Origin of the sequence: Variovorax sp. CF079 (genome assembly GCF_900101545.1) — a bacterium.
Taxonomy (GTDB): Bacteria; Pseudomonadota; Gammaproteobacteria; order Burkholderiales; family Burkholderiaceae_C; genus Variovorax.
This window is the reverse complement of the sequence record NZ_FMZU01000012.1, coordinates 56,329-112,027: the sequence shown is the minus strand read 5'-3', so window position 1 is coordinate 112,027 and position 55,699 is coordinate 56,329. Positions and strand designations below refer to the sequence as shown.

Below are 55,699 nucleotides of genomic sequence, written 5' to 3'. Positions count from 1 at the left end.
CCTTGACGAAGCGCAGGTAGCTCGGCAGCAGCGCCTCGGCGTCGTCCATGATGAAGACGCGCTTGACGTAGAGCTTGACGCCCGCGCTCTTCTCGCGGTTCCACAGGTCCATCGGCGCCTTGGACGGGATGTAGAGCAGCTGCGTGTACTCGGTCGTGCCCTCGACGCGGCTGTGGCTCCAGGCGAGCGGCGGCTCGAAGTCGTGGCTGATGTTCTTGTAGAACTCGACGTACTGCTCTTCGCTGATGTCCTTCTTCGGCCGGCTCCACAGCGCATTGGCCTGGTTGACCGGCTCCCATTCGCCGGTCTTGACCATCTGGCCGCCCTTGTTCTCCTCACCCTCTTTCCACTCCTCCTTCTCCATCAGGATGGGCAGCGAGATGTGATCGGAGTACTTGGAGATGATGGACTTGAGCTTCCACAGGTTCAGGTATTCCTCGGCATCCTCGCGCAGATGCAGCGTCACGCTGGTGCCGCGCTGCGCTCGCGCGATGGTGTCGACTTCGAAATCGCCAGCGCCTGCGCTGACCCAGCGCACGCCTTCCTCGGCGGGCAGGCCCGCGCGGCGCGACTCGACCGTGATCTTGTCGGCCACGATGAAGCCCGAGTAGAAGCCCACGCCGAACTGCCCGATGAGCTGGGCATCGGCCTTCTGGTCGCCCGAGAGCTTGCTCATGAACTCCCGGGTGCCGCTCTTGGCGATGGTGCCCAGGTGGTCGATGGCCTCCTGCTGCGAGAGGCCGATGCCGTTGTCGGCGATCGTGATCGTCTTGGCTTCCTTGTCGAAGGAAACGCGCACCTCCAGCGTGGGCTGGTCTTCATACAGGGCCGACTGGTCGATGGCTTCGAAACGCAGCTTGTCGCAGGCATCCGACGCGTTCGAGATCAGCTCCCTCAGGAAGATTTCCTTGTTGGAGTAGAGCGAATGCGTGACCAGGTGCAGCAGTTGCGCGACTTCGGCCTGGAACGGGAGTTTGGTCTTGGAAAGGGTCATGGCACGAGAAGAACGAAGAAAAAAGACGTCGCCTCAGGCGAATCGACAACTTTACAAGACCCCGCCGCGGCGAGCCATCCGAAAGAAATGCCCGGCTCCGCAGATGGAATGCTGCACGGTGCGTGGCAAAGGCACGACAGATCCCAAAGTACTACATCGTAACTATTTAACGAAAGTTCTCTTCTCGTTATTCATGAGAACTAAATAGCGCCCGAACTTGTAGGCCATCGCCTACATTTCACCCGGCACCGAAACCAACCACTTACTCCACCGCTCATGAAAAAACTTATTCTGGTCACCGCGCTTGCCGCCATCGCTCCCCTGGCCGCGCAAGCCGAATCGAACTTCGTCACCGGCTCGGGCGCCCAGAGCGCCGCCGCGAAGCTCGACTTCAAGGTCGTCGTTCCGAAGGTGCTCTTCCTGCAAGTCGGTACCGGCACCAATCTCGCCAACAACGCGACCGTGGACAACGTCACCTTCGACGTGCCGGCGGGCGCCATCGGCAACGGCACTGCCGTGGCCGGCACCGGCGGCGACCTGGCCGGCGGCGGCGTCACGGTGCGTGTGCTCGGCAACAGCGGCACCGTCAGCCTGACCAACGCGACCACGGGCCAACTGAGCAGCGGCGTCGCCGGCAACCCGACCGTGCCGTGGGCCGACATCGTCGTGACCGCAGGTGCACTGGCAACGACCACCACCGGCTACACCAACGCGGCCATCGCCCACCCGCCGTTCAACGACGCAGCCGGCGGCGGCGCGTCGGCGACGGCCACCACGCTGGCCGCCTCGGCCGGCCTCGTGCGCCGCGAAGGCAGCTGGACCTTCGCCTATGCCAACACGGCCACGCTGCCGGCCGGCACCTACGGCGACACCGTGGGCAACAACGGCCGCGTGACCTACACCGCGACCGCGCCCTGATCGCCAGCACGACTGTCCGGGACGCGCGGCTTTCGAGACGCGATGAACGAAGGCAGGCCCGTCCTGCCTTCGCCGTCTAGGAAAAAGCCGCATGGAACCTTGGTTGTCACCACCTTCCCGCGCCCGGCGCGCCGCGCTGGCGCTTGCCGTGCTGGGCGGCGTCTGGCTGCCTGCGGCACACGGCTTCACGATCGGCATCACACCCGGCACCCGCGCGCTTTTTCTTCAGGTGGGCGCCGGCACCATGTCGGGCGGCAATTTCAGAACCGGCGGCACGCCCGGCAACAACACGACCGTCAACTCCGTGTCGGTCACCGTTCCGGCGGGCCAACTGGGCTCGGGCACGGCCCAGGCCATGACGACCGACAGCACCGTCACGATCAGTCCATGGGACGGCTTCGCGTTCTGCAATTCACCGGCCACCACGGGGCAGGTGTACGTGGGCGGCTTCTATCGCATGCCGGGTTCGAGCAACGCCGGCGCGGCGACCCTGTCCGTCACCACGCCGGCGAGCCTGACCGATGGCGGCAACACGATCCCCTTCAATAGCATCGCGTGGACCTCTTCGGGCAACGGCGACACGGGAACAACGATCCCCAGCGCCACCTTCGCAGGCGGCGCCCAGACCTTGCTGTCGGTCACCCGCAACACCTGGTTCGAAAGCTGCCTGGCCTTCCGCTACCTCAACACCCAGCTGGTCCCCGCCGGCACCTTCACCGGCAGAGCGACCTACACGCTCACCGCGCCATGAAGGCCCGCGCTTCGCTTGCCATGCTGGCCGGCCTGCTGGCCCTGGCCACGCCGCCGACGGCCGGCGCCGCGACCTTTCGGGTCGACGACACGGGCACCTACGTGAGCCAGCCGGTCACACCGATGCGCTGGCGCCAGCTGGCACCCGGCCGCGCGGGCGACCACACGATCGAAGGCCGCGTGGCCGTGGCGCTGCGGCTCAACCTGTCGCCCTGGCTCAACCGGCCGGCGCGCATCTACATGTCGCTGGCACCGACCGAGGGCGAGCAGCTGATCGCCACGTGGCGCACGCAGGGCCGGCTGCTTCCGGGCACGGTCCGCGGCGGCAACCGCACGCTGGTGTTCGAAGGCGTGGTACGCGACGCTTTTCTGCAGGAAAGCATCGTGCTCGATCTCACCGCCGATGGCCGGAGGGTGGAGCGCGCGCAATCCCTGCAATTCTTCTTTGAGATCGAGGTATCGCCGTGACGCGCCGTGCCGCACTTTTCCGCCGCGTGCACTGCGCGGCCTTTCTGCTTGCGACCGGCATTGCCGCCCTGACGACCGGCGCGCCGGTGCAGGCACAGTTTTCGCTCGCCGTATCGCCGCCGCGTTTCGAACTGTCGGCGAAGCCCGGCGAACGGGTGCGCGAGGTGATCGAACTCACGCACCGCGACACGCGCGCCGGCGCCTACAAGCTCAAGACCACCGACTGGACCTTCAGGCCCGACGCCTCGGTCGACTTCAGCGACGAGCTGCTGTCGGGCAGCTGCCGGCCCTGGGTCGCGATCGAGCGCCGCGAACTCAGCATCACGCCCGGACGCCCCTACCGCTTCCGCTTCGAAGTGACGCCGCCGGCCGGCACGCCGCCGACGGAATGCCGCTTCGCGGTGATGATCGAAGGCCAGCAGCCCGCGGCGGCACCGGGCGTTCCGGTTGCACTGGGGGCGCGCATCGGCGTCATCGTCTATGTCGCCGTGGGTGACGTGGCGCCGGTGCTGGAGCTCGCAGGCAGCTCGGTCCAGACGGTCGACGGCCAAGCCACGCCGATGCTCAAGATCCGCAACACCGGCACCGCGCACGGCCGGCTGGCCGGCTTCCTCTCCGGTACCGATGCAAGCGGCACGGCCTTGGAGCTGCAGGCCAGCACCACCCCCGTCATGGCCGGCGAGACACGCGACATCGCGCTCGTGGCCAACAAGCCCGGCGACACCGAAACGGCCGTCGCCGTGCGCTTCCCGATCACGATCACCGGCAAGCTGGAGTGGGGCAAGAACGGCTCGATGCCGATCCATCAACGCTTCGCCCCATGAGACGCTGGCTCCGATGCAGCGCCCTCGGACTGTGCGGCGCGGGCCACGCGCTGGCCGGCGCGCCGGCATGGGCACAGGCCGCGCCCGCTACCACGGTGGTGCAGCCCGAGGCGGCCGGCTATGCCGACCGCGTGCTGGACGACAGCCCGCAAGCCGAGCCGGCCGATGAGCCCCAGGTCCGCGACACGGGCTGGCCGCGCGGCTGGAGCATCGAAGGCCAGTCGACCCAGCAGAGCGGCATCGTGCGCCAGCGCAGCCAGTCGCTGTTGTTCTCCGGCTACCTCGACACGCCCGACTACGGCACCTTTTCGGCCAATGCGAACCTCAACCGCGACGCCGCGCCGGTGAACGGCCTCGGCCTGGTGGGCACCACCGGCACGCCGTATAGCGTGGTGCCCTACAGCTACCGCACCGGCAGCACCTGGCGCATCGACCAGCGCCGCATGCCTTTCGACGGCGGCTGGTTCGGCAACAACAGCGTCGGCAACATCAACATGGCGGCGACGCCGCTGGCGCGCGGCGTCGGCCGCGTCTACCTGCCCAGCCTGCCGATCGAGGGCGTTGCCGCCAGCCTGGAGCAGCCGGGCAGGACCACCTTCAATGCCTCGGCCGGCCGGCTCGGCTTTTTCGACGGGCTCTCCTTCCAGGGCTTCTCGGCCAACCAGGGCACGGCCACGAGCGCCGGGGCCCAGACGCAGCTGACCGGCGGCGACGGCCCGCTCGCGCTGGGCCGCACCGATGCAGCCGTCCAGCTGATCGAGACGCGCGACTTCAACGCCAACGGCGTGCCCGGCTTCGCCCAGAACACGCGCTCGCTCTGGACCGCCGTGTCCTGGCAGGGCCTGGCGCCCTGGGCCGATTCGCTGGGAACCGGCTTCGGCGGCGTCGCCGACAAGTTGGGCGGCCTGCGCGTCCAGGCCAACCTGGCGCAAAGTTCCGGCCGGCCTTCGGACGCGTCCTCGTTCGCCCCGCGCGATTCGGCCACGGGCGCTTGGGTCGATGCCGCCTGGCGCACGGAGCTGATGCAACAGGCCGCCTCGGTGTTCTATTTCGAGCCCTCGCTGCGCTGGGGCGGCGATTCGCTGCCGAGCGATCTGCGCGGCGCCTCGTGGCGCGGCGACATCTCGACGCGCCAATGGCAGCTCGGCACCAACCTCGAAGTGAGCGACAGCGTGAGCGGCCTGCGGCGCAGCTCGGTGTTCGGCAACCTGTTCGGCCGCTATCGCTTCGACTCGCGCGACGCACTCTCGGCCACCCTCGCCGCGCGCACCGGCACTTTCGCCGCGCAGTCGGCCCAGCTGACCTGGGAGCACAAGTCCGACTGGGGCTACACGCAATGGCGCACCGACGCGGCGCACGGCACCGGTCTGCGCGTGCTGCGCACCGGCGTCGACCATGCCTGGAGCGTGAGCGAGACGCAGACCCTCTCGACCTCGCTGGCGGTCGAGGAGTCGCGCGAGATCGGCCTCAGCAAGCGCACGGTCCACTGGGGCGTGCTCGGCACCACGCCCCTGGTCGCCGGCGCCCGGCTCGACCTGAGCCTGCGCGGCAGCAACGGCATCGGCGGCAACGACTCGCGCTTCCTGAGCGCCAATGCGCGCCTGACCTGGCCGCTCGGCCTGGGCTGGTCCTTCATCGCCCAGTACACGGCGGCGCGCGGGCAGGAGTCGCTCAATCCGGCGGTGGTCTCGGCGCTGACGGCGGCGACGCTGCAGCCGGTGCTCGTCACGCCTTACAGCAGAACCTTCATGGTGGCGCTGCGCTACGAGAACCGGGCCGGCCTGGCCAGCGCGCCCATCGGCGGCGCACCCGGTGCCGGCGCGGGCCGGCTCGAAGGCCATGTGTTCTTCGACCAGGACAACAACGGCCGGCGCGAAGCGAACGAGGGCGGCGTAGCCAACGTGACGGTGGTGCTCGACCGCCGCTACGTGGCGCGCACCGACGCCCAGGGCTTCTACAGCTTCCCGTCGGTGGCGGCCGGCAGCCACGAGATCGAACTGATCCAGGACAACCTGCCGCTGCCCTGGAGCAGCGCGGGCTCGCCTTCGCGCCGCGTCGACGTGTACGTGCGCGACACCGCCTCGGCGGACTTGCCCGTGCAGAAAGAGCGCTGAAGCGCGGCCTTTGTCTCGCGGCGGCGCGTTGCGCACGCGTCCTACGACTTAAGTCGGTTGCGCTGCGCCGCGGCAGGGTATTTACTGGCCGGCAACGGAGGCCACGGATCCCGCCGACCCTTCATTTTTCCGTGACTCCGCCGATATCCAAAGGACCGGTCGTCGATGCGACGCCTGCCTGTCCTGTTTTTTCTTGGGTGCCGCCATATGTACGGAAGCGCGTTCTCAAAGGGGGTTTGCATGAAAAGCGCCCTCACCGCCCTGCTGCTGCTGCCGCTGGCCTGCACAGCCGAGACCACGCTCGGCGTGAACAGCGCGACCGGAGGCCTGAACTTCACGGTGATCATTCCGCCCGTGTTCCGCGTGCTGCAGGTGACGCCGGTGACGGACGGGTACGAGTACCGCGTCTGGACCAACAGGCCCAGCGTGATGCTCAACGGCCGCGAATACCGGTTCCACCGCGTCGGCGAGACAACGCTGAGGATTCCGACGCCGCCGCAGGGCCTGTTGCTGGTTCACGGCCTCTGAGCGGGCTCAGTGGCTGCTGCCCGAGGGCGGCATCGGCGAGGTCGACCGGCCCGGCAGCTCGGTGCCGCTCGCATGGGAAGCGGCGAGCGCGCCGGCATAGACCTCGGTCTCGGACACCTTGGAGCTCATCGCCGGCGCAGCCGTCGACTGGCCCTCGACCTCGGTGCCGGCCGGATGCGCGGCCGCCACCGCGCCGGCCTGCACCTCGGCGCTCGGCGGCGAGTTCATCATGAGCGGGTGGTAGTCGGAGCCGTCGGTGATCTCCTGCGCCTGCGCGAATGCAGCGCCGAAGGATGCGAGCGCGGCGAGCGCCATCCAGCGTGTGGAAGCATGCATGGTTGTCTCCTCGACAAGGATGGGCCGATCGCGCCGCGGCGCGACATGCGCCGCGACGGATCGTCCATCGAGGACTCTAGGAAGCCACGCTTAGGACAAGCTGACCTCGCTCGACGAAGGCCTTGAGCTCTTCTTCCCTCAGCATGTCGGCGCGCACGCAGAGCGCCTCGCCGCCGGCCGCCCGGATGGCGGCCTCGACCTCGGGGCCCAGCGCTTCGCCACGGCGACAGAAGAGCACGCGGCCGCCTTCGACCGCGAAAGCGGCCCCCACGGCGCGGCCGATGCCCGAGGCGGCGCCGGCCACGACGATCAGCTTGCCTTCGAAACGGCCCGCGCGGCCGATCGTGCTGCGATCCCAGTTCGCTTGCGACATGGCTTGGCTTCTCGTGTCCTCAGTCGGCCCGCGCCCACCAGGCGGTCACCGCCGACGGCGCCTTCATGTCGACCGCCTGCCCGATCTGGGGTGTCATCAGGTCCACGCCGCGCGCCGCGGCGAGGGTGGTGATGCGCGCCAGCGGGTCGTGCCAGTCGTGCAGCGCCAGATCGAAGGTGCCGTTGTGCACCGGCAGCAGGCGCTTGCCGCGCAAGTCCAGATGGGCCTGCAAAGTCTCTTCGGGTTGCATGTGGACGCCGGACCATTGGCGGTCGTAGGCGCCGCACTCGATCAGCGTGACGTCGAAGGGCCCGTACTTCTCGCCGATCGCCTTGAAGCCGTCGAAGTAGCCGGTGTCGCCGCTGAAGAAGAGCCTGAACGATTCCGACTGGATGACCCACGAGGCCCACAGCGTGGGGTTGTCGCTGAACAGGCTGCGCCCCGAGAAATGCTGCGCCGGCGTCGCGACGAAGCGGATGCCGTCCACCGTGGTGGATTGCCACCAGTCCAGCTGCCGGACCTTGGCCGGATCCACGCCCCATTCGACGAGCAGGTCGCCGACGCCCAGCGGCGCCAGGAAGTGATCGACTCTTGCCGCCAGCTGCAGGATCGCGGCACGGTCCAGATGGTCGTAGTGGTCGTGCGACAGCACCACGCCCCTGATCGGCGGCAGCCCGTCGATCGAAATCGGCGGCGCATGAAAGCGCTTCGGCCCGGCCCACTGCACCGGCGAGGCGCGCTCGGAGAACACGGGGTCGGTCAACCAGAAGGCGCCTTGCAGCTTCATGAGCACGGTCGAGTGCCCGAGGCGCACCAGCGTCTGGTCAGGCGCGGCCAGCAGCTGCTCGCGCGTGAGGCTGGCCACGGGCAAGGGCGCGGCAGGCGAGGCCTCGGCCGGCTTGTCGAACATGAAGCGCCAGAGGACCCTGGGCATCTCGCGCCAGCCGACGGTCTGGGGCGTCACGGGATTGCGAAAACTGCCGTCGCGGAACTGCGGCGATTCGGGATAGCGGGCGGTCCCGCAGGCGCTCAATCCGAGAGTGGTCATGAAGGCAATCAGAATGAAAAGCAGCGCGGCCGCAAGCGGCCGCGTTCGGTGGACGGGCGGCGCCAATCAGAGCCTGCTCGCGCCGGCCGCGGTGCGCTGGTCCATCGGATTGCGCATCGTCGAGATCACCTTGCTGTTCACGCGCGAACCGGAGGACACGTTCTGGTCCGGCGCGTAGGCTGCGCGCATCGCTTCCTGGGCCACGGCGGAACGGTCGGCGACCGCCTTGAAGGGTTCCGCGCCGCGCGAGCCGCGCACCACGTTCTGATTGGGCGCGACGGCGCTGCGAACCGCTTCCGCGTCCACATCGGCGCGGCTCAGGGCCGACACGTGGCTGTGCACGCCGTCATAGCTTTCGGCCTGGGCGGCGACCGAGCCCAGCGCGGCAAGGGCGCTGAAAGTGGTGACGGCGAGAAACTTCAGGGAGGCTGCTTGCATGGTGATGAACTCCAAGACTGGGATGACCGGCAGGTCTCGCGCCGCATGCGACATGCATCGCGGCTGACCTGGGCTTCACTCTAGGCAGGCAGATTGAGCCGATCGTTAGCGAAGAGTTAGGCGAGAGTTAGGCGAGTCCACCCCACCACCGCTTCAACCGGCGCAGCAGCTGAGCCGGGCGCTCGCCTTTGCCGACGCCGGCAACTTGGTCGAGTTAGTGCGCGCGCTGCATGCTCAATGCCGCCTTGAGCGCGGCACGATTGTGTTCCGTGCAGGACATGCGCCGGCTGACGTACTCGATCAGCGCCTTCAGTTTCGAAGGCTGGTCGTGCCTGCTGGGGTAGTACAGGTAAAAGCCAGGGAACGTCGGCGAGAACGAAGTCAATACGCGCTTCAGGCGCTTGGCTCGGATGTAGGGCCGCGCCAGCTGCTCGAAGGTGTAGGCCAATCCGACGCCTTCGAGCGCAGCTTCCAGGCCGAACATCGTGTCACTGATGGTGAGGTTGCCCGTGATCTCGTAGTCCACCGGGCGACCGTCCACCTCGAATTCCCATTTGTAGATTGCACCTGTGGCCGCAAAGCGAAAGCGCACGCAGTTGTGCCGCACAAGGTCATCCGGATGACGAGGCGCGGGAATCCGCCGCAGGTACTCCGGTGACGCAACCACCGCGACGGCGACCGGTCCGCCGATGGGCACTGCGACCATGTCCCGGTGGATGCTCTCGCCAAAACGGATTCCAGCGTCGAAACCTTTCTCGACGATGTCTACGAAGCCCTCATCGTTGGTGAGTTCAAGCTGAACGTAGGGGTGCTCTTGGAGGAAGCCGGCCAGTATGGGTTGCAGGACCAGCGCGGTGGAAATCCGCGCGGCGTTCAGGCGCAATGTGCCGGCAGGCCGCCCCTGAAGGACGTGCAGTTCCTCCCCCGCATCGATGACTTGACCGAGGGCGGGGCCGATGCGGGCGAGGTAGGCATGGCCGGCTTCAGTCAGGCTGACGCTTCGCGTGGTCCGATTCAGCAGGCGCACGCCCAACCGTGTCTCCAGCTGCCGGATAGCCTGGCTCAGGGCAGAAGGTGATACCTCCAGGTCCGCAGCAGCAGCGGTGAACCCGCGATGTTCTGCCACTTTCCAGAACGCCATCAATCCATCCAGTTGGCTGAGTTTCATACCTTGAAGCTTAGCTTCACAAGGCATTCAGCATTGACCACTTTTTCTTTTTTATGCCAGCTCCTAGAGTCGACCCACCCCATAGAGGATGAAAGAGAAATGACACAAGACTGGAAACAGCAACGCAGCACTGACCACGGCACGGCCACCCACGGCTCCTTGGCGGCCTCTCTCGTTGTGGTTCTGGGTATCTGTGTGAGCGTCGCGTGGCCGACCCGCGCAGTGGCCAGCCAGGCACTGGCGCAGAAGTACGCGTGCGTCGCATGCCACCAGCCCACGGCCAAAGCGGTTGGCCCATCCTGGAAAGACATCGGGGCACGGTATGGCGAGGGAAAAGGAACTGCCGCACAGCTGGCTGCAAGCATCAAGGCCGGCAGCTCGGGAAAGTGGGGCGCGATGCCCATGCCGGCGCAAGCCCAGATCCCCGATGCCGATCTGCAGTCGCTTGCGCAATGGGCGCTCGACGGCGCCAAGTAATCACAAGGAACCCATCATGCGCAAAGTCTGGTTCATCACCGGTGCGGGAAGCGGTATCGGTGCCGGCACTGTCAAGGCCGCATTGACGGCCGGTGATCGCGTCGTCGCCACCGGCAGGAACATGCAGAAACTGCGCAATGCCCCGCGCGACGTTGCGAGCGACGACCTGGAGATTCTCCAGCTGGACGTCTCCGATGAGGCGCAAGCAACGACTGCCGTCGACCAGGCGGTGAAAAGGTTCGGCCGCATCGACGTGGTGCTGAACAATGCCGGCTACAGCCTGCTTGGCAACTTCGAGGAGCTGAGCACGCAAGACATCGAGCGCCAGTTCGCAACCAATTTCTGGGGCGTGAGCAACGTGATGCGGGCAGCGCTGCCGGTCATGCGCAAGCAGCGCTCCGGTCACATCATCAACATGAGTTCCGTTGCCGGCGTTGTCGGGCTGAAGCACTGCAGCGCATACGGCGCGAGCAAGTTCGCCGTCGAGGGCCTTTCACTTGCGGTGGCCGAGGAAGTCGAGAAGTTCGGGATCAAGGTCACGGCTGTAGAGCCGGGCTTCTTCCGCACGGACCTGCTGGACGCGGCCAATGTCAAATGGCCGAGCGGCCGCATCGACGACTACGCTGCCGCGGAGCAAGGCGCCCAGGAGATGTGGTCCCCCTACGCTGGCCAGCAGCCGGGCGATCCCGAGAAGCTCGGCCAAGTCCTGGTGAAGCTCTCGGGCATGGCGATTCCGCCGCGGTTGTTCGTGGCGGGGAGCGACGCGATAGCAGTGGTTGCGCCGGCCGTGGAGGCTCGACTGAAGGCAGTGCACGCCCTCGAGGACCTTTCCACGTCGACCGACGGGAGCTTCCGATGAGCGCGCTCAACATCAACGGCCGTGAGCGCACGGTCGACGCCGACCCCGGCACCCCCATCCTCTGGGCCCTGCGCGACACGCTGGGCATGACCGGCACCAAGTTCGGTTGCGGCGCCGCGCTGTGCGGCGCCTGCACCGTGCATCTGGACGGCCAGGCCATCCGGTCGTGCGTCACGCCCATTTCCGCCGCCGAGGGCAAGAAGATCACCACCATCGAAGCCGCGACCGATGGCAGCGACCGGGTCGGTGCGGCGGTACACGCCGCATGGGTCAAGCACGACGTGGCGCAGTGCGGCTACTGCCAGAGCGGCCAGATCATGAGCGCGACGGCCTTCCTCAAATCGCTGCCTCGGGGCAAGCAGCCCAGCGCTGCGGAGATCGATTCGGCCATGGCCGGCAACATCTGCCGCTGCGGCACCTACGCCCGCATCCGCGCCGCGGTGGCCGATGCCGCCAAAACCCTCGCCTGAAGGAGGCGCCATGTTGCCCAACATCGACTATCGCGAACTGCCACGCGCCATGCAGCGCCTGATGGCCGGAGGCCCGGCCGACGAAGCCGCCACGCTGCCTCGCCGCAGCTTCCTGAAGCTGGCCGGTGCCGGCGGCCTGGCGCTCGGCGCCTTTCCTCACCTGGCAACGGCGCAGGCCAACGGCGCCGGCCAGGCGGCCAGCGCCCTCAAGCCGACGCAGCAGCCCTCGGCCTTCGTTCAGATCGCCCCCAGCGGCGAGGTCACGGTGACCATCAACCGGCTGGAGTTCGGCCAGGGTGTGCAGACCGGCTTGCCGATGATCCTGGCCGAGGAACTGGATGCGGACTGGCGCCTGGTACGCAGCCGCAACGGCTCGAACGACGCCGCCTACCTCGACCCGGCCTTCGGCATTCACATCACCGGCGGCTCGAATTCGATCAAGAACAGCTTCACGCAGTACCGCGAGCTCGGTGCGCGCGCCCGGGCCATGCTGCTGGCGGCGGCGGCGGCACACTGGAACGTCGACGCGGCCACGCTGCGCACGCAGGCCGGCACGGTGCTCGGCCCGGGTGGCCGCAGGCTGGGCTACGGCGAGCTGGCCGAAGCTGCCATGGCCCTGCCGGTGCCCGAGAAGGTGACGCTGAAGGACCCCAAGGACTTCCGCCTCATCGGCCGCCCCACCACGCGCCTGGACGCGCGCGCCAAGAGCAGCGGGCGCCAGGACTTCGGCATCGACGTCAAGCACCCTGGCCAGCTCACGGCGGTCGTGGCCCATCCGCCGGTGTTCGGCGCCCGCCTGGCCTCGGTGGACGACAGCGCGGCGCGCGCCGTCAAGGGCGTGAAGGCCGTGCTGCGCGTGCCGCTGGATCGCGGTGCCGAAGGCGTGGCCGTGGTGGCCGACGGCTACTGGCCAGCCAAGCTGGGGCGCGACGCGCTGAAGCTGCAGTGGGACACGGCCGCCGTCGAGAAGGTGGACAGCGAAAAGCAACTGGCCCAGTACCGCAAGCTGGCGGCTCGGCCCGGTCCACGCAAGTTCGACGCCGACATGGCGCCGCTGGCCACGGCGCCCCGGCAACTGGAAGCCGAGTTCGTGTTTCCCTACCTGGCCCATGCGCCGATGGAGCCGCTGAACTGCACCGTCAAGCTGTCCGAAGGGCGCGCCGAGGTGTGGACCGGCTCCCAATGCCCCGGTCTGGACGCTGCCGCGGTCGCGCGCGTGATGGGCCTCAAGCCCGAGCAGGTGGCAGTGCATGTGCAGATGGCGGGCGGCGGCTTCGGCCGGCGTTTCTCGAGCACGAGCGACTTCGTGGTCGAGGCCTGCGAGATCGCCAAGGCCGCGCGTGCCGCCGGCCTGAACGTGCCGGTGCGCCTGCTGTGGAGCCGCGAGGACGACATCAAGGGCGGCTACTACCGCCCTATGCACCTGCACCGCGCACGCATCGGCTTCGACGAGCGCGGCAAAGTGCTGGCCTGGGACCACGTCATCGTCGGCCAGTCCATCACCACGGGCTCGGTGTTCGAGCCCTTCCAGGTGAAGAACGGCATTGACGCCACGGCCACGGAGGGCATGCGCGATCCCTACGCGCTGCCGATGCGGCTGACCGTGCATCACCCCAAGCTCAACGTGCCGGTGCTGTGGTGGCGCAGCGTGGGTTCCACCCACACCGCCTTCGTGATGGAGACCTTGATCGACGAGATCGCCCGCAGCACCCAGCAGGACCCGGTGGCCTACCGGATGCAGCTGTTCGGCGACAAACACCCGCGGCACCGCGCCGCGCTGCAACTGGCGGTGGACCAGAGCGGCTACGGCAAGAAGCAGCTGCCGGCCGGCCGAGCCTGGGGAGTGGCAGTACACGAGTCCTTCAAGTCCGTGGTGGCCTACGTGGCGGAAGCCTCTGTGCGCGACGGCCAGCCGGTGCTGCACCGGGTCACCGCCGGCGTGCACTGCAACCTGGCTGTGAACCCGCGCAGCGTGGAGGCGCAGGTGCAGGGCGCGGCGGCCATGGGCCTGTCGATGTGCCTGCCCGGCGGCGCCATCACATTGAAGGAGGGCGTTGTGCAGCAGAGCAATTTCGGCGATTTCACCGTGGCCCGCATCACCCACATGCCGGAGTTCGATGTCCACATCGTGCCCAGCGCTGAGCCGCCCACCGGCATGGGCGAGCCCGGCCTGCCGCCGCTGGCCCCCGCGTTCGCCAATGCCGTTGCGCGACTGACCGGCAAGCCGCTGCGCCAGTTGCCTTTCGACCTGGCGTGACCGTATCAACCGCAGCCCACGATCCTGAACTCGACCCGGCGGTCCAGCGCATCGACCGCATCGTCGGTGCCGCTGCCGATGATGTTCTCGCGAAAACCCTTGCCGCTGGGGGTGGTGCGCTCGCCCAGCACGGTGGATTCGCCGACCAGCCGCTGGCGGATGTAGCGCGCGCGCTGCATCGACAGCGTGTCGTTGAACGCCACCGAGCCGGTGCGGCTGGTATGGCCGACGATGTCCATGCAGACCCTGGCATCGGCGCTTGCTCTGGCGATCTCGCGCAGCCACATGGCGTAGGGGCTGCTGATCTTGGCGTCCGACCAGAACGCGGTGCCGCCCGGATTGAACAGGAACTTCACCCCGAGCTGCCGGTTGGCGATGCCGTAGGCGACGATCTTGCCGAAGGCCTGCTCGGCCTCGGCCGTGCGGCCCAGCTTCGCCGAACTCAGATAGATGCCGTTGAGCACGCGCAGCTGTTCGCCGTTGGACGTTGCGCCGGCGGCGCTGTACCGGGTCAGCGCCTCCTCATAGCGCTCGGCGTTGTAGTGTGTGGTGGCCTCCTTGATCACCGGTGCCACCGCGAGGCGCTCCAGGTAGTACGGATCGGCGCGCTGGCCGGGCGGCGTGGCGGTGGTGCGCACGTAGCTCTCGATGACCAGGTCCTTGGTGGGCACGGGCGTGTCGCGGTCGTAGGGCAAGGGTGTGTGGTCCAGGCCGTCGTCGCGCGCCACGGCCGAGGACTGGGCGGCCACGATGCCGGTGGCCAGTTCGGTCAGCGCGAGATCGATGCGCAGCGGGCTGCGCGCCTCGCTCACCGACAGCCGCGTCATGGTGCCCGTGAGCAGGTAGCGGGCCTTGCCCAGGTTCGCGCTCTGGAAGGGCAGGATCTCGATCGCGTCGTACTTCGAGCCCAGCCGCTCGCCGACCCGCTCCTGCAGCAGCTGCGTGGCCACGGTCTGCTGCGCGCTGCCGGCATCGATCATCGGATCGAGCACCACGCCGCGCTTGGCGCCCATCCTGGCGATGAAGGCCGGCTGCTTCTGCGTCTGCGCGACGAGGCCGTCGGTGGCCTGCGCGACGGCCTGCTCGAAGGACAGTTCGCCCTTGGACGGAGCGGCAGGCGGCGCGGCGCAGCCGGCCAGCCCCCAGACGAGCAGCACGGCGCCGGACCCGAACACGGCCGGCAGCCAGCGAGCGAAGGTCGTGGTGGTCATTCGCATCCCTTTCTCAGTAAGGCGGCCTCGCCGGGCGACAGGGGTTCGAGCGAGGCCCGTTGAAGAATCTCGGCGCACCGGTTGTCCTGCGGCACGGCTTCGGTCCGGGCGATCTGGGCCGGGGCCGGACGCGGGGCTTGCTCGAGCTCCGGCGCCAGCGCCGGTGCCCGCGCCTCGCGCCTCGCCTCACGCCGCGCCTCGCGTCGTATCTCGCGCCGCGCGGGGGGTGTGGGCTCGGTGAATACGCTCGCCGCCGGCTTCGGCGCCGGCTGGATGCCCAGCGCACGCAGCGCGGCTTCGGCCGCACCGGACGGCTCTTCCAGAGAGTCGAGCGGGGCCGGGGGCAAAGCAGCGATCGCGCGCGCCGGTGCCTCCGGCGTCGCCCGCTGGGGACTGGCCGGCATCACGCGTGCCTGCACCGGTTTGGCCGGCGCGGGACTGGTCGCCACGGGACTCGCCTGCAGCGAACTCGCGGGCAGGGCCGCGAGCGAGGCCTGCGGCGCCGTGCGGATCGGATCACCGAAGCGGGAATAGCCGGCCGCAGCCAAGCCGACCACCAGCACTGTCGCCGCCAGCGCGGCGATCTTGCCCTTGCTGCCGCGCCGCTTCGACGGGCGCGGCGCGGCGCGGGAAGCTCGCGCGCCATCACCGCCCAGCTGCGCCCAGAACTCGGCCACGCTCTGCGGACGGTTGTGCGGGTGCAGCGCCATCGCGGCGTCGATGGCGGCCAGGAAAGACACGCTGTAGCGGCCGCGCGCGAGTTCGGACAGCGGCTGCAGCGGGGTGCCCATGAGGCGCTCGATCGAGGGGACCGGCGGCCGCCCGCTGATCGCCATGTACACCACGCTGGCCAGCGCGTACAGGTCGGTCCATGCGCCCTGCTTCATCGAGGCGCCGTCTCCGCACTGCTCGATCGGCGCGAAGCCGGGCTTGAACACCACCGTCGGCGAGGCCCCCATGCCGTCGATCACGCGCCGCGCCGCGCCGAAATCCAGCAGCACCGGGCCGTCGTCGGTCAGCAGGATGTTGTCGGGCGCGATGTCGCGATGGAAGCAGCTCAGCGCGTGCATGGTGCCGAGTGCGTCCACCAGCGGACGCAGCCAGCCGATGAGCTCGTCCTCGTCGGGTGCGCGGCCCATCTCGGCCAGCGCGCGCGCCAGCGTCGGCCCCGCGTAGTACGGCATCGCCATGTAGGCCGTGCCGTTGCCCTCCCAGAAGTGCAGCACCCTGACCAGCGCCGGATGATCGAAGCGCGCCAGGATCCGCGCCTCGTTGACGAAACTGCGCAGGCCGATGCGGAAGCTGTCGCCATGGCGCTGCGACTTGAGCACCACCCCGGGCGAGGCGCTGGCGCGCGAAGCCAGGACGGCCGGCAGGTATTCCTTGATCGCGACATGCCGCTCGCGGACATGGTCCCAGGCCAGGTAGACGATGCCGAAGCCGCCCTCGCCAATCGGGCCGACGATCTCGTAGTCGAGCAGCCGTGTGCCCTCGGGCAGGATGTGCGCGCTGTCCCGGTTGGGGGCGTCCCAGGCCGGTGCCGGCGTGTCGTGTGCGCCGAAGCCCGTCACCGGGCCGGGCACGGTGCGCATGTCGAGTGTGATCACGGAGGACCCCCAGTCGTGAGCGCCCACTCTACTGCGCACAGAGTACGAAAGCATTCACCGGAAGCACTAGCCGAAAGGAGGCCCCGGCCCGTGCCCTGGGGCCTGTTCAGGCCCTAGCCTTCGTCGGCCGCCTGCTGCGCCCTCATCTTGGCGTGCACATAGGCGCCGTGCGGGATGTAGAGCAGGTCGGCGACCTTGCGCATCAGGTGGTTCTCGTGCGCGCTCAGGGTGCCGTCGGCATAGGCAACACGCCACATGTGCTCGATCATGCGCAGCTTCTGCGCCATCTCGAAGCTTTCGTTGATCCTGGAAGTGAAGCTGAAATAGTCCGTGGCGGTCCGGGCGGTCTGCTCGGCCAGTTCGAGCAGGCGCTCGATCTCGTCGTCGGCCAGCGCGAACTTGTCGCGCAGCGCGGCGATGACGGCGCGGCGCTCGGCCGCCCCGAGTTCGGGATCGGCGCGCATCACCTCCACCAGCAGCACGGCCGTGGCCAGCTGCAGCAGGTGCTGCTGGTTCTGCGCCGAGTCGGCGGCCTCCGGCGGCCGCAGCGCATCGAAAAGGTCTTTCAGGGTCTTCAGCATGGCAGGGTCAGCCGCTCAGGTACACGCGCGCCACCAGCCCGGTGCCGCCCCGCTCGTCGTCGCTGCGATTGCTGAGTGCAATGCGCAGGCCGTTGCGCAGCGCCGCGGTGCGCGCAATCGCGAGGCCGAGGCCGCTGCCGCCGGCGGAGGTGCCGGGAACGCGGAAGAAGCGGTCGAAGACGCGGGCCATGAACTCCTCCGGGATGCCCGGCCCGTTGTCGACCACGTCGACCACCGGCTGGCCCTGCACCTCGTGCAGCCGCACATCGACCACGCCGCCCTCGGGCGCATGGCGCAGCGCGTTGTCGATCAGGTTGTCGAACACGCTGCGCAGTTCGGCCGCCGGCGCGCTGACCACGGGCGCCACCTTGCCGTCGAAGCCGACGTCGATGCGGCGCCGGTCGGCCACCACCATCAGCTGACCCAGGCTTTCGCGCAGCAGCGCCGCGACATCGACCTGCTCGGGCGCCGCGGCCGGCGCCGCGCTCTCCTGCCGCGACAGGCGCAGCAGCTGCTCGATCAGGTGCTGGGCGCGCGTGACGCCGGCCTCGAGCTGCCCGAAGCGCTCGGCCGCATCGCCGGGCGGCACGTGCGCGCGCAGGTTCTCGAGCTGCAGCCCGATGGCGGCGACCGGCGTGCGCAGCTCGTGCGCGGCGTCCTGCACGAAGCGCCGCTGCGTCGCGAAGGCTTCGCGCAAGCGGGCGAGCAGGCTGTTGAAGGCGCTCACCAGCGGCGCGATCTCGTCCGGCACGCGCGCGAGCGAGAGCTCCGACAGGCTGCGCTCGTCCTGCGCCGCCACCTCGCGCGCCACCGCATGCAGCGAGTACGAGGTGAGCCACACCACGAGCCACAGTACCGCCAGCGAGACGGGCAAGAGCAGCACGATCGGCAAGGCCGCGAACAGGGCGCGGTGCTTCACCTCGTGGTGCAGGAAGCTGCCGCTCTGCGCGATCTGCACGCGGGATTGCCCGGCCCGCGTGCCCGGCGCCGCGGTGTAGACGCGCCAGACATCGTCGTGGCGGGTACCGGTGCGCACGTCGCGCAGCCCGGGCTCAGCTTGCAGCGGCACGGCCAGCTTCGGCCACGAGCTCGCGAGCAGGCGGCCGTCGGGGCTCCAGATCTGCACGATGAAGGCGCCCCACTTGAAGACGCTCTGGTCGCCGAGCGGCTGCAGGTCCGGCGTGCTGTCGTTGGCCGCATAGGAATTGGCCAGCAGCTGCATCTGGTCGTCCATGAAGGTATGGACCATGCGGCCGTAGCTCATGTACGAGGTCCAGGCCGCCGCGCCGGCCGCAATCAGGTGCAGCGACACCAGCCACAGCAGCAGCTTGCCGCGCAGCGAGCAGGGCATGTACCAGGGACGGGGATAGGCTTTCTTCATGCCGCCGCCACCCGCCATCCGAGCCCGCGCACGTTGCGGATCGCCTCGGGCCCGAGCTTGCGCCGCATGCCGTGGATCAGCACGTCGACCGCGTTGCTCGTGACTTCTTCGCCCCAGCCGTAGATGCGGTTTTCCAGCTGCTCGCGCGAGAGGATCGCGCCGGGCCGCTCCAGGAGTGCGTGCAGCAGCGCGAACTCGCGCGCCGTCAGCGCTTCGCGCGTGCCGTTGCGCAGCACCTCGCGCGTGGTCAGGTCCAGCTGCAGCCCGCCGCCGCCGATCACCGAATGCGCGGCGCCGTCGCGGCGCCGGATCACGGCGCGCATGCGCGCCAGCAGCTCGCGGAACTCGAAGGGCTTGAGCAGGTAGTCGTCGGCGCCGAGGTCCAGGCCCTGGATGCGGTCTTCCAGGCCGTCGCGCGCGGTGAGCACCAGGACCGGCGTGGTGTCGCCGCGCTCGCGCGCGCGGCGCAGCACCTCGGTGCCGTCCTGCTTGGGCAGCCCGAGGTCGAGCAGCACGCAGGTGTAGCCGCCGTCGGCAAAGGCGCTCTGGGCCAGCGCGCCGTCGCGCACCCAATCGACCGACCAGCCTCCGCCCTCGAGCGCCTGCCTGAGGCTGCGCCCGATCATTTCATCGTCTTCCACCAGCAGTACACGCATTGCTTTTTCTCTCTGGCCGCGACGGTAGCACGGCCCTCCCGATCGTTTCGACAGGCCCTATGACGTCGTGGCCTTTGCGAGCCGCCGCGCCGAGGCGCTGGCCGCCAGCTGCGGCAGCACCGGCAGCGCGCGGATGCGCAGGCCGGTCAGCGCGAACAGCGCATTGCCGAGCGCCGGCGCCACCGGCGGCACGCCGGGCTCGCCCAGGCCGCCGAGCGGCCCCTCGCTGGCCAGGAAGTGGATGTCGAGCTCGGGCGGCACCTGCGCCATGCGCAGGATCGGATAGTCGCCGAAGTTGCGCTGCTGAACGGCGCCGCCCTGCACGGTGATCTGCTCGCCGAGCGCCGCGCTCAGGCCCATGAGGATCGCGCCCTCCACCTGCTGGCGCGCCGTGTCCGGATGGATCACGCGGCCGCAGTCGACCGCCGAGGTGATGCGGTGCACGCGCGGCACGCCCTCGTCCGACAGCGACAGCTCCAGCACGTGGGCCACGGCGGTGCCGAAGCTTTCCACCAGCGCGATGCCGCGGGCCCGCCCGGCCGGCGGCGCGCTGCGCCAGCCGGATCGCCGCGCGGCCTCGTCGAGCACGCGCGCGAGGCGCGAGCCGGCCGGCAGCAGCGCGCGGCGGTACTCGACCGGGTCCTGCCGCGCGGCGTGCGCGAGCTCGTCGATGAAGGTCTCGGTATAGAAGCCGTGCTGCGTGTGCGAGACGCTGCGCCAGGCGCCGGTGCGGATCGGGTGCGGGTGGTCCACCGCTTCGATCGACTGGTTCGCGATGGCGTAGGGAATCTCGAAGGCCTCGTTGCGGCCCGCGGTGTCGATGTAGCGCTGCTCCCAGCTCAGGGGCCGCCCGTCCGCGTCCAGCACCGCCTGCACGCGGCTGCTGAGCGCTGGCCGGTAGGCGCCCTGCGCGAAGTCTTCCTCGCGGCTCCAGATCATCTTGACCGGATGCGGACTGGCCTCGGCGGCCAGGCGCACGATCTGCGGAATGTGGTTGGACATCTCCGGCAACCCGTGGCGGCCGAAGGAGCCGCCGAGCGGCATCGGGTGCATCGTCACCTGCTCGAGCGGCAGGCCGGCGAGCTTCGCCAGTTCGCTGCGCGCCCACAACAGGTTCTGCGTGCCGCCCCAGTAGCTGAAGCGGCCTTCGGCCTGCTGCGCCGTGGCGTTCATCGGCTCCATGGCCGCGTGATGCAGAAAGGGCACCTGGTAGTGCGCATCGACGCGCTGCCGGCCGTCCACGGAGGCCTGCACCACGTTGCCGATCGCAACCCGGCTCTTGCCCTCGCTCTCCAGCGCCGCACGCTGGCCCGCGAACAGGCGTTCGCTGGAGAGGCTTTCGTCGCCGCCCTCGAAGCGCGGCCGCAGCGCCGCCAGCGCGCGGCGCGCGGTGGTGTAGCGCGTCGCGATCACCGCCACCGCATCGGGCAGCGAGACCACGCGCTCGACGCCAGCCATCGCGAGCGCCGGCGCGGGATCGACCGCCACCAGCCGGCCGCCGTGCCGCGGCGTCGCCAGCACCGCGGCATAGCGCATCTCGGGCAGGCGCACGTCGATGCCGTATTGCGCACTGCCGCCCACCTTGGCCGGGATGTCGAGCCGCGGCACGGAAGTGCCGATCAGCCGGTAGTCACCGGGCCGCTTGAAGCGCGGCTGCGACGGCAGCGGCAGCCGTGCCGCTTCTGCGGCCAGTTCGCCGTAGCGCAGGCTGCGGCCGCTGGCGGCGTGCAGCACCCGGCTGGCCGCCGTGCTCAGTTCGCCGGCGGGCACGCCCCAGCGCTGCGCCGCCGCGTCGACCAGCATCATGCGCGCCAGCGCGCCGGTGATGCGCATGCCGCTCTGGCCGGTGAAGCGCACGGCGGTGGAGCCGCCGGTGATCTGCAGCTTGATGAAGCCCGCGATGGTGCCGAAGGTGGTGTCGATGACGCCGTCGAACAGCGCCGGGATCTGCCGGTTCTGCAGCACCCAGCCGCGCGCCAGAAAGCGGTTGGCGAAACGCGCGTCGCCCGGCGCCGGCTCGGTGCGCACGCGCGGCCAGTCGGCGTCGAGCTCCTCGGCCAGCATCATCGCGAGCGCGGTGCCGACGCCCTGCCCCATGTCGGCGTGCGGCAGGTAGACGGTCACGCTGTCGTCCTCGCCGATCTTGACCCAGCCGGCCAGGATCGCTTCGCCGGGGGCCGCGGCCGAGGCCGGCAAGCCGCGGCCGCTGCCCATGGCCGCCATCCCGACATAGCCCAGGGCCAGCCCGCCGGCCGTCGCGACGGCCGAGCCGATCAGCAGCGTGCGGCGCTTCATGCGAAAGCTCCAGCTGCGACGGCGTGGATGGCCTTGCGCACGCGCGGGTAGGTGCCGCAGCGGCAGATGTTGGTGATCGCGCCGTCGATCTGCTCGTCGTTCGGTTTCGGCGTGTGCGCCAGCAGCGCGGCAGCGGCCATCAGCATGCCGGACTGGCAGTAGCCGCATTGCGGCACCTGGTGGGCGATCCAGGCGCGCTGCAGCGGATGCAGCAGCGCCTTGCCGCTTCCGCCCTGCGCCGCCGCCAGGCCTTCGATGGTGAGGATCTGGTGCCCGACCGCCGCGGCAACGGGCAGCGCGCAACTGCGCACGGCCTGGCCGTCGAGGTGCACCGTGCAGGCGCCGCAGGCCGCGACGCCGCAGCCGAATTTGACGCCGGTATGGCCGAGGTCCTCGCGCAGCACCCACAGGAGCGGCTCCTCGGGCGCGACCGCCACGCGATGGCGCGTCCCGTTGACCTGGAGTTCGAGGGTGGCAATGGATGGGGAATTCATGTGGGGCTCCTGCATGAAGGAGTCCCCGAGCCTAGGCCGCAACTATTAGCAGCGCGTTAGACCGTCAGAAGCGCTCGTGCGGCCCCAGGTAGCGCCACAACCCCACCGGCAGGTTGCCCAGCACCACGCGGCCGATGCGGATGCGCTTCAGGCCCACGACCTTGAGCCCGACCAGCTCGCACATGCGCCGGATCTGGCGCTTCTTGCCTTCGGTGAGCACGAAGCGCAGCTGCTCGGGGTTCTGCCATTCGACCTGCGCCGGCTTGAGCGGCTGGCCGTCGAGGGCGAGGCCATGGCGCAGGCGCGCGAGCTGCTCGCGCGGAAAGGCGGCCTGAGAATTCTGAGCGACCGGCCCGTAGGAAACGCGCACCAGGTATTCCTTCTCGATCTCCGAGTCCTCGCCGATCAGCTGACGCGCCACGCGGCCGTCCTGCGTGAGCACCAAGAGGCCCACCGAATCGATGTCGAGCCGGCCGGCCGGCGCCAGGCCGCGCAGCTGCGGCGGCGAGAAGCGGTGGCGGCTCGGGTCCTCGCGCCAGTGGGTGCGCGGGTTGATCAGCACCACGGCCGGCTCGTGCCCGTCCTCGGCCTGACCGCTCACATAGCCCATCGGCTTGTTCAAGAGGATCGTGACCTGTTGCTGCTGCTGGTTCTGCGCCTTCCTGTCGACCTCGATGCGGTCGGCCGGCCCCACCTTGACGCCCATCTCGGCCACCTGCCCGTTGACCTTGACCCAGCCCTGCGCGATCCAGTCGTCGGCTTCGCGGCGCGAGCACAGGCCGAGTTCGGCCATGCGTTTGTTGAGGCGTGAGAGTGCGGGCGCGTCGGTCATCCGGCGATTGTCACGGCATCAAGCGGTAACCCACCGCGGTTTCCGTCAGCAGGTGGCGCGGCTGCGCCGGGTCGGCCTCGAGCTTCTGCCGCAGATGGCCCATGTAGATGCGCAGGTAGTGGCTCTGCTCGCCGTGCGACGGGCCCCACACCTCGCGCAGCAGCTGGCGCTGCGTGAGCACGCGGCCGGCGTTGGCGACCAGCACCGAGAGCAGCCGGTATTCGGTGGGCGTGAGGTGCACCTCGGTGCCCGCGCGCCGCACCAGCCGCGCCGTGTGGTCGACCTCGACTTCGCCGAAGCGGAACACCGGCTCGGGCTCTTCGGCGCCGCTTGCCGTGCGCGGCCGGCGCAGGTTGGCGCGCACGCGGGCCAGCAGCTCGCCGGTGCCGAAGGGCTTGGTCAGGTAGTCGTCGGCGCCGGCGTCGAGCGCAGCGATCTTGTCGGCCTCGTCGGTGCGCGCCGAGAGCACGATGATCGGTACGCTCGACCAGCCGCGCACGTCGCGGATCAGCGAAACACCGTCGCCGTCGGGCAGCCCGAGGTCGAGCACCAGCAGGTCCGGCTGGCGCGTACCGGCCGCCGCCAGGCCGTCGCGCAGCGTCGCGGCCTCGTGCACCTGCCAGCCCTCGGCCTCGAGCGCGCCGCGCACGAAGCGGCGGATCTGCGGCTCGTCCTCGATCACGATGGCGGTGGGGCTGGGCATGGTTCAGGCGGCAAGGTCGCTCGACTCTGCCGGCTCGGGTGGTTCCCGGCGCGGCAGCGTGACGGTGAATTCTGCCCCGCCGCCGCCCGCATTGGCCGCCGTGATCTCGCCGCCGTGGGCGCTGACCACCGCCTTGCAGATCGCGAGACCGAGCCCGACACCCGGTGTGGCCGATTCGGCCTGGCCGCGCGTGAACTTGTCGAACAACGTCTGCTCGCGGCCGTGGAGCGCGGCCGGCAGACCGGGGCCGTGGTCGCGCACGCTGAGCACCAGCGCGCGCTCGGTGGCGCGCGCGCCGACCTCGATCGGCGCCGCGCCGTACTTCACAGCGTTCTCGAGCAGGTTGACCAGCACGCGCTCGATCAGCACCGCATCGAACTCGACCAGCGGCAGCTCGGCCGGCAGCGCGGTCTGCACCGCCATGTCGCCGAGCGCGGGCCGCGCGGCGCGGATCGCCGAGCCCACCACCTCCTCCACCGACTGCCACTCGCGCCGGAGGTTGACCGCGCCGCCGGCGATGCCGCTTTCCAGCCGCGCCATGTCCAGCAGGTTGCTGACCAGCGCATGCAGCTGGTGCGCCTGCGCGACGATGGCGCGCGCGATGCGGCGCTGATCGCCGGGCGCCTCCGGCAGCGCCTGCAGCGATTCGGCCAGCGCGATCAGCGCGGTGAGCGGCGTGCGCACGTCGTGCGAAATCGCGCCGAGCAGCGCGTTGCGCAGGCGCTCCGATTCCATCTCGACCACCGCCTGCTGCGCCACGTCGACATAATGCACCCGCTCCAGAGCGATCGCGATCTGCCGCGCCAGCGTGTCGAGCTGCTGCGCCTGCTCGGGGATCATCAGCCAGCGCGGTTGCGCGGGCTCGAGCGCGAGCACGCCGCGCACGCGCATCGGCGCCTTGAGAGGCACGTAGTGCCAGGGCTGCGCGGCCAGCGTGGCGGTGGCGAGGCCGGCCGACTGGCCTTGCCTGAAGGTCCAGTCGGCCACACTGGCATCGAAGCCGGGCGGCGGCTCGGTGGGCATCACCAGGCGGTCGGATGCGTCGGGCACCAGCACCAGCGCGTGGCCGCCGAAGTGGCCTTGCACCGCGGCCGCGCCGAGCGCCACGACCTGGTTCGTTTCGAGTGCCGCCGAGAGCTCGCGCGTGAGTTCGAACAGCGACTGCGCGCGCCGCTCGCGGCTGGTCGAGACGCCGGCCGCGAAGCGCAGGCCCGCGGTGAGTTGCCCGACCAGCAGGCCGACGCCGAGCATGACGGCGAAGGTCACGACGTACTGCGCATCGCTGACCGCGAAGGAGAAGCGCGGCGAGACGAAGAAGAAGTCGAAGGCCGCCACGTTGAGCGTCGCGGCGAAGGCCGCAGGCCCGCGCCCGAATCGCATCGCCACGCCGACCACGCCCAACAGGAACAGCATCACCATGTTGGCCAGCTCCAGCACGCCGACCAGCGGCGCGGCGAGCAGCGTGATCGCGACGCTGCTGGCGGCGGCCCAGGCATAGCCGGGCCAGCGCGCATGCGGGCGGTCGCTGTCCTCCACCTCGGGGTCGCCGCGCCGCCCGCCCGGGCGCGCCTGCGCGATGCGGCGCGAGCTGTCGGCGCGCGCGACCTCGACGATGTCGATGCCCGGCGCATGGCGCGCGAGCTCGCGCGTGAGCACGCGCTGCGGCCACCAGCGCTGCCAGCCCTGGGCCGGCTCGGCGCGACCCACCACCAGCGTCGCGCAGTTCAGGCGCTGGGCCTGCGCGGCGAGCTCTTCGGCCACGTCGACACCGGTCAGCACCGCCGTCTCCGCGCCCAGTTCCTCCGCCAGCTTGAGCACTCCGAGGATGCGGTCGCGCTGCGGCGCAGCCAGCCGCTGCAGGCGCGGGGTTTCGACGTAGGCCGCATGCCAGCGCACGTTGAGCTGGCCGGCCAGCCGCGCCGCGGTGCGCACCGTCTGGCCCGCGCCCTCGTGCGGGCCGACGCAGGCGAGGAGCGCGCCCGAGGTGTTCCAGGCCGGCGGCCCGACCTCGCCCTCGCGGCCGGACTGCTCGATGCGCCAGCCGCGCACGTCGTCTTCCACGTGCTCGGCGGTGCGGCGCAAGGCGATCTCGCGCAGCGCGATCAGGTTGCCCTTGCGAAAGAAGTTCTGCGCCGCGCGCTCGGCCTGCTGCGGGATGTAGACCTTACCGGCCGCGAGCCGGGCGGTGAGTTCGTCCGCGGTGACGTCGACCAGCACCACTTCGTCGGCCTCGTCGAGCACCGTGTCGGGCACGGTCTCGTGCACGCGCACGCCGGTGATCGCGCCGACCGTGCCGTTGAGGCTTTCCAGATGCTGGACATTGAGCGCCGACCAGACCTCGATGCCCGCGGCCTGCAGCTCCTGCACGTCCTGCCAGCGCTTGGCATGGCGCGAACCCGGCGCGTTGGAATGCGCGAGCTCATCGACCAGCAGCACGGCCGGCTTGCGCGCGAGCGCGGCGTCGAGATCGAACTCGGCCAGCGTGCGGCCGCGGTAGGCCACGTCGCGCAGCGGCAGCGTTTCGAGACCGGCCAGGAGCGCCGCGGTCTCGCTGCGGCCATGCGTTTCGACCACGCCGATCACCACGTCGCGACCGGCCGCGTGCTCGCGCTGCGCGGCGCTGAGCATGGCCCAGGTCTTGCCGACGCCGGCGCTGGCGCCGAAGTAGATGCGCAGCTTGCCGCGCTGGGCGCGCTCCTCGTCGGCACGCAGCTGGGCCAGCAGTGCGTCGGGGTCGGGGCGGGCGATTTCGTTCATGCGATGCATTGCAGGTTATCGCATCGGCCGCTCCTTGCGCCTATCGCGACGGGCGTGCCGCCGCGCGGTGCGCGACACCATGAACCACGCGAAGCCCATCGGGATGAAGAAGGCCGCGAGGGCGCACAGCGCATGGAGCAGCTCATCGGGCATGGCAGGTGCTCCTTGCTCAGCGTGCGGCGTCGAGCGCCAGGTTGAGCGCGAGCACGTTCACGCGCGCTTCGCCGAGCAGGCCCAGGAGCGGCGTTTCGGTGTGGTCCTCGATCAGCCGGGTCACATGGTCGGCCGGCATGCCGCGCAGGCGCGCCACGCGCGCCGCCTGGTAGCGGGCCGCGGCCGGGCTGATGTGCGGGTCGAGCCCGCTGGCCGAGGCCGTGACCAGGTCCACCGGCACCGGCTGCGTGTTGCCGGGGTCGGCCGCGCGCAGTGCCTCGATGCGGCCCTTGACCGCCTCCGTCAGCGCGGGATTGAGCGGGCCTTGGTTGGAGCCGCTCGATGCGCCCGCGTTGTAGGGCATCGGCGCGGTGGCCGATGGGCGGCCCCAGAAGTGCTTGGTGTCGCTGAAGTTCTGCCCGATCAGCGTGGAGCCGACGGGCTTGCCGTCGCGCACGATCAGGCTGCCGGCCGCCTGCGCCGGGAACACCGCTTGCGCGGCGACGGTCACGGCCAGCGGATAGACGAGGCCGGTGATCACGCTGAGCAGCACGAAGAGCACGAGCGCGGGACGAAGAATGGTTTTCATGATGATGATGTCCTCAGACCAGACCGACCGCGACCAGCAGCCAGTCGATGAGCTTGATGCCGATGAAGGGCACGATGAGCCCGCCCAGGCCGTAGATCGCGAGGTTGCGGCGCAGGAGCGCCGCGGCCCCCACCGGCCGGTAGCGCACGCCCTTCAGCGCGAGCGGGATCAGGAACACGATGACGAGCGCATTGAAGATCACCGCCGACAGGATGGCCGACGAGGGGCTCGCGAGCCGCATCACGTTGAGCGCACCGAGCTGCGGATAGGTCGAGACGAAAATCGCCGGAATGATGGCGAAGTACTTCGCCACGTCGTTGGCGATCGAGAAGGTGGTGAGCGAGCCGCGCGTCATCAAGAGCGCCTTGCCGGTCTCGACCACTTCGAGCAGCTTGGTCGGGTTCGAGTCGAGGTCGACCATGTTGCCGGCCTCCTTGGCAGCCTGGGTGCCGGTGCCCATGGCCACGGCCACGTCGGCCTGCGCGAGCGCGGGGGCGTCGTTGGTGCCGTCGCCGGTCATCGCCACCAGGCGGCCTTCGGCCTGGTAGCGGCGGATCAGCGCCAGCTTGTCCTCGGGCGTGGCCTCGGCCAGGAAGTCGTCGACGCCGGCTTCGGCCGCGATCGCGGCGGCCGTGAGCTTGTTGTCGCCGGTGATCATCACGGTCTTGATGCCCATGCGGCGCAGTTCGGCGAAGCGCTCGCGGATGCCGGTCTTGACGATGTCCTTGAGCTCGACGATCCCGAGCACGCGCGAACCCTCGGCCACGGCCAGCGGCGTGCTGCCGCGGCGCGCGACCTCGTCGGCGGCGCGCAGCACTTCGGGCGCCATCGAGCCGCCGAGCGCTTCCACATGCCGGCGCACCGCGTCGACCGCGCCCTTGCGCAGCGGGATCGCATCGGTGTCCAGGCTGTTCGGCGCCGCCGGCAGGTTGACGCCGCTCATGCGGGTCTGGGCCGTGAAGGGCACGAAGTGCGCGCCTTCCACGCCCCTGTCGTCGGTGCCGCCGCGGCGGGCCAGCTCGACGATGCTGCGGCCCTCGGGCGTTTCGTCGGGCAGTGAAGCGAGCAGAGCGATGCGCGCCAGCTTGTCCTGCGGGACGCCGGGCGAAGTCAGGAAAGCGCTGGCCTGGCGGTTGCCGTGCGTGATGGTGCCGGTCTTGTCGAGCAGCAGCACGTCGACGTCGCCTGCGGCTTCCACCGCGCGGCCGGAGGTGGCGATCACGTTGGCCTGCATCATGCGGCTCATGCCGGCCACGCCGACGGCCGACAGCAGGCCGCCGATGGTGGTCGGGATCAGGCACACCAGCAGCGCGACCAGCGCAGTGAGCGACACCACGGTGCCCGCGCCCATCGCACCGACGCTGAAGATCGAGTACGGCAGCAGCGTGACGGTGACCATCAGGAACACCAGCGTCAGCGCCACCAGCAGGATGGTCAGCGCGATCTCGTTCGGCGTCTTCTGGCGCTTGGCGGCTTCGACCATGCCGATCATGCGGTCGAGGAAGGATTCGCCCGGGTTGACCGTGATGCGCACCACCAGCCAGTCCGACAGGACGCGCGTGCCGCCGGTGACTGCCGAGAAGTCGCCGCCCGACTCGCGCACCACGGGCGCCGATTCGCCGGTGATGGCGCTCTCGTCGACCGAGGCCACGCCTTCGATCACCTCGCCGTCGAGCGGGATCACGTCATGGGCCTCGACGAACACCACATCGCCGCGGCGCAGCTCGGGCGCCTGCAAAGGCAGCCACTTGCCGCCGTGGAAGGGCTCGACCATCTTCTTGGCCCAGGTGTCCTTGCGCAGGCCGCGCAGCGACGCCGCCTGCGCCTTGCTGCGGCCCTCGGCCAGCGCTTCCGCGAAGTTGGCGAAGAGCACCGTGAACCACAGCCAGATCGAGACCGCGAGCACGAAGGCCGGCGACATCCCGGTATCGCCCGGGAAGCTCAGCGCATGCACCCACAACAGCGTCGTGAGGATGCTGCCGATGTAGACGATGAACATCACCGGGTTGCGCCACTGCACCCGCGGGCTCAGCTTGGCGAAGGCGCCCCACAGCGCGGGCTTGACCAGCGCGGCGTCGAAGAGCGAGAGGTGCTTTTTCTGCCGGGCAAAGGCCTTGGCTTCGGCCGCGGCGGTGGCTTCAGCCACGGCCGCCTGGGCGGGCTCGCCCAGGGCAATAGGAGAAGGGTTCTTTTTCATGGTCTGCGGTCTCATTTCCACAGCATCAGGTGTTCGACGACCGGCCCGAGGGCGAGTGCCGGCACATAGTTGAGCAAGCCCACCAGCAGCACCGTGCCGATCAGGAGCGTCACGAACAGCGGGCCGTGCGTGGGCATGGTGCCGGCCGTGACCGGCAGGCGCTTCTTGGCGGCCAGCGAACCCGCGATCGCGAGCACCGGCACGATCACGCCGAAGCGGCCGAACCACATCGCGATCGCGAGCAGCGCGTTGTAGAAAGGCGTGTTGGCCGACAGGCCGGCAAAGGCGCTGCCGTTGTTGTTGCCGGCCGAGGTCAGCGCGTAGAGGATTTCGGAGAAGCCGTGGGCGCCCGGGTTGGCGATGCCCGCGCGGCCCGCCCCCATGCCGACTGCGAGCGCGGTGCCGGCCAGCACCAGGATCGGCGTGACCAGGATCGCGATCGAGGTCAGCTTCATCTCGTGCACCTCGATCTTCTTGCCCAGGTATTCGGGCGTGCGGCCGATCATCAGGCCGGCGATGAAGACCGCCAGGACCGCGAAGATCAGCATGCCGTAGAGGCCGGTGCCGACGCCGCCGAACACCACTTCGCCGAGCTGCATCAGCACCAGCGGCACCATGCCGCCCAGCGGCGTGAAGGAGTCGTGCATCGAGATCACCGCGCCGCACGAAGCCGCGGTGGTGATGGCCGCGAACAGCGCCGAGGCGCCGATGCCGAAGCGCACTTCCTTGCCTTCCATGTTGCCGCCGGCCTGCAGCGCGCTCGCGGCCTGGTCGACGCCGAGCGGCGGCAAGAGCGGATTGCCGGCCTGCTCGGCCGGAATGACCGCGACCACCGCGAGCACGAACATCACGGTCATCGCCGCGAGGATGGCCCAGCCCTGGCGCTGGTCGCCGACCACCCGGCCGAAGGCGAAGCACAGCGCGGCCGGAATCAGGAAGATCGCGATCATCTGCACGAAGTTCGCGAGCGCGGTCGGGTTCTCGAACGGATGGGCCGAGTTGGCGTTGAAGAAGCCGCCGCCGTTGGTGCCGAGCATCTTGATCGCCTCCTGCGAGGCGACCGGGCCCATGGCCAGGGTCTGGGTGGTGGTGCTCGCGTCTTCCGTCACCGGGTTGCCGGCCGCATCCTTCAGCGGCTGGCCGGCGGCGTCGAGCTTGGGGTTCTGGTAGGCCGTGGCTTCGATGGTGGTGACGGTCTTGTAGGCGTCGAAGTTCTGGATCACGCCCTGGCCGGCGAAGAAGATCGCGAGCACGAAGGAGATCGGCAGCAACAGCCAGACGGTGATACGCGTCATGTCGACCCAGAAGTTGCCGACCAGGCCCTTGCCATCGGTGCTCCGGGCGGCGAAGCCGCGCGCCAGTGCGTAGGCCACCGCAATGCCGGTGGCGGCCGAGAGGAAGTTCTGCACCGTGAGCCCCAGCATCTGCGTGAGATAGCTCATGGTCGATTCGCCGGCATAGCCCTGCCAGTTGGTGTTGGTCGCGAAGCTCACCGCGGTGTTGAAGGCCGAATCGGGGGACACGGCCGCCATGCCCGCGGGGTTGAGCGGCAACACGGCCTGCAGCCGCTGCAGGCCGTAGACGGCGAGCGCACCGACGGCATTGAAGGCCAGCAGGCCCAGCGCATAGCTGCGCCAGTGCATCGACTGCTCGGGTGAAACGCCGGCGAGCTTATAGAGCGGCGCTTCGGCACGCTGCATCCAGCGCGGCAGGCGGCCTTCGCACAGCGCCGCCAGGTACCGGCCGAGCGGCCAGGCGAGCAGGCCCAGCACGATGAGGTAGAGGGCCAGCAAGGTCCAGGCGGAGGCGTCCATCTCAGAACTCCTCGGCGCAGATCAGCGCGAACACCAGGTAGGCGAACAGGATCACGGCGATGAGGCCCGCGAATCCATAGAGAGCATCGGGGCCGATCACGTGCGCTCTCCCTTGGGCGCGTCAAGCTTGCACAGCCCGACCACGGCCTCGGCCATCACGACCCAAAGCCCCGCAATGGCGGCAATCCATATGAAGTCCATTCACCACTCCTGCATCGAGAAACAATGCAGTCAGTGTCCGCACGGTTGCATAAAAGCGGGAAACAGAGTGCGCTGAGAGGCGTAAAGAAAGTATAAAAATCGCAAGCCCCCGCCAGCGCATGCCGAGCGCTCGCCTATAACCGCAGTCTCGACAACAAACGGTATCTGCGTATGCATCCACCTCGGCAAGGTCTTGGAATTCTCACGCTGAGCGCGCTGGGGGTCGTCTATGGCGACATCGGTACGAGCCCGCTGTACACCATGAAGGAGGTCTTCAACCCGGCCCATTCGCTCGCCCTAAATGCTGCGAACGTCATCGGCGCTGTTTCGACGATCTTGTGGGCGCTGATGGTCGTTGTCACGCTGAAGTACGTGGTGCTGATCTTGCGTGCGCACAACCGGGGCGAAGGAGGGATCATGGCGCTGACCGCTCTCGCAGCCAAAGCGGCGGGGAGCACGCCCAAGCGTCACACGCTTCTCCTCCTGATTGGCGTGCTCGGCGCAGCACTCTTCTACGGCGACGCCGTCATCACGCCGGCAATATCCGTCCTGGGTGCCATGGAAGGCTTGGAAACCATCACGCCTGCGCTCAAACCGTATGTGCTGCCCATCTCGACGGCCGTGATCATCGGATTGTTTCTTGGGCAGCGCTTTGGCACCGCGGCGGTAGGCAAGCTGTTCGGCCCCATCGTCGTCGTGTGGTTCGCTGTCCTCGCTATCACCGGTGTGGCGCAAATCGTCGAGCATCCGGCCATCCTGGCGGCCCTCAATCCGTTGCGGGCCATTGAATTCATGCAGGCGCGCGGGTGGCACCTGTTCGTCGTCATGGGTGCAATCGTCCTGGCGCTGACGGGTGCCGAGGCCCTTTACGCGGATATGGGCCACTTCGGCAAGAAGCCGATTCGCTTGGCCTGGAACACCTTCGTACTTCCGGCCCTGGCGCTCAACTACATGGGACAAGGAGCCCTGCTCCTCAGCGATGCCAGCGCGCTCGAGAACCCATTCTTTCGGCTCTTTCCAACGTTCTTGCTGATTCCCGCCGTCGTGCTCGCGACGATGGCCTCGGTGATCGCATCGCAAGCCACGATCTCCGGAGCCTATTCGCTGACCAAGCAGGCCGTCCAGTTGGGCCTGCTTCCACGAATGCAGGTGCTGCACACCTCAGAGAAGGAATTCGGGCAGATCTACGTGCCTTTCGTCAACTGGGTCGTGATGGTTGCGGTACTGCTCGCGATGGTGGGCTTCGGAAGTTCTTCTGCGCTCGCGTCCGCATATGGAATTGCGGTCACGGTAACGATGTTCATCACGACCTTGCTCACCTTCTTTGTTGTTCGGCATGCGTGGGGGTATCCCCTGCCGCTTGCTTGGGCAGCGACCGGCGCATTTCTGTTGGTCGATGCTGTGCTCGTGGTTTCGTGTGCTCTCAAGTTCTGGCAGGGCGGTTGGTTTCCGATCGTCCTCGGCAGCGTCATATTCGCGATCATGGCGACCTGGCGGCGTGGCCGCGAACTCCTGATCGAGCACATTCAAAAAGACGACCCGGACCTGTTGCCCTTCATCACGGAGCTGGCAGCCGACGAACATGTGCGCCGCACTCCCAGAACTGCGGTCTATGCCGTGGCCAATCCGGACACGGTGCCACAGGCCCTTCTGCACAACATCAAGCACTACCAGGTGCTGCACGAGCAGAACGTGATCCTCACCGTGCGCTTTCAGGAGGTGCCGTGGGTGCCAGAGGAAGAACGCTTGCAAGTGGAGCCCCTGGTCGATGGATTCTGGAGAGTGCGGGTGAACTACGGCTTCAAGGACGAGCCCGACGTGCCGCGCGCATTGCGCCTGTGCATGCGCGAGGGGCTCAAGGTCGACGAGGCCGCGATTTCATACTTTCTCAGTCGTGAGATCGTGATTCCGACGCGCGGACCCGGAATGGCCCATTGGCGCGAAGCCCTGTTTGCCACGATGTCGCGCAATGCCGGCAGCGTGGGGGATTTCTTTCGACTCCCCCACAACGCTGTGGTCGAACTTGGGACGCGAGTGCAAATATGAATGAAGGCACTGCCCCGTGCGTATTGCACACATGCGCGGGCTTTTTGCGACCTCGGGTGTCTTCCTGTGAATTCGTTGCTATCGATTCGTCCTCTGCCTGCGTACAACCCGACGCATGGATTGAAAGATGAGGACACCATGGACACCGAAGCCATTGCACTGATCGTCGACGAGCCGATCGCCGGTCATTTCTACTGGGTGCTGCAGAAGCAGGACGGCTCGGACTGCCGCCCCGTCGATGCCGCCGAAGGGCCGATGCCGACCTACGGCGCGGCGATGATGGCCGGCATCGCGGCGCTGCAGCGCCGCAGCGATGCGCGCACCAAACCCGGCGCGCAGACCCTGCACTGAGCCCCGGCTTCCCGCGCCCCGCGCCCCGCGCGCGGGAATTCTCGATTCGAGAAGGCAGCCATCTCGAATCGCGTACTCTTCGTTGCCCCCGATCCGGCACACTCGCCGGCCCATCGCGCAGCATTCAGGCTGCGCCTGAAACGAAGAGACAACCCCATGATCCGAAAGCTGCTGACTTCCACGGTCCTGGCACTGGCGTTCGCCGCCGTGCAGGCCCAGCCCTATCCCGCCAAGCCGGTGCGCCTGATCGTGCCCTTCCCGCCCGGCGGCGGCACCGACATCCTGTCGCGGCTGGTGGCGACCAAGCTCACCGAAGTCAGCAAGTGGACGGTGGTGCCCGACAACCGCGCGGGCGCCGGCGGCACCATCGGCATCGCCGAAGCGGTGCGCGCCGCGCCCACCGGCTACGAGATGGTGATGGGCCAGAAGGACAACATGGTCGTCGCGCCCTGGCTCTACAAGAACCTCAGCTACGACCCGACCAAGGACCTGACGGCGGTGGCCCACGTGGCCTACACGCCGGTCGTGATCGTGACCCGCGCCGAGTCGAAGTTCAAGACGCTGGCCGATGTGGTGAGCGCCGCGCGCGCCGCGCCGGACAGCATCACCTACGGCTCGCCCGGCAACGGCACCACCATCCACCTGGCCGGCGAGATCTTCAAGACCGCAGCCAACATCAAGATGCGGCACGTGCCCTACAAGGGCTCCAACCCCGCGATGATGGACGTGCTGGCCGGCAACGTCGACCTCATGGTGTCCTCGCTGCCCTCGGCCATGGGGCAGATCAAGTCCGGCAAGCTGCGCCCGCTGGCGGTGACCTCGGCGCGCCGCAGCAGCTCGCTGCCCGAGGTGCCGACCGTGGCCGAGCTGGGCTACAAGGACTTCGACGTCAGCACCTGGTACGGCATCTTCATGCCGGCGGGCACGCCGAAGGAGATCATCGTCACGGTGAATGCCGAGGTGAACAAGCTGCTGGCCACGCCGGAAATGAAGGCCGCGATCATCGCCCAGGGCGCGGAGCCGCAAAGCATGACGCCCGAGCAGTTCGGCACGCTGCTGAAGAACGACTACCTGAAGTGGCGCGACATCGTGAAGGCTTCGGGCGCGACGATCGAGTAGTGATGTCCTCCTCCGCGCCCCACCATCTGTGCCGCGTGATCGCCTCGCCCTGGCCGGGCGTCCACAGCGTCCACACCGACAGCGCGCGCAGCTTCGCCAGGCATTCGCATGCGAGCTTCGGCATCGGCGTGCTGGCGCAGGGGGCGCACAAGTCCGCCAGCGGACGCGGGCAGGTGGAGGCCTGCACGGGCGACCTGCTCGCGAGCAATCCCGGCGAAGTGCATGACGGGCGGCCCGCGCGGGGCGAGACAGCCCGGCGCTGGCACATGGTCCACCTGGAGCCCGAGGTCCTGGCCTCGATGGGCGGGCCGGAGCGGCCGGCCGGCGACGTGGAATGGACACGCCCCGTGATCCGCGATGCGCGGCTGCGCGCGGTGCTGGTCCGCCTGCTGCAGCGGCTGGACAGCTGGGACGCGGGCCGGCGCACGGATGCGGATGCGCTGGCGTGCGAGGAATCGCTGGTGCAGGCCTGCGGCCTGATGCTCGCGCACCACGCCAACGTCGCGCCCCCGGCGGATGTGGATCGCGGGCTCGCGCAGGTGCGCGAGCGCATCGCCGACGACCTGCTCGCGCCGCCCTCGCTCGCCGAACTCGCGGCCATGGCCGGGCTCGGCAAGTACCAGCTGCTGCGCCGCTTCGCCGCCGCCTACGGCATGCCGCCGCACGCGTGGCTGCTGCAGCAGCGCGCGGAGCGTGCGCGGTGCCGCATCCGCGCGGGCGACACGCTGGCCGCGGCCGCGCTGGCCAGCGGGTTCGCCGACCAGAGCCACATGACGCGCGTCTTCGCGCGGCACTTCGGCTTCACGCCGGGCGCCTGGCAGCGCGCCGCCACCGCGGGCCGGCTGCAATAACGTTCAAGACGCGAGCGGGCGCGCGGCTCGAGACTCGGCGGCTGATCAACTCAGGACAAGCGCCGTGCCGAATGCATTCTTTCATCGTGACGAGATCTGGTCCGCACATCCCGCGCTGGTGCCTTGCGCATGGGTGGTCGATGGCGTGACGCCCCGGCTGGCCGTGGCCGCGCAGGTCGAGGCGCAGCAGGCGATCGCGCGTGCGCGCCTGGCCGCCGGCCCGGAAGGCGAGTTCCCGGAGATCCAGGCCTGGCGACGCGTGTTCTCGTCCATGGGCCTCAAGCCCACCCAGGTGCGCTGCGCGGCGGAATCGCTGCTGCGCCGCTTTCGCAAGGAGGACGCCTTGCCGCCGCTGCATCCGCTGGTGGATTTGTGCAATGCCGTCTCGATGGCCTTCGCCACGCCGATCGCGGTCTTCGACCTCGCGCACATCGCCGGCTCGCTGGAGGTGCGCTTCGCAAGCGGCAGCGAAAGCCACGAGGATTTTGCGGGCGTGCACGAGGCGCCCGGCGCCGGCGAGATCATCTTTGCGGACGCGCATTCGCATGCGCACGCGCGGCGCTGGTGCCACCGCCAGAGCGCGCGCTCGGCCGTGCGCGGCGAGACGCGGCAGGTATTGATCGTGGCGGAAGCCATCCACGCGTCGGCCGGCGCGGACATCGCGCGCCTCAAGGACGTGCTCTCGCGCGCGCTCGGCGATGCAGGCTGCGCGGTCGAGGCGTGCAGCCTGCTGAGCCGCGCCGCACCGCGCATCGCGCTGCCGGAACCGTCGGCAATGCCGGACTGACAGCGTCAGCCCGCGTCCCGGACGTCGGCCACCGGCTGGGTGCCGAAGTCCGCACGCGCCAGGTACTTGAGCACCTTCGCCGCCGCGGTGGCCGGCGTGTCGAGCTGGCCCTCGGCCTTCAGCCGCTCGAAGCGCGCGCGCTCGGGGAACATCTCGGCCTCCGCCCCGCGCAGCTGCACCTGCATGTCGGTGTCGATGACGCCGGGCGCGAGCGAGACGATCTTCGCGCCGCCGCCCAGCGCCGCCTCCTCCAGCGCCACCGCGCGCGAGAAATGGTCCATGCCGGCCTTGGCCGCGCAGTAAGGCGCCTGGCTGGCCATCGCGTTGCGGCCGAGGCCCGAGGAGATGTTGAGCACACGGCGCTCGGCGTGCCAGCCCTGGGTGGCGGCGAGGAAGGCGGAAGTCAGCAGCATCGGCGCCTCCAGCCCCACGCGCAATGCGTGCGCCAACTCCGCTGCGATCGCTTGCGACAAGGGGCGCGGGCGGCCGATGGTGCCGGCGTTGTTGATCAGGGTGGCGCTGGTGAAAGCCTTCGCATCCAGGTTTTGCAGCCAGGCGGTGAGCCGCGCCGCGGCCGCGACCGGGTCGGTCAGGTCCTGCTGCCACTGTTCGAGCTCGGCGCCGGCCTCGCGGGCGCGCGCGGCGAGCTGCTCGTCGGCCTGGCGCGAAATGCACAACAGGCGCTGCCCGGGCTGCAGCAATTGTTCGGCCATGGCGCGGCCAAGGCCGCGGGAAGCACCGGTGATGACGGTGAGCTGGGATGAATTCATGCGATCTCGTGAAATGGTTCATTGACGGCGAAGCGCCGTGCGGCATTGATGCTAAAGGCGAGTTGACTAAACGCGAGTCGGCTTTCTAAAGTCACCCATGCCGATCCAATACGAGCCCGCCCGCGATCAGCGCCACTACGCTGCGCACTTCGGTCTCGCGTGTCCCGCGCAGGCGCCGCTGGTCCGGCCCGGCGGGCAAGGGCTCTTCATCCGCCGGCCGCGCGCCGACCGCGAGGGCAGCGCCGCGGCGGCGCGATTCGAGATCGCGCCGGGTCGCTGGGGCCTGATTCCCCTCTTCGCCAAGGAGCGCGAATACCCTTTCACCTTCGAAGCGCGCGGCGAGACCGCCGCGAGCGAGCGCAACTTCTACCAGCCCTGGAAGCGCGGGCATCGCTGCGTGATCCTGGCCGATGCGCTGTTCCGCCGCGGCGACAGCGAAGACTCGGTGGTGCGCGTCTCGCGTGCCGACGGCCAGCCGCTGGCGATGGCAGGGTTGTGGAACGGGTGGCGTTCGCCCGAGGGCGAGTGCGTGGAGAGCTTCGCCTTGCTGACGCTGCCTGCCCTGGATCAGCGCGAGCTCCGCTGGGTGGTCTTTCTTCGCGAGGCGTGGATCGACGACTGGCTGCACTGCCCGGTGGAGGAAACGGCCGCCTATCTGCGGCCCTACGCCCTCGACAAGCTGGTGCGCCGGACCATCGTGCACGACCCGAGCATTCCCCTGCCGGAGCGGGCGCCCGCCGCCTGAGGCCTCAGGCGGCGTCCTTGCCTCCCACCGCACCCTCGCGCAGGGCCGCGAGGTCGAGCACCCGAAGCCCGCCGTATTCGACACGGATCGCGCCCTGCGCCTGCAGCGTGCGCAAGGCCTCGTTGACGCGCTGGCGCGAGAGGCCGATGAGGTAGGCCAGCTCCTGCTGCGTGATGCGCAGCAGCTCGCCCACGCCGGGGAACAGCACCGGGTTGAACAGCGCAGCGAGGTTGCGCGCCACCCGCGCATCGGGGTTGTTGAGCCGGTCGGCCTCGCGCGCGGCGATGAACTGGCCGAGCCTTTCGTTGAGCTGGTTCATCACGAAGCGGTTGAAGCCGATCGAGTGGTCGAGCAGCCAGTGGAAGTCGTCGATCGGCAGGCCCGCCACCACGCTGCGGCGCAGCGCCTGGATGTTGTAGCGGTAGGGCTCGCGCTTGAGCGCCGTGCCTTCGCCGAACCAGCCGCCCGGCGGCAGGCCGCTGTAGGTCATCGAGGTGCCGTCGGCGTTGTCGTTGCTCATCTTGAGCAGCCCTTCGACCACGCCGAACCAGTAGGTCGGCGCGCGGCCGATGCAGCACACCAGGTCGCCCGGCTCGGCCTCGCCGACCACCACGGCCGCCTCTGCGCGGCGCCGCTCGGGGGGCGTGAGCGTGCGCAGCCAGGGGATGTTGGCCAGCTCTTCGAGCGTGGCCGGCCGCACGCGATCGCGTATCGACGAAGTGCCGCTGGAACTGCCGGGGGTCATCGGGAAACTCCGGGGAGGGGTGTCCCTAGGATTGTCGTTGAAACGACAAGATGACGACAAGCTTGGTTCTACAGTCCGGCCCATCGTGCAGACCAAAGCCACCACTTTTCCCCGCCTGCTGCTGGCCCATGCCCAACAGCAGCCCGACGCGCCGGCCGTGCGCGAGAAGGACCTCGGCATCTGGCAAACCTGGAGCTGGGCGATGGTGGCCCGCGAGGTGCGCGAGATCGCCTGCGGGCTCGCCAGCCTGGGCTTCAAGGCCGGCGACAACCTCGCGATCGTGGGCGCCAATCGCCCGCATCTCTATATGGCGGTGCTGGCGGCGCAGAGCCTGCGCGGCGTGCCGGTGCCGCTCTACCAGGATGCGGTGGCCGGCGAGATGGTCTTCATGCTGGAAGACGCATCGATCGAGTTCGTGATCGCCGAGGACCAGGAGCAGGTCGACAAGCTGCTGGAATGCCGCGAGCTGAAGAAGCAGGGTGCCGGCATCGGCCACATCGTCTACGACGACCCGCGCGGGTTGCGCCACTACGACCAGCCCGGCCTGCTGGGCTACGACAAGCTGCGCGAACTGGGCCGCGCCTTCGATGCCGCGCATCCGGGCTTCTTCGACGAGAGCGTGGCGAGCGTGGAGCCCGGCGATGTCGCCGTGATCCTCTACACCTCGGGCACCACCGGCCGGCCCAAGGGCGTGTGCCAGACGCATGCAAGCTTCATCGCGGCGGGCCGCGGCGGCGTCGAAACCGATCGGCTCGGCCCCGGCGACAACGTCATGAGCTACCTGCCGATGGCCTGGGTCGGCGACCACCTGTTCTCGGTGGCGCAATGGCTGGTCGGCGGCTTCACGCTCAACTGCCCCGAATCGAGCGAGACGGTGATGAACGACATGCGCGAGATCGGGCCGAGCTACTACTTCGGCCCGCCGCGCACCTTCGAAGGCCTGCTGACCGCGGTGTCGATCCGCATGGAAGACGCGGCCGCGCCCAAGCGCTGGCTCTATGCGAAGTTCATGGCGCTGGCGCGGCGCGTGGGCTCCGACATCCTCACCGGTGCGCCGGTCGGCCTGGGCGACCGGGCGATGTATGCGCTCGGCAATCTGCTGGTCTACGGGCCGCTGCGCAACGTGCTGGGCATGAGCCGCATCCGCGTGGCCTACACCGCCGGCGCGGCGATCGGGCCCGACCTGTTCCGCTTCTACCGCTCGATCGGCGTCAACCTCAAGCAGCTCTACGGGCAGACCGAGACCTGCGCCTACGTGTGCCTGCAGCAGGACGGCAAGGTCAAGCTGCAGACCGTGGGCAGCGCGGCGCCGGGCATCGAGTTGCGCATCGCCGACGACGGCGAGGTGCTGGTGCGCGGCGTGTCGGTGCTCAAGGAATACTACAAGCGGCCCGACGCGACGGCCGAAGTGCTCGATGCCGACGGCTACTTCCACACCGGCGACGCCGGCGTGATCGATGCCGAAGGCCACCTGCGCATCATCGACCGCGCCAAGGACGTCGGCCGGCTCGCCGGCGGCGCGATCTTCGCGCCCAACTACATCGAGAACAAGCTCAAGTTTTTTCCGCAGATCAAGGAAGCCGTGTGCTTCGGCAACGCACGCGACGAGGTCTGCGCCGCGATCAACATCGACTTCGAGGCGGTGGGCAACTGGGCCGAGCGGCACGGCCTGGCCTATGGCGGCTACGTCGACCTCGCGGGAAAGCCCGAGGCGCTGGCGCTCATCGGCGAATGCATCGCCAAGGTCAATGCCGATCTCGCGAGCGAGGACGGCATGGGCGAGACGCAGATCGCGCGCTTCCTGGTGCTGCACAAGGAGCTCGACCCCGACGACGACGAGCTCACGCGCACGCGCAAGGTGCGGCGCGGCTTCATCGCGGACAAGTACCGCGTGCTGGTCGATGCGCTCTACGGCGGCAAGACCGAGCAGTACATCGAGACGCAGGTCAAGTTCGAGGACGGGCGCACGGGCGTGGTGAATGCCACGCTGAAGATCGTGGAAGCGAAGACCTTTCCGGTCCTGAAGGCGGCGGCATGAGCAGTCATCGCAAGATCGGCGAGGTCATCCTCGACGTGCAGAACATCAGCTTGAGCTTCGGCGGCGTCAAGGCGCTGGCCGACATCAGCTTCGACGTGCGCGAGCACGAGGTGCGCGCGATCATCGGCCCCAACGGCGCAGGCAAGAGCTCGATGCTCAACTGCATCAACGGCGTCTACCAGCCGCAGCAGGGCTCCATCACCTTCCGCGGCCAGACCTTCCATCACATGAACTCGCGCCAGGTGGCCGAGATGGGCGTGGCGCGCACCTTCCAGAACCTGGCGCTGTTCAAGGGCATGAGCGTGCTCGACAACATCATGACCGGGCGCAACCTCAAGATGAAGAGCGGCCTGCTCGCCCAGGCGCTGCGCTGGGGCCCGGCCGAGCGCGAGGAGATCGCGCAGCGCGAGTTCGTCGAGCGCATCATCGACTTCCTCGAGATCCAGCTGCACCGCAAGACGCCGGTGGGCCGCCTGCCCTACGGCCTGCAGAAGCGCGTGGACCTCGGCCGCGCGCTCGCGATGGAGCCGCAGGTGCTGCTGCTCGACGAGCCGATGGCCGGCATGAACGTGGAAGAGAAGCAGGACATGAGCCGCTTCATCCTCGACGTGAACGACGAGTTCGGCACCACCATCGTGCTGATCGAGCACGACATGGGCGTGGTGATGGACATCTCCGACCGTGTGGTGGTGCTCGACTACGGCAAGAAGATCGGCGACGGCACGCCGCACGAGGTGCGCAACAACGAAGACGTGATCCGGGCGTATCTCGGGACGGAGCACTAGCATGGCCTTCTTCCTCGAGACATTGTTCGGCGGCCTGATGGTCGGCATGCTCTATGCGCTGATCGCGCTGGGCTTCGTGCTGATCTTCAAAGCTTCCGGCGTGTTCAACTTCGCGCAGGGCGCGATGGTGCTGTTCGCCGCGCTGGCGATGGCGCGCTTCGCCGAATGGGTACCGGTCTGGAGCGGCATCGCCAACCCCTGGTTCGCCAACATCGCGGCCTTCGTGCTCGCGGGCGCGCTGATGTTCGCGCTCGCCTGGGCAATCGAGCGGCTGGTGCTGCGCCACCTGGTCAACCAGGACGGCGCCACCCTGCTGATGGCCACGCTGGGCATCGCCTATTTCATCGACGGGCTTGGCCAGACGATCTTCGGCAGCAACATCTACAAGATCGACATCGGCATGCCCAAGGATCCGATCTTCGCCTTCGATTCGGTGTTCCAGGGCGGCATCCTGCTGAGCAAGGAAGACCTGATCGCCGCCGCCATCGCAGCCGCGCTGGTGGCGCTGCTGTCGCTCTTCTTCCAGAAGACCGGCACCGGCCGCGCGCTGCGCGCCGTGGCCGACGACCACCAGGCGGCGCAATCCGTTGGCATTCCGCTCGCGCGCATCTGGGTCACCGTGTGGTGCGTGGCGGGCATGGTGGCACTGGTGGCCGGAATGATCTGGGGCAGCAAGCTGGGCGTGCAGTTCTCGCTGGCGACGGTGGCGCTGCGCGCGCTGCCGGTGGTCATCCTCGGCGGGCTGACTTCTGTGCCCGGCGCCATCCTCGGCGGGCTGATCATCGGCGTGGGCGAAAAACTGTCCGAGGTCTACCTCGGCCCTTACGTGGGCGGCGGCATCGAGATCTGGTTCGCCTACGTGCTGGCGCTGGTGTTCCTGCTGTTCCGGCCGCAGGGTTTGTTCGGCGAGAAGATCATCGATCGCGTTTGAGCGAAGGAACCCACACATGCTCTACCGCGAAAACGGCCAGTTCAAGACCACCTACCGCGCCGACCAGCAGGTCTTCCCGATCCTGCAGGACCGCGTCTTCATCGCCCTGGTGCTGGCTTTCGCCTTCGTCGGCGTGCCGCTCATGGCAAGCGACTACCTGTTCCGCGCCATCCTGATTCCCTTCCTGATCTTCTCGCTGGCGGCCGTCGGCGTGAACATCCTGGTCGGCTACTGCGGCCAGATCTCGCTCGGCTCGGGCGCCTTCATGGCCGTGGGTGCCTACGGCGCCTACAACTTCTTCGTCCGCGTGCCGGGCATGCCGCTGATCCCCGCATTGATCCTGGGCGGGCTGTGTGCCACCGCCTTCGGCATCCTGTTCGGGCTGCCCAGCCTGCGGGTGCGCGGGCTGTACCTGGCGGTGGCGACGCTGGCGGCGCAGTTCTTCGCCGACTGGATGTTCCTGCGCATCAAGTGGTTCACGCTCGACACGCCTTCGGGCTCGGTCGCGGTGTCGAACCTGCAGGTGTTCGGCCTGCCGCTGGAGAGCGCGCTGAGCAAGTACCTGTTCTGCCTGGTGGCGCTGGTGATCATCGCGATCCTGGCCAAGAACCTGGTGCGCGGCGCGATTGGCCGCGAATGGATGGCGATCCGCGACATGGACGTGGCCGCCGCGGTGATCGGCATCCGGCCGATGTACGCCAAGCTCAGCGCCTTCGCGGTCAGCTCCTTCATCATCGGCGTGGCCGGCGCGCTGTGGGCCTTCGTGTACCTCGGCGCCTGGGAACCCTCGGCCTTCTCGGTGGACTACTCGTTCCGCCTGCTGTTCATGGTGATCATCGGCGGGCTGGGATCGATCATGGGCAGCTTCTTCGGCGCCGCCTTCATCGTCGTGCTGCCGATCGCGCTCAACCAGCTGCTGCCGATGCTGGCCGGCGTGTTCGGGATCGAGATTTCCACCGCCGGCATTGCGCACGCCGAGCTGATGATCTTCGGCGGGCTCATCGTTTGGTTCCTGATCGTGGAGCCGCATGGCTTGGCCAAGCTCTGGTCGACCGCCAAGCAGAAGCTGCAGCTATGGCCGTTCCCCCATTGACGCCGCCGCGCATGTTTTTCTGTTGACCGGGTAGTGCTTCGTTCATTCATTCGACTAGGAGACACACATGAAAAAACTTCGCAAACTGATGATCGCCCTGGCTGCCGGCGCTGCCTGCCTGACGACGACGGGCGCCTTGGCCCAGGACAAGGAGCAGTTCATTCCCGTGCTGTCCTACCGGACCGGCGCCTACGCCCCCAACGGTGCGCCATGGGCCAACGGCTTCGTCGACTACATCAAGCTGGTCAACGCGCGCGGCGGCCTCAACGGCGTGAAGCTCACTTTCGAGGAATGTGAAACCGGCTACGACACCGCCCGCAGCGTCGAGTGCTACGAGCGCCTGAAGGGCAAGGGCGGCGGCGCCTCCTTCGTGCAACCGCTGTCCACCGGCGCGACATTCGCCATCACCGAGAAGGCGCCGGTCGACAAGATTCCGGTGGTGACCGTGGGCTACGGCCGCAGCGAGAGCGCCGACGGCACGGTGTTCAAGTGGAACTTCCCGATCGGCGGCACCTACTGGGTGGCGGCCGATGCCATCCTCCAGGCCATCGCCAAGAAGGAAGGCGGGCTCGACAAGCTCAAGGGCAAGAAGTTCGCGCTGCTCTACCACGACAGCCCCTACGGCAAGGAGCCGATCCCCCTGCTGCAGGAGCGCGCGAAGATGCACGGCTTCGACCTGCAACTGCTGCCGGTGACGGCGCCCGGCGTGGAGCAGAAAGCGACCTGGCTGCAAGTGCGCCAGAACCGGCCCGACTACGTGTTGCTGTGGGGCTGGGGTGTGATGAACTCCACCGCACTGAAGGAAGCGCAGGCCACGGGCTACCCGCGCGAGAAGATGTATGGGGTGTGGTGGTCGGGCTCGGAGCCCGACGTGAAGGACGTGGCCGACGGCGCCAAAGGCTACAACGCGGTGGCGCTGCAGCATGGCGCGGAGCCGCAATCCAAGTTCGTCAAGGACGTCCTCGCGCTGGTGCACGACAAGGGCCAGGGCACGGGACCGAAGGGCGATGTTGGCCAGGTGCTCTACATGCGCGGCGCCATGAGCGCGATGCTCGCGCTGGAAGGCATCCGCTCGGCGCAGGAGCGCTTCGGCAAGGGCAAGATCATGACGGGCGAACAGGTGCGCTGGGGCCTGGAGAACCTGAACCTGACGCAGGCCAAGCTCGACGCGCTGGGCTTCGCGGGCGTGATGCGGCCGATCAGCACCTCGTGCGTCGACCACATGGGTGCATCGTGGGCGCGCATCCACACCTGGGACGGCAAGGAGTGGAAGTTCACCTCCGACTGGCTGCAGGCCGACGAGCAGGTGATCAAGCCGCTGGTCAGGAGCACGGCCGCCAAGTACGCCGCCGACAAGAAGCTCACGGCGCGCACGCCCGCGGAATGCCAGTCCTGACGAAGCACAGCTCATGAGCGCAGCGAACATCGTTCTCAACGTCAACGGCATCGAGGTCATCTACAACCACGTGATCCTGGTGCTCAAGGGCGTTTCGCTCCAGGTGCCCGAGGGCGGCATCGTGGCGCTGCTCGGCGGCAACGGCGCGGGCAAGACGACCACGCTGCGCGCGGTGTCGAACCTGCTGGCCGGCGAGCGCGGCGCGGTGACCAAGGGAACGATCGAGCTGCGCGGCGAGCGCATCGAGGCGCTCACGCCGGCCGAGCTGGTCAAGCGCGGACTGATCCAGGTGATGGAGGGGCGCCACTGCTTCGCCCACCTGACGATCGAGGACAACCTGATGACCGGCGCCTACACGCGCACCGATGGCAAGGCCGCCGTCGCCGAGACGCTGGAGAAGGTCTACGCCTACTTCCCACGGCTGAAGACGCGCCGCGCTTCGCAGGCCGCCTACACCTCGGGCGGCGAGCAGCAGATGTGCGCCATCGGCCGCGCGCTGATGGCCAACCCGAACATGGTGCTGCTCGACGAGCCTTCCATGGGGCTGGCGCCGCAGATCGTGGAGGAGGTGTTCGGCATCGTGAAGGACCTGAACGAGAAGGAGCGCGTGACCTTTCTTCTGGCCGAGCAGAACACCAACATGGCGCTGCGCTATGCCGACTATGGCTACATCCTCGAGAACGGCCGCATCGTGATGGACGGCGAGGCGCAGAGCCTGCGCGAGAACGAGGACGTCAAGGAGTTCTATCTCGGCGTCGGCGGCGCGGACCGCAAGAGCTTCCGCGATGTCAAGAGTTACAAGCGGCGCAAGAGGTGGCTCGCATGACCGATTTCTATGACAAGCTGGAAGCGCGCGATCCAGCCGAACGCGAGCAGGACTTGCTGGCCGCGCTGCCCAAGCAGATTGCGCAGGCGCAGACCGCGGCGCCGGCCTTCGCGAAGATCCTCGACGGCATCAAGGCTCGCGACATCACGAGCCGCGACGCCTTGGCGAAGCTGCCCGTTACGCGGAAGTCCGAGCTGCTCGACTTGCAGAAGGCGCACCGCGCGAACGATCCCTTCGGCGGTTTCGCGGCGATCCACTTCGGGCCGCGCATGACGCGCGTGTTCGCCAGCCCCGGCACCATCTACGAACCCGAAGGCGAGGCGCGCGACTACTGGCGCACCGCACGCGCGCTGCACGCCGCGGGCTTTCGCGGCGGCGAGCTGGTGCACAACTGCTTCAGCTACCACATGACGCCGGCCGGCGCGCTCATGGAAAGCGGCGCACACGCGCTCGGCTGCACCGTGTTCGCGGGCGGCACCGGCCAGACCGAGCAGCAGGTGGAAGCGATCGCGGATCTCAAGCCCGCGGGCTATGTGGGCACGCCGAGCTTCCTGAAGATCATCCTCGAGAAGGCGGCCGAGAAGAAGGTCGCGCTGCCCTCGATGACCAAGGCGCTGGTGTCCGGCGAGGCCTTTCCGCCAAGCCTGCGCGACTGGATCGCCGAGCGCGGCGTGGCCGGCACGCAGTGCTACGCGACGGCCGACCTGGGCCTGGTGGCCTACGAGACCTCGGCGCGCGAAGGCCTGGTGCTCGACGAGGGCGTGATCTTGGAGATCGTGCGCCCGGGCACCGGCGACCCGGTGCCCGAGGGCGAGGTCGGCGAGATCGTCGTCACCACGCTGAACCCCGACTACCCGCTGATCCGCTTCGGCACCGGCGATCTCTCGGCCGTGCTGCCGGGGCATTGCCCCACGGGCCGCACCAACACGCGCATCAAGGGCTGGCTCGGCCGCGCCGACCAGACCACCAAGGTGCGCGGCATGTTCGTGCATCCGGGCCAGGTGGCGGAGATCGCACGGCGCTTTCCGGAAGTGCAGCGCGCACGGCTCGTGGTCGAAGGCGAGATGGGCGACGACCGCATGACGCTCAGGCTCGAATGCGCCGCGGCCGCGCAAGGCCTGGCAGAGCGCGTGGCCGAGGCCATCCGCGATATCACCAAGCTGCGCGGCACGGTCGAATTCGTGGCGCTCGGCAGCCTGCCGAACGACGGCAAGGTGATCGAGGACGCGCGCAGCTACCGTTGATACGGAACGCCCGGCGACGCTGCGATCGGCTTGCCGGCATCGACGAAGGCGCGGCGGCGCGAGGCTCGCGGCATGCTCCTTGCAACGCCGGGAGCTCGCTACGATTCTTGCGATGACCCACGCCTTCTTTCATCCGCCCACCACCCCGCGCTTCGCGCTGCGCAATCTGCGTGCGCCCCACTGCCTCGTCCAGGCCGATGTGCCGAGGACCGGGGCCGACGATGAACTCGCACCCGTCGACCTGCTGGTGGACCACGGCCGCATTGCCGCCATCGAGCCCGCCGGCACGCTGCCGGCCGAACTCGGCCCCGATCTCGACGCATCGATGCTGCTGCCGGGCATGGTCGACTGCCACACGCACCTGGACAAGGGCCACATCTGGCCGCGCCAGGCCAATCCCACCGGCGATGGCGCTGGCGCCTCGATGGCCACGCAGCGCGACCGCAACGCGCGCTGGCATGCCGAGGACGTGCGCCGGCGCATGGAGTTCGGCCTCGCCACCGCTTATGCCAAGGGCGTGGTCGCGATCCGCACGCACCTCGATTCGCTGGCGCCGCAGGCCGCGATCTCGTTTCCCGTGTTCCGCGAGCTGCGCGAGCGCTGGGCCGGACGCGTCGAGCTGCAGGCGTCGTCGATCGCGCCGCTCGACATCTTCCTGACCGAAGAAGGCCGCCAGCTCGCCGACATCGTCGCCGAGAGCGGCGGCCGCCTGGGTTGCGTGACGCGTTCGGGCGCCTACCCCGGCGACCCGATGCCGCCGGACCTGGACGCGGCGCTCGTGCGCGTGTTCGAGCTCGCCGCCGAGCGCGGGCTCGACCTCGACCTGCACGTCGACGAATCCACCGATCCGCGCTCGCGCGCGCTGATCCGCGTCGCGCACACCGCGGTGGCGCAGGACTTCGCCGGCCGCATCCTGTGCGGCCATTGCACCGCACTCGCATTGCAGACCGACGAGTTCATCGAAGAGACCATCGCGGCCTGCAAGGACGCCGGCATCGACATCGTGAGCCTGCCCACGGTCAACATGTACCTGCAGGACCGCAGCCAGGAAGCGCGCACGCCGCGCTGGCGCGGCGTGACGGTGCTGCACGAGATGAAGGCGCGCGGCCTGCGCGTGGCGGTGGCCGGCGACAACTGCCGCGATCCCTTCTATGCCTACGGCGACCACGACATGCTCGACACCTTCACCCAGGCAGTGAAGATCCTGCACCTGGACCATCCGCTTTCCGACTGGATCCGCGCCGCCACCGAGACGCCGGCCGCGATCATGGGCACCGCCCACGGCGTGCTGAAGGCCGGCGCTGTGGCCGACCTGCTGGTCCTCAAGGCGCGCAGCTATTCCGAGATGCTCGCGCGCGCGCAGTTCGACCGCACGGTGCTGCGTGCGGGACGTGCAATCGACACGCGCTTGCCGGACTACAGGCTGCTCGACGACCTCATGCGCGCCTGAACAGCGGCCCGCCCCACGGCGGCGAAACCCTACACGCGCCGTCAGGCGGCACTGACGTTCCCGGCACGGTGCGGCGCAATCATGAAAGCTCCAGCAACCCTCCTCGCGGAGGCAACCAAGGAGTATTTTCATCATGGCAATGGACACCGACATTCTGGCCGCCGGCGATGTGGTCGACGTGCTGAACGACTTGGTCGAGAACGCGCGCGACGGCGAATACGGCTTTCGCACCTGCGCCGAGGAAGTGAAATCGGCCAGCCTGAAGCAGCTGTTCAACGACCGCGCCGCATCCTGCGGCCAGGCGGCCAGCGAACTGGCGCAGTTGATCCTGGGCTACGGCGGCAAGCCGGCCGAAGGCGGCACCGCCAGCGGCGCGGTGCACCGCGGCTGGGTGCATGTTAAGGGCCTGGTGGGCGCCAACAGCGAACTCTCGATGCTCGAGGAATGCGAACGCGGCGAAGACGCGGCCGTGGCGCGCTACCGCAAGGCCTTGAAGCAAAACCTGCCGGCCGATGCGCGCGCGGTGGTCGAGCGCCAAGCCGAGGGCGCCCAGCGCAACCACGACCAGATCAAGCTGCTGCGCGACGAGGCGCGCGCGCGCCGCTGACCGACGGGGCTGCACGGCGCGCCCAAGGCGCTCCACAATGTCGGCGCCATGGCCTATTCGCGCCGCATCGTTTTCGAGAGTGCCTTGCTGAGCTGGCAGCAGCTGACGCTCGCCGCGCCCGACCCTGCGTGGAGCGACAGCTACCGGGGTCGACGGCCCGCGCCTGCTGCTGCCGCTATCAGCCTGCTTCGAGTGCCGTATCGGCGCCCACGGATTCGTTTGCGATCCGGCGTCCGCTCTGTGGCTCTCCCCGTCGCAGCGCTACCGCCTCTGCCGGCCCTGGGCGGACCAGCGCAGCGCGCTGCTGATCGTCGGCGAGGACCTCGGCCCGTCGGGCCGATCGCCGCTTCCGCTCGCGGTGCATCTGCAGATGGCCGGCTGGTCGCAGGCGCTGGCGGCGCAGCAGCTCGAGCGGCTGGATATCGAAGAACGGCTGGCCGCCGTCGTGCGCGCGCTGGTGCCCACGACCGGCGAGGCGTCGATGCGGCGTCCGCACCGCGCCGTCGAACGGGCTCGCGAATACATCGCCGCCGCGCCGCAGCGAGACGACACGCTCACGGAGATCGCCAGGGCGGCAAACTGTTCGGCATTCCACCTGGCGCGGCGCTTCCGGCTGCAAACCGGCCTGAGCCTGCACGGCTTTCGCACGCGGCTGCGGATGACGCTGGCGCTCGACCGGCTGCGGCAGGGCGAGCGCAACCTGAGCGCACTGGCCGCGGAACTCGGCTATGCCAGCCACAGCCACTTCACGGGCGTGTTCCGCCACAGCTTCGGCCTCACGCCGAGCCGAATGCGCACGAATCTGGCAGCGCCCGCACTTCGCTGACCCGACACTGCCGGCTTCGCAGCTGCCTGTGGAGCCGACCTTGTTGCACCCTTCCCGTCTCGCTACCGGCATGCTGGCCGGCGTCGCCGCCGCGCTGGTCGGCGGCGCATGGCAGGTCGTGACCCGCCAGTCGACGACGACCACGATCGCTCCGCCCGACCTGGCGATCCTGCGCTACGGCATCGCCGCGCTGGTGTTGCTGGCGCTGCTGCTGCGCACCGGCCTGCTGCCGCGCGGCATGCCGCGCCGGTTGCTGGCCGGCATGGTGATCGGCGCCGGGCTGCCCTTCGGGCTCATCGCGATGACCAGAACGATGTTTGCGCCCACTGCCCACATGGGCGTTCTGATGGCGGGCGCCTCGCCGCTCTTCGCCGCCGTGTTCGCGTGGGTTCTCTGGCGCGAACGCCCCGACCGCTGGCGCACGCTCGGCCTCGCGTGCATGGCCCTGGGCGTGGCCCTGCTCGGCAGCAAGTTCGGCACGGCGGGGCACGCCGGCGCATGGCGGGGCGATCTGATGTTCCTGCTGGCCGCCGCGTTGTGGGCCGGCTTCACGCTCTCTTTCCGGCAGAGCGGCCTCGGCGCATGGCAGGGCGCCGCGCTGGTCAACGCCTGGTCGACGCTGCTCCTGTTGCCATGGCTCGGGTGGCTCGGCAGCGAGATCCACCTCTTCGATGCGCCGGTTCGCGATCTGCTGTGGCAGGCCCTGTGGCAGGGCGTGCTCGCCGGGTTGCTGGGGCTGTGGTTTTTCGCGGCCACCATCGCACGGCTGGGCGCTGCGCGGGCGGCGGCCTTCGGCGCGCCGGCGCCCGTGGTCTCGGCGCTGGGCGGGTGGTGGTGGCTCGGCGACCGGTTGACTGCCGTCGATGCCCTGGCGGTGGCCAGCGCCGTGCTGGGCGTCGCGCTCGCCAGCCGCGGGATTCCCGGCCGGGGGGATGTGCCGCGTCAATAGCGTGAATGCGCGTCGGCTGATTACGACGGACGGCCGGGTAATACCAATGGCCACTACCGACAGCAGACAGGCCTGAACACAATCGCCGCAGCGAACTCTGGGAGAAAGCGATGCAACCTGCCGTTGAAATCACCAAGCGCGGCGAAAGAGACTTCAACTCGTATGTCGGGATCGGCGACGGCACACGGCGCTACGAGCGCGAAGGCCTGCCCTCGGTGGCCGAATGCCTGCAGGACGCAGCGGCTGCGCTGGGCGCCGAATTCAGCTACGCCACCATCACCTACGACAGCGTCATGATCGGCAGCTATCCGGTCGCGGTCATGGGACACCGCGCCGTCGAGGTTGCCGACGAACTCCTGGTGAAGCGCTCCAACCGGCGCATCCGGTACGCCTGAGCGCGCTTGCGCGGGTGCGTCGCCCGTCCAGGACATCTCTTTTCGCCCACCTGCTATGACGACGCGGTGGAGATCCTCCACCGGGCAACCACCAAGGTTTCGATGTCATGCACGTGGCGCCCCGTCGCTCGCGCAACAGCCTCGCGGTAGGGTGGCATGTTGGTGCACTCGAGCACGATGTCTTCGACCGAGGGAAACAGATTCACAAGGCGCCGTGCGGCGTCGACCACGTTCCTGCGCGCTTCGATAAGATCGAGCCGATCTTCGTTGTTGAGTATGCGCCGGTGGAACTCGCATCCTGGCTCCACGCCCTGCACAGGCGTCGCCTCCGGAACGCCGACCGCCTTGAGAATGCTTGCGTTCAACGCAGCCGCGTCGAAGGTGACGATACCGGGACGCGCGAACTCCCGGCAATGCAACAGGCTCGAGGTGAAGACCGGCACGGGCACTGCTTCGGCCAGCGTGTTCTGGTAGGCGGCCAGGAAACCGCAACTGGTCGTGATCATCGCGGCACCCTCCTCGACCAGCTGCAAGGCGGCGTCGACGAATGGTCGAAGCAACGCGGGATCTGCCTCCTTCACGATCCGTCGGGGTGACGCGCCCTCGACAACCCGGAAACGAACCGGAATGCCGTTGCGGCTGAAGGTCTCCGGATTGCCGATGTCGCCAGGCGGCCGCGGGAACCGCGTATCGAGCATCAGAACACCAAGGAATCTGTCAGGGCTGGGGGTCATTTCTGGCTGGGATGGCTATCCGCTTTTCGAGACGGTGCTGCGACGATCGATCTTTCGACTGAGCACGATGGAGGTTTGTGTCTGGTTGATGCCGTCGATCTGACCCAGCTGATCGAGCAGCTTGTCCAATTGTTCAGGCGTTTCGCACCGGAGAAGGACCATGTAGTCGAACTGGCCGCTCACCGCCCAGACCTCCTCCACCTCGGGCAGACGCTCGAGCGCCTTGATGACCGCGGGCGCAGCCTTGGCGTTGACGCTGAGCCCGCAGAACGCTCGAACCGCCGCTTGCTCGAGCCGCTGGCCGAGGCGAACCCCATAGCCCGAGACGACGCCCTCCCGCTCCAGTCGCGCGATTCGCGCGACCACCGTGGTCCTGGCTATCTTCAGCTTGCGCGCCAGGTTGGCCGCTGGCTCGCGGGCATTGGCCTGCAGCAAGGTCAGAAGGTGGCGATCAAGGTCATCGAGTCGTAGGTCCATGGGCGGCCTTGCAGCGGAGATCAGCGATTGTGGCGCGGCCGAGCAGGTGCTCGTGGGTCTACAGGAAGCGCAGCGCCTCTTCAAGGCGCGACACCCCGATCGCGATGCCCGCCTCGTCTTGGCCGGCGAACGAAAGTCGAAAGGTCGCGTTGTCCGCTTCTTGCGCATAGAAGGCAGCCCCCGGCACAAAGAGCACACTGCGCTCGATGGCCGCCTTGAGCCATTCAGCCGTATCGACCCCCGGCGCACGACCCCAGACGAACATGCCGCCGCCCGGCGCGGTGAACTCGATGCGGTCGCCCAACTGCAGGTTCAAAGCTCGCACCAATGCCTTGGCGCGCTTGCCGTAGATGGAGCGCAGCCGGGGCAGGTTCTCGGCGAAGAGGCCCTGGGCCAGGTACGCAGCCGCGGCCGCCTGCGTCAGCGTCGACGCGTGCATGTCGTCGGTCTGCTTGGCGAGCACGCACGCGCGTCGCAGCTCTGCAGGCCCCAGCATCCAGCCGAGCCTCAGGCCCGGCGCAAGCGTCTTCGAGAGGCTCGACAGGTAGGTCACTACGCGTTCGGCACCATCGACCGCATGCCGCATCGAATAGAGGGAGGGCGGAGGAGCCTGGTCGAACCAGAGGTCGCCATAGGGGTCGTCCTCGATCACGAGGCATCGATGCCGAACCGCCAGTTTCAGCAGCTCGCGCCGTCGGCCTTCGCCGAGGGTGCGGCCGCTCGGATTGCCGAACGTGGGTACGGTGTAGAGGGCCTTGGGCTTCAGCCGGATCAGCGCCCGTTCCAGATCCTCGAGAACGAGTCCCTCGTCATCGGTGGCGACCTGATGGATGGCTGCGCCTGCGAAGCGGAAGGCGGAGATCGCGGCCGGGTACGTGGGCGCCTCGACCAGGACAGTGTCGTCCTTGGACAAGAGCGTGCGCGCCAGCAAATCGATCCCTTGCTGCGAGCCGCTCAAGGTCAGGACTTCGCCGGGTTCCACGGTGATACCGCGCGAATTGGACAGCCGCGCCAGTTCCGTGCGGAGGGCAATGGCGCCCTCGGTGCCGCCGTATTCGAGCGCGCTTGCGAATGCAGGTCCGCTCAGGCTGCTGAAGATCTTCTGCAATCCAATGGAATCCATCAGTTCGGGCGCTGGGTACCCGCCGGCCAGCGAGATCATCCCAGGCAGTTCCGTGAAGCGCTTCAACTCGCGTATGGGGGACCCCGGTGCATTGGCGTAGCGATCATTGACGAATGAGATGTGGGTCATTTGCTTCCTTCAATCGAGCCGAACGTTCCCGAGTCGGCCCTGGGGGTCGAGCTGGGCATGAAGTGCGCCAGCCAGCGCGCGCGTCGGCTGATCGGTGAAGCACCGGTAGAAAGCCTGGTTGTAGGGGCCGACTCCATGCTCGGCGCTGAAGCTTCCGTCGAACTCCTCGACGACAACTTGGTACAGCTTCGAGCGCAGCCGAACAATGGCATCGGCGCTGGTCTCCGGAGCAACGACGATGTTGAGATGCACCCCGCCGTCGCCCAAGTGACCGAAGTCGCACACAAGGGCGGACGCAACTTCGGCGGCGATCAGCTCCACGGAACGCGCGCGAAATGCGGCAAAGCGCGAGCGACTGACGGACACGTCGAAGGCGACGAGCTTCCCGAGCGCCTGCACCGATTCGCTGATGGCATGGCGGATCCGCCAAAGACGTTCTGGCTTGTCCACCACGGCGTCCAGCATCCCTGGGCGCTCGATCTGCGTCTCGAGCCAGCCCATAAGAATCGACTCCAGGTCGAGCCCGGAGGCCTTCGATACCGCGCTCGACACCTCCAGCAGGACGGCATACGGCGGCGCGACCGGGAAAGGGGCAGACACGCCCGGAAGATGCTCGACGGCTGCAGTCAACGCGCTGCCGGACATACCTTCGAACGCGCTCACGAACTCGCCGAGCGCATCCTCGAAAGAGCAAAGAAGCTCCATAGCCACTTCCGCGGAATCGACCGCAACGAGCGCAGCGGCGGTTTGCCGCTGAACAGGATGGAGCTTCAGCGTGGCATGAGTCACGACGCCGAAGGCACCGAAGGTGCCCGTCATCAGCTGGGTCCAATCGAGACCGGTATTGTTCTTGCGTAATCCGCGCGTCGATCCGACACGTGCGCCCGGCGGATTCGCGAGAACCCCAGCAATGGCCAGCACGTTCTCGCGAACACCGCCATAGCGGATCAGTCTCGAACCTCCAGTGTTGGTGGCCGCCATCCCGCCAATGGACGGATCCGCACCGAGATCGATTGGAAAGGTCAGACCATGCTCGGCGGCGGCGCGGTTGACGTCCGACAGCCGGTACCCGGCAGCCACGACCGCGCTTCGATTGACCGGGTCGATCTCCAATCTGTCTCGCAAGCGCTGTGTGGACAGCACCCATTGCGTGCCGCTGCCGCTCGGCGTGGCCGCTCCGACGAGGCCCGTGGCAGCGCCCTGGACAACGAAGGACGCATCTGCGCCGACGAGTTCCTGGACCACCCATGCCAGCTCTTCGGCGCTTGCCGGCCGCACCACGGCACGCGCGATGCCCCGCCCGTGTCGAGCGGAGGCCTCAAATGGCGCCTTGTCGCCCGCGTCCGTCAGAAGTCCCTGCACACCCAATCGGCTGGCCAGCCTGTCGATGAGGCCATGGTCCGGTGCTTGCGCCGCAACGGAAGAATGATGGGTTTCCGAGTTCATGGCGTTCAGTTCGACGCCATGACCGGTACGTTGGCCAGTTCGCGCCTGCACTCTTCGAGTGAGGCTGCTTGCGCGGCCTCGTACAAGGCGAACTCGTTCATGACGCTCGTGCCCAACGCGGTTTCAAAAGCTTCCCGGTTGCCGCCGGCGACGTAGCGCGCGGCTCCTTCCGATCCCAGGTTCGAGCGGAAGATGCCTGCGGCGCTGACAGGGAGGAAGTCTTCATACACAAGCGGCTCCGCACGCACCAGGCTCTGGTCCAGAAGCTCGTCGACGCTCGCGTTCGCCGATACCGGCCTCGAACGGACCAGGTTGCGTCGGTCGACCGAATAACGGAAATATG

The 55,699-nt window shown here is 68.6% G+C and carries 56 protein-coding genes (2 of these 56 running past the window's edge); 28 read left to right on the top strand and 28 right to left on the bottom strand.

What is annotated here, in order from left to right:
- On the bottom strand, positions 1-994 hold the beginning of the coding sequence (gene htpG, locus BLS74_RS17415) for a molecular chaperone HtpG (protein ID WP_093108391.1). Its footprint begins 1,049 nt before the window's first position; only the first 994 of its 2,043 coding nucleotides appear in the window; its start codon is at positions 992-994; its stop codon lies off the left edge, out of view.
- A gap of 276 nt (positions 995-1,270) precedes the next feature.
- On the opposite strand from htpG, the gene BLS74_RS17410 reads away from it, so the two are divergent.
- From BLS74_RS17410 to BLS74_RS17385, 6 genes are all read left to right on the top strand, one after another.
- Positions 1,271-1,912, top strand: coding sequence for a hypothetical protein (locus BLS74_RS17410; protein ID WP_093108390.1), 642 nt, complete (start codon positions 1,271-1,273; stop codon positions 1,910-1,912).
- Positions 1,913-2,015: 103 nt separating this feature from the next.
- On the top strand, positions 2,016-2,663 hold the full coding sequence (locus tag BLS74_RS17405) for a hypothetical protein (RefSeq protein ID WP_093108389.1): 648 nt from the start codon (positions 2,016-2,018) through the stop codon (positions 2,661-2,663).
- Positions 2,660-3,130 (top strand): hypothetical protein, encoded by a 471-nt coding sequence (locus BLS74_RS17400; protein WP_093108388.1) that lies wholly within the window; start codon positions 2,660-2,662, stop codon positions 3,128-3,130. The genes BLS74_RS17405 and BLS74_RS17400 overlap by 4 nt, the downstream gene beginning before the upstream one ends.
- Complete coding sequence (locus BLS74_RS17395) at positions 3,127-3,954, top strand: cupredoxin domain-containing protein (RefSeq protein ID WP_093108387.1); 828 nt, start codon at positions 3,127-3,129, stop codon at positions 3,952-3,954. Before BLS74_RS17400 ends, BLS74_RS17395 begins: the two co-directional genes overlap by 4 nt.
- The gene (locus BLS74_RS17390; protein ID WP_093108386.1) at positions 3,951-6,068 is read left to right on the top strand and encodes an SdrD B-like domain-containing protein; all 2,118 of its coding nucleotides are present in this window, start codon (positions 3,951-3,953) and stop codon (positions 6,066-6,068) included. Before BLS74_RS17395 ends, BLS74_RS17390 begins: the two co-directional genes overlap by 4 nt.
- A 240-nt stretch (positions 6,069-6,308) precedes the next feature.
- On the top strand, positions 6,309-6,596 hold the full coding sequence (locus BLS74_RS17385) for a hypothetical protein (RefSeq protein ID WP_093108385.1): 288 nt from the start codon (positions 6,309-6,311) through the stop codon (positions 6,594-6,596).
- A gap of 6 nt (positions 6,597-6,602) precedes the next feature.
- On the opposite strand, the gene BLS74_RS17380 is transcribed toward BLS74_RS17385, so the two are convergent.
- The 5 genes from BLS74_RS17380 to BLS74_RS17360 form a co-directional block, all read right to left on the bottom strand.
- Positions 6,603-6,932, bottom strand: coding sequence for a hypothetical protein (locus tag BLS74_RS17380; protein WP_093108384.1), 330 nt, complete (start codon positions 6,930-6,932; stop codon positions 6,603-6,605).
- 76 nt (positions 6,933-7,008) lie between these two features.
- Positions 7,009-7,305: an SDR family NAD(P)-dependent oxidoreductase gene (locus BLS74_RS17375; protein ID WP_093108383.1), complete on the bottom strand. Its 297-nt coding sequence runs from the start codon at positions 7,303-7,305 to the stop codon at positions 7,009-7,011.
- A 19-nt stretch (positions 7,306-7,324) separates the two neighbouring features.
- Entirely contained in the window at positions 7,325-8,353 is a 1,029-nt protein-coding gene (locus tag BLS74_RS17370; protein ID WP_093108498.1) for an MBL fold metallo-hydrolase, read from the bottom strand.
- A 66-nt stretch (positions 8,354-8,419) separates the two neighbouring features.
- Positions 8,420-8,791 (bottom strand): DUF4148 domain-containing protein, encoded by a 372-nt coding sequence (locus BLS74_RS17365; protein ID WP_093108497.1) that lies wholly within the window; start codon positions 8,789-8,791, stop codon positions 8,420-8,422.
- Between the two features lie 214 nt (positions 8,792-9,005).
- Positions 9,006-9,959 carry a LysR family transcriptional regulator gene (locus BLS74_RS17360; RefSeq protein ID WP_093108382.1) on the bottom strand — a complete coding sequence of 318 codons (954 nt, stop codon included), beginning with the start codon at positions 9,957-9,959 and terminating at the stop codon, positions 9,006-9,008.
- A gap of 99 nt (positions 9,960-10,058) precedes the next feature.
- Here BLS74_RS17360 and BLS74_RS35665 point away from each other — a divergent pair, with 99 nt between their 5' ends.
- Genes BLS74_RS35665 through BLS74_RS17340 form a run of 4 tightly spaced genes read left to right on the top strand, consistent with a single transcriptional unit; the run spans position 10,059 to position 14,022 of the window.
- A complete protein-coding gene (locus BLS74_RS35665) occupies positions 10,059-10,436 on the top strand; it encodes a c-type cytochrome (RefSeq protein ID WP_093108381.1) in 378 nt (125 codons plus the stop codon).
- Entirely contained in the window at positions 10,405-11,295 is an 891-nt protein-coding gene (locus tag BLS74_RS17350) for an SDR family oxidoreductase (RefSeq protein WP_244503908.1), read from the top strand. The genes BLS74_RS35665 and BLS74_RS17350 overlap by 32 nt, the downstream gene beginning before the upstream one ends.
- Entirely contained in the window at positions 11,292-11,765 is a 474-nt protein-coding gene (locus tag BLS74_RS17345; RefSeq protein ID WP_093108379.1) for a (2Fe-2S)-binding protein, read from the top strand. Before BLS74_RS17350 ends, BLS74_RS17345 begins: the two co-directional genes overlap by 4 nt.
- A gap of 10 nt (positions 11,766-11,775) precedes the next feature.
- Positions 11,776-14,022, top strand: a complete 2,247-nt coding sequence (locus BLS74_RS17340; RefSeq protein WP_093108378.1) for a xanthine dehydrogenase family protein molybdopterin-binding subunit — start codon at positions 11,776-11,778, stop codon at positions 14,020-14,022.
- 5 nt (positions 14,023-14,027) lie between these two features.
- Here the strand turns inward: BLS74_RS17340 and BLS74_RS17335 are convergent, their stop codons facing one another.
- From BLS74_RS17335 to kdpF, 15 genes are all read right to left on the bottom strand, one after another.
- Entirely contained in the window at positions 14,028-15,233 is a 1,206-nt protein-coding gene (locus tag BLS74_RS17335) for an OmpA family protein (protein ID WP_170855630.1), read from the bottom strand.
- Positions 15,230-16,840 carry a serine/threonine protein kinase gene (locus tag BLS74_RS35100; protein ID WP_244503907.1) on the bottom strand — a complete coding sequence of 537 codons (1,611 nt, stop codon included), beginning with the start codon at positions 16,838-16,840 and terminating at the stop codon, positions 15,230-15,232. The genes BLS74_RS17335 and BLS74_RS35100 overlap by 4 nt, the downstream gene beginning before the upstream one ends.
- A 113-nt stretch (positions 16,841-16,953) precedes the next feature.
- Positions 16,954-17,421, bottom strand: coding sequence for a tellurite resistance TerB family protein (locus BLS74_RS17325; protein ID WP_093108375.1), 468 nt, complete (start codon positions 17,419-17,421; stop codon positions 16,954-16,956).
- A 7-nt stretch (positions 17,422-17,428) separates the two neighbouring features.
- Positions 17,429-18,802, bottom strand: coding sequence for a sensor histidine kinase (locus BLS74_RS17320; protein WP_093108496.1), 1,374 nt, complete (start codon positions 18,800-18,802; stop codon positions 17,429-17,431).
- Positions 18,799-19,458, bottom strand: a complete 660-nt coding sequence (locus BLS74_RS17315; protein ID WP_093108374.1) for a response regulator — start codon at positions 19,456-19,458, stop codon at positions 18,799-18,801. The genes BLS74_RS17320 and BLS74_RS17315 overlap by 4 nt, the downstream gene beginning before the upstream one ends.
- 57 nt (positions 19,459-19,515) lie before the next feature.
- Positions 19,516-21,753, bottom strand: coding sequence for a xanthine dehydrogenase family protein molybdopterin-binding subunit (locus BLS74_RS17310; protein WP_093108373.1), 2,238 nt, complete (start codon positions 21,751-21,753; stop codon positions 19,516-19,518).
- Positions 21,750-22,247, bottom strand: a complete 498-nt coding sequence (locus BLS74_RS17305) for a (2Fe-2S)-binding protein (RefSeq protein WP_093108372.1) — start codon at positions 22,245-22,247, stop codon at positions 21,750-21,752. The genes BLS74_RS17310 and BLS74_RS17305 overlap by 4 nt, the downstream gene beginning before the upstream one ends.
- 64 nt (positions 22,248-22,311) lie before the next feature.
- The gene (locus BLS74_RS17300) at positions 22,312-23,079 is read right to left on the bottom strand and encodes a pseudouridine synthase (protein ID WP_093108371.1); all 768 of its coding nucleotides are present in this window, start codon (positions 23,077-23,079) and stop codon (positions 22,312-22,314) included.
- Between the two features lie 10 nt (positions 23,080-23,089).
- Positions 23,090-23,782: a two-component system response regulator KdpE gene (kdpE, locus tag BLS74_RS17295; RefSeq protein ID WP_093108370.1), complete on the bottom strand. Its 693-nt coding sequence runs from the start codon at positions 23,780-23,782 to the stop codon at positions 23,090-23,092.
- 3 nt (positions 23,783-23,785) lie between these two features.
- The gene (locus BLS74_RS17290) at positions 23,786-26,539 is read right to left on the bottom strand and encodes a DUF4118 domain-containing protein (RefSeq protein ID WP_093108495.1); all 2,754 of its coding nucleotides are present in this window, start codon (positions 26,537-26,539) and stop codon (positions 23,786-23,788) included.
- A 15-nt stretch (positions 26,540-26,554) separates the two neighbouring features.
- On the bottom strand, positions 26,555-26,692 hold the full coding sequence (locus tag BLS74_RS34420) for a hypothetical protein (protein WP_170855629.1): 138 nt from the start codon (positions 26,690-26,692) through the stop codon (positions 26,555-26,557).
- 16 nt (positions 26,693-26,708) lie between these two features.
- Positions 26,709-27,281: a potassium-transporting ATPase subunit KdpC gene (gene kdpC / locus BLS74_RS17285; RefSeq protein WP_093108369.1), complete on the bottom strand. Its 573-nt coding sequence runs from the start codon at positions 27,279-27,281 to the stop codon at positions 26,709-26,711.
- Between the two features lie 13 nt (positions 27,282-27,294).
- Positions 27,295-29,478: a potassium-transporting ATPase subunit KdpB gene (kdpB, locus tag BLS74_RS17280; RefSeq protein ID WP_093108368.1), complete on the bottom strand. Its 2,184-nt coding sequence runs from the start codon at positions 29,476-29,478 to the stop codon at positions 27,295-27,297.
- A gap of 11 nt (positions 29,479-29,489) precedes the next feature.
- Positions 29,490-31,292 carry a potassium-transporting ATPase subunit KdpA gene (kdpA, locus tag BLS74_RS17275; RefSeq protein ID WP_093108367.1) on the bottom strand — a complete coding sequence of 601 codons (1,803 nt, stop codon included), beginning with the start codon at positions 31,290-31,292 and terminating at the stop codon, positions 29,490-29,492.
- 1 nt (position 31,293) lies between these two features.
- Positions 31,294-31,392: a K(+)-transporting ATPase subunit F gene (gene kdpF, locus BLS74_RS17270; protein WP_093108366.1), complete on the bottom strand. Its 99-nt coding sequence runs from the start codon at positions 31,390-31,392 to the stop codon at positions 31,294-31,296.
- 272 nt (positions 31,393-31,664) lie between these two features.
- Here kdpF and BLS74_RS17265 point away from each other — a divergent pair, with 272 nt between their 5' ends.
- The 5 genes from BLS74_RS17265 to BLS74_RS17245 all read left to right on the top strand — a co-directional run bounded on the left by BLS74_RS17265 (position 31,665) and on the right by BLS74_RS17245 (position 36,647).
- Entirely contained in the window at positions 31,665-33,539 is a 1,875-nt protein-coding gene (locus BLS74_RS17265) for a potassium transporter Kup (protein ID WP_093108365.1), read from the top strand.
- 138 nt (positions 33,540-33,677) lie between these two features.
- The gene (locus tag BLS74_RS17260) at positions 33,678-33,890 is read left to right on the top strand and encodes a hypothetical protein (protein WP_093108364.1); all 213 of its coding nucleotides are present in this window, start codon (positions 33,678-33,680) and stop codon (positions 33,888-33,890) included.
- Between the two features lie 156 nt (positions 33,891-34,046).
- Complete coding sequence (locus BLS74_RS17255; protein ID WP_093108363.1) at positions 34,047-35,009, top strand: Bug family tripartite tricarboxylate transporter substrate binding protein; 963 nt, start codon at positions 34,047-34,049, stop codon at positions 35,007-35,009.
- Positions 35,010-35,011: 2 nt separating this feature from the next.
- The gene (locus BLS74_RS17250) at positions 35,012-35,860 is read left to right on the top strand and encodes an AraC family transcriptional regulator (protein ID WP_093108362.1); all 849 of its coding nucleotides are present in this window, start codon (positions 35,012-35,014) and stop codon (positions 35,858-35,860) included.
- Positions 35,861-35,924: 64 nt separating this feature from the next.
- Positions 35,925-36,647, top strand: a complete 723-nt coding sequence (locus BLS74_RS17245) for a B3/B4 domain-containing protein (RefSeq protein WP_093108361.1) — start codon at positions 35,925-35,927, stop codon at positions 36,645-36,647.
- A gap of 5 nt (positions 36,648-36,652) precedes the next feature.
- On the opposite strand, the gene BLS74_RS17240 is transcribed toward BLS74_RS17245, so the two are convergent.
- Complete coding sequence (locus BLS74_RS17240) at positions 36,653-37,417, bottom strand: SDR family NAD(P)-dependent oxidoreductase (RefSeq protein WP_093108360.1); 765 nt, start codon at positions 37,415-37,417, stop codon at positions 36,653-36,655.
- Positions 37,418-37,514: 97 nt separating this feature from the next.
- Between BLS74_RS17240 and BLS74_RS17235 the strand changes: the two genes are divergently transcribed.
- Positions 37,515-38,162, top strand: a complete 648-nt coding sequence (locus BLS74_RS17235; RefSeq protein ID WP_093108359.1) for an SOS response-associated peptidase family protein — start codon at positions 37,515-37,517, stop codon at positions 38,160-38,162.
- A gap of 4 nt (positions 38,163-38,166) precedes the next feature.
- On the opposite strand, the gene BLS74_RS17230 is transcribed toward BLS74_RS17235, so the two are convergent.
- Positions 38,167-38,907 carry a Crp/Fnr family transcriptional regulator gene (locus tag BLS74_RS17230; RefSeq protein WP_093108358.1) on the bottom strand — a complete coding sequence of 247 codons (741 nt, stop codon included), beginning with the start codon at positions 38,905-38,907 and terminating at the stop codon, positions 38,167-38,169.
- A gap of 85 nt (positions 38,908-38,992) precedes the next feature.
- Between BLS74_RS17230 and BLS74_RS17225 the strand changes: the two genes are divergently transcribed.
- The 12 genes from BLS74_RS17225 (at position 38,993) to BLS74_RS17170 (ending at position 51,447) form a co-directional block, all read left to right on the top strand.
- The gene (locus BLS74_RS17225) at positions 38,993-40,945 is read left to right on the top strand and encodes an AMP-dependent synthetase/ligase (RefSeq protein ID WP_093108357.1); all 1,953 of its coding nucleotides are present in this window, start codon (positions 38,993-38,995) and stop codon (positions 40,943-40,945) included.
- Positions 40,942-41,730 (top strand): ABC transporter ATP-binding protein, encoded by a 789-nt coding sequence (locus BLS74_RS17220; RefSeq protein WP_093108356.1) that lies wholly within the window; start codon positions 40,942-40,944, stop codon positions 41,728-41,730. Before BLS74_RS17225 ends, BLS74_RS17220 begins: the two co-directional genes overlap by 4 nt.
- A 1-nt stretch (position 41,731) precedes the next feature.
- Complete coding sequence (locus BLS74_RS17215) at positions 41,732-42,661, top strand: branched-chain amino acid ABC transporter permease (protein WP_093108355.1); 930 nt, start codon at positions 41,732-41,734, stop codon at positions 42,659-42,661.
- A 16-nt stretch (positions 42,662-42,677) separates the two neighbouring features.
- Positions 42,678-43,754 carry a branched-chain amino acid ABC transporter permease gene (locus tag BLS74_RS17210; protein ID WP_093108354.1) on the top strand — a complete coding sequence of 359 codons (1,077 nt, stop codon included), beginning with the start codon at positions 42,678-42,680 and terminating at the stop codon, positions 43,752-43,754.
- Between the two features lie 67 nt (positions 43,755-43,821).
- Positions 43,822-45,150: an ABC transporter substrate-binding protein gene (locus tag BLS74_RS17205; protein WP_093108353.1), complete on the top strand. Its 1,329-nt coding sequence runs from the start codon at positions 43,822-43,824 to the stop codon at positions 45,148-45,150.
- 13 nt (positions 45,151-45,163) lie between these two features.
- On the top strand, positions 45,164-45,976 hold the full coding sequence (locus BLS74_RS17200) for an ABC transporter ATP-binding protein (protein ID WP_093108352.1): 813 nt from the start codon (positions 45,164-45,166) through the stop codon (positions 45,974-45,976).
- Positions 45,973-47,220, top strand: a complete 1,248-nt coding sequence (locus BLS74_RS17195; RefSeq protein WP_093108351.1) for a phenylacetate--CoA ligase family protein — start codon at positions 45,973-45,975, stop codon at positions 47,218-47,220. Before BLS74_RS17200 ends, BLS74_RS17195 begins: the two co-directional genes overlap by 4 nt.
- Before the next feature lie 112 nt (positions 47,221-47,332).
- On the top strand, positions 47,333-48,670 hold the full coding sequence (locus tag BLS74_RS17190) for a cytosine deaminase (protein ID WP_093108350.1): 1,338 nt from the start codon (positions 47,333-47,335) through the stop codon (positions 48,668-48,670).
- A gap of 133 nt (positions 48,671-48,803) precedes the next feature.
- Positions 48,804-49,277, top strand: a complete 474-nt coding sequence (locus tag BLS74_RS17185) for a ferritin-like domain-containing protein (protein ID WP_093108349.1) — start codon at positions 48,804-48,806, stop codon at positions 49,275-49,277.
- A 358-nt stretch (positions 49,278-49,635) separates the two neighbouring features.
- The gene (locus BLS74_RS35095) at positions 49,636-50,103 is read left to right on the top strand and encodes a helix-turn-helix transcriptional regulator (protein WP_244503906.1); all 468 of its coding nucleotides are present in this window, start codon (positions 49,636-49,638) and stop codon (positions 50,101-50,103) included.
- A 40-nt stretch (positions 50,104-50,143) separates the two neighbouring features.
- Positions 50,144-51,052: a DMT family transporter gene (locus tag BLS74_RS17175; protein ID WP_244503905.1), complete on the top strand. Its 909-nt coding sequence runs from the start codon at positions 50,144-50,146 to the stop codon at positions 51,050-51,052.
- A gap of 110 nt (positions 51,053-51,162) precedes the next feature.
- Positions 51,163-51,447 carry a hypothetical protein gene (locus BLS74_RS17170; RefSeq protein ID WP_093108347.1) on the top strand — a complete coding sequence of 95 codons (285 nt, stop codon included), beginning with the start codon at positions 51,163-51,165 and terminating at the stop codon, positions 51,445-51,447.
- A gap of 53 nt (positions 51,448-51,500) precedes the next feature.
- Here BLS74_RS17170 and BLS74_RS17165 read toward each other — a convergent pair whose 3' ends face one another.
- From BLS74_RS17165 to BLS74_RS17145, 5 genes are all read right to left on the bottom strand, one after another.
- The gene (locus tag BLS74_RS17165; protein WP_093108346.1) at positions 51,501-52,181 is read right to left on the bottom strand and encodes an aspartate/glutamate racemase family protein; all 681 of its coding nucleotides are present in this window, start codon (positions 52,179-52,181) and stop codon (positions 51,501-51,503) included.
- A gap of 15 nt (positions 52,182-52,196) precedes the next feature.
- Positions 52,197-52,658, bottom strand: coding sequence for an Lrp/AsnC family transcriptional regulator (locus BLS74_RS17160; RefSeq protein WP_093108345.1), 462 nt, complete (start codon positions 52,656-52,658; stop codon positions 52,197-52,199).
- A gap of 58 nt (positions 52,659-52,716) precedes the next feature.
- On the bottom strand, positions 52,717-53,820 hold the full coding sequence (locus tag BLS74_RS17155; RefSeq protein ID WP_170855627.1) for an aminotransferase-like domain-containing protein: 1,104 nt from the start codon (positions 53,818-53,820) through the stop codon (positions 52,717-52,719).
- A gap of 99 nt (positions 53,821-53,919) precedes the next feature.
- Complete coding sequence (locus BLS74_RS17150; protein ID WP_093108343.1) at positions 53,920-55,356, bottom strand: FAD-binding oxidoreductase; 1,437 nt, start codon at positions 55,354-55,356, stop codon at positions 53,920-53,922.
- Between the two features lie 5 nt (positions 55,357-55,361).
- A protein-coding gene (locus BLS74_RS17145; protein ID WP_093108342.1) for a 2-oxoadipate dioxygenase/decarboxylase HglS crosses the window boundary here: on the bottom strand, positions 55,362-55,699 show its 3' end. The gene runs 1,051 nt beyond the window's last position; 338 of the gene's 1,389 nt are visible here — the last part of the coding sequence; its start codon lies off the right edge, out of view; its stop codon occupies positions 55,362-55,364.

Bases quoted from the DNA above. Each gene is read 5' to 3' on its own strand.
- BLS74_RS17365 (WP_093108497.1), bottom strand. From the start codon at position 8,791: ATGCAAGCAGCCTCCCTGAAGTTTCTCGCCGTCACCACTTTCAGCGCC.
- BLS74_RS17400 (WP_093108388.1), top strand. From the start codon at position 2,660: ATGAAGGCCCGCGCTTCGCTTGCCATGCTGGCCGGCCTGCTGGCCCTG.
- BLS74_RS17260 (WP_093108364.1), top strand. From the start codon at position 33,678: ATGGACACCGAAGCCATTGCACTGATCGTCGACGAGCCGATCGCCGGT.
- BLS74_RS17320 (WP_093108496.1), bottom strand. From the start codon at position 18,802: ATGAAGAAAGCCTATCCCCGTCCCTGGTACATGCCCTGCTCGCTGCGC.
- BLS74_RS17310 (WP_093108373.1), bottom strand. From the start codon at position 21,753: ATGAAGCGCCGCACGCTGCTGATCGGCTCGGCCGTCGCGACGGCCGGC.
- BLS74_RS17290 (WP_093108495.1), bottom strand. From the start codon at position 26,539: ATGAACGAAATCGCCCGCCCCGACCCCGACGCACTGCTGGCCCAGCTG.
- BLS74_RS17170 (WP_093108347.1), top strand. From the start codon at position 51,163: ATGCAACCTGCCGTTGAAATCACCAAGCGCGGCGAAAGAGACTTCAAC.
- BLS74_RS17205 (WP_093108353.1), top strand. From the start codon at position 43,822: ATGAAAAAACTTCGCAAACTGATGATCGCCCTGGCTGCCGGCGCTGCC.
- BLS74_RS17385 (WP_093108385.1), top strand. From the start codon at position 6,309: ATGAAAAGCGCCCTCACCGCCCTGCTGCTGCTGCCGCTGGCCTGCACA.
- BLS74_RS17235 (WP_093108359.1), top strand. From the start codon at position 37,515: ATGCCGATCCAATACGAGCCCGCCCGCGATCAGCGCCACTACGCTGCG.
- BLS74_RS17190 (WP_093108350.1), top strand. From the start codon at position 47,333: ATGACCCACGCCTTCTTTCATCCGCCCACCACCCCGCGCTTCGCGCTG.
- kdpB (WP_093108368.1), bottom strand. From the start codon at position 29,478: ATGAAAAAGAACCCTTCTCCTATTGCCCTGGGCGAGCCCGCCCAGGCG.
- BLS74_RS17255 (WP_093108363.1), top strand. From the start codon at position 34,047: ATGATCCGAAAGCTGCTGACTTCCACGGTCCTGGCACTGGCGTTCGCC.
- BLS74_RS17240 (WP_093108360.1), bottom strand. From the start codon at position 37,417: ATGAATTCATCCCAGCTCACCGTCATCACCGGTGCTTCCCGCGGCCTT.
- BLS74_RS17220 (WP_093108356.1), top strand. From the start codon at position 40,942: ATGAGCAGTCATCGCAAGATCGGCGAGGTCATCCTCGACGTGCAGAAC.
- BLS74_RS17390 (WP_093108386.1), top strand. From the start codon at position 3,951: ATGAGACGCTGGCTCCGATGCAGCGCCCTCGGACTGTGCGGCGCGGGC.
- BLS74_RS17375 (WP_093108383.1), bottom strand. From the start codon at position 7,305: ATGTCGCAAGCGAACTGGGATCGCAGCACGATCGGCCGCGCGGGCCGT.
- BLS74_RS17360 (WP_093108382.1), bottom strand. From the start codon at position 9,959: ATGAAACTCAGCCAACTGGATGGATTGATGGCGTTCTGGAAAGTGGCA.
- BLS74_RS35665 (WP_093108381.1), top strand. From the start codon at position 10,059: ATGACACAAGACTGGAAACAGCAACGCAGCACTGACCACGGCACGGCC.
- BLS74_RS17340 (WP_093108378.1), top strand. From the start codon at position 11,776: ATGTTGCCCAACATCGACTATCGCGAACTGCCACGCGCCATGCAGCGC.
- BLS74_RS17165 (WP_093108346.1), bottom strand. From the start codon at position 52,181: ATGACCCCCAGCCCTGACAGATTCCTTGGTGTTCTGATGCTCGATACG.
- BLS74_RS17380 (WP_093108384.1), bottom strand. From the start codon at position 6,932: ATGCATGCTTCCACACGCTGGATGGCGCTCGCCGCGCTCGCATCCTTC.
- BLS74_RS17200 (WP_093108352.1), top strand. From the start codon at position 45,164: ATGAGCGCAGCGAACATCGTTCTCAACGTCAACGGCATCGAGGTCATC.
- kdpE (WP_093108370.1), bottom strand. From the start codon at position 23,782: ATGCCCAGCCCCACCGCCATCGTGATCGAGGACGAGCCGCAGATCCGC.
- BLS74_RS17305 (WP_093108372.1), bottom strand. From the start codon at position 22,247: ATGAATTCCCCATCCATTGCCACCCTCGAACTCCAGGTCAACGGGACG.
- BLS74_RS17195 (WP_093108351.1), top strand. From the start codon at position 45,973: ATGACCGATTTCTATGACAAGCTGGAAGCGCGCGATCCAGCCGAACGC.
- BLS74_RS17210 (WP_093108354.1), top strand. From the start codon at position 42,678: ATGCTCTACCGCGAAAACGGCCAGTTCAAGACCACCTACCGCGCCGAC.
- BLS74_RS17230 (WP_093108358.1), bottom strand. From the start codon at position 38,907: ATGACCCCCGGCAGTTCCAGCGGCACTTCGTCGATACGCGATCGCGTG.
- BLS74_RS17185 (WP_093108349.1), top strand. From the start codon at position 48,804: ATGGCAATGGACACCGACATTCTGGCCGCCGGCGATGTGGTCGACGTG.
- BLS74_RS17300 (WP_093108371.1), bottom strand. From the start codon at position 23,079: ATGACCGACGCGCCCGCACTCTCACGCCTCAACAAACGCATGGCCGAA.
- BLS74_RS17370 (WP_093108498.1), bottom strand. From the start codon at position 8,353: ATGACCACTCTCGGATTGAGCGCCTGCGGGACCGCCCGCTATCCCGAA.
- BLS74_RS17325 (WP_093108375.1), bottom strand. From the start codon at position 17,421: ATGCTGAAGACCCTGAAAGACCTTTTCGATGCGCTGCGGCCGCCGGAG.
- BLS74_RS17335 (WP_170855630.1), bottom strand. From the start codon at position 15,233: ATGACCACCACGACCTTCGCTCGCTGGCTGCCGGCCGTGTTCGGGTCC.
- BLS74_RS17215 (WP_093108355.1), top strand. From the start codon at position 41,732: ATGGCCTTCTTCCTCGAGACATTGTTCGGCGGCCTGATGGTCGGCATG.
- BLS74_RS17410 (WP_093108390.1), top strand. From the start codon at position 1,271: ATGAAAAAACTTATTCTGGTCACCGCGCTTGCCGCCATCGCTCCCCTG.
- BLS74_RS17160 (WP_093108345.1), bottom strand. From the start codon at position 52,658: ATGGACCTACGACTCGATGACCTTGATCGCCACCTTCTGACCTTGCTG.
- BLS74_RS17155 (WP_170855627.1), bottom strand. From the start codon at position 53,820: ATGATCTCGCTGGCCGGCGGGTACCCAGCGCCCGAACTGATGGATTCC.
- kdpC (WP_093108369.1), bottom strand. From the start codon at position 27,281: ATGAAAACCATTCTTCGTCCCGCGCTCGTGCTCTTCGTGCTGCTCAGC.
- BLS74_RS17150 (WP_093108343.1), bottom strand. From the start codon at position 55,356: ATGAACTCGGAAACCCATCATTCTTCCGTTGCGGCGCAAGCACCGGAC.
- BLS74_RS17315 (WP_093108374.1), bottom strand. From the start codon at position 19,458: ATGCGTGTACTGCTGGTGGAAGACGATGAAATGATCGGGCGCAGCCTC.
- kdpA (WP_093108367.1), bottom strand. From the start codon at position 31,292: ATGGACGCCTCCGCCTGGACCTTGCTGGCCCTCTACCTCATCGTGCTG.
- BLS74_RS34420 (WP_170855629.1), bottom strand. From the start codon at position 26,692: ATGCCCGATGAGCTGCTCCATGCGCTGTGCGCCCTCGCGGCCTTCTTC.
- BLS74_RS17250 (WP_093108362.1), top strand. From the start codon at position 35,012: ATGTCCTCCTCCGCGCCCCACCATCTGTGCCGCGTGATCGCCTCGCCC.
- BLS74_RS17345 (WP_093108379.1), top strand. From the start codon at position 11,292: ATGAGCGCGCTCAACATCAACGGCCGTGAGCGCACGGTCGACGCCGAC.
- BLS74_RS17265 (WP_093108365.1), top strand. From the start codon at position 31,665: ATGCATCCACCTCGGCAAGGTCTTGGAATTCTCACGCTGAGCGCGCTG.